The sequence below is a fragment of the Proteiniclasticum sp. C24MP genome (assembly GCF_043951855.1).
In the GTDB taxonomy this organism is placed as follows: Bacteria; Bacillota; Clostridia; order Clostridiales; family Clostridiaceae; genus Proteiniclasticum.
Window position 1 is genome coordinate 1 of sequence record NZ_JBINJW010000003.1, and the last position, 57,671, is coordinate 57,671.

A 57,671-nucleotide genomic window follows, 5' to 3' on the forward strand; every position below is an offset into this window, starting at 1 on the left:
TTTGTGTGAAGGAGTGTAGATCCGGGTTTGACAATCTCTGTTTTATCCTTTAGAATAGAATATGTGCTTAAGAAAGAAATCTTAAGAAACGGATAACGCGGGGTGGAGCAGTTGGCAGCTCGTCGGGCTCATAACCCGAAGGTCGTAGGTTCAAGTCCTACCCCCGCTACCATTTAAAAAAGATCCATGAAACAGGAAACTGTTTCATGGATCTTTTTCCATTTCAGCCAGTCCTGTCACTGAAAACACTTTATCCTGTTTCAGCAAAAGAAATCGGTTACGCTCATACAGCCCAATATAATCCGCTTATGACAAGGCGTTACGGAAGGTTCTCCATTTAACACGGATATAACATGCAGACAATCTCAGCGAAACATTCAGTGTCTATAATTCAATTTGTAGGGCACAGAGGTGTCTGAAAAATAGGACATAATTTAGGAGGATATTAAATGCGTAAGAAAATATTAGGTCTGGTATCATCAGTGGCGGTGGTCGCTATGCTCGCAGCATGCGGGACTACACCAGCAGAGGAAACACCATCAGATAATGGAGGGGAGACACCATCAGAAGCACCTGCAGAAGAGCTTGAGGGATCCGTCATCGTAGATGGCTCAGGAACAGTTTACCCGCTGATGGCGCACATTGCAGAGAACTACATGAGCAATAAAGAGTCTGGCGTAAGCGTACAGGTAGGAAGAGCGGGATCCAGTGCCGGTCTTAAGAAGTTCATTGCTGGTGAGCTGGACTTTGCAGATGCATCAAGAAAGATCAAGGACACAGAAGTGGAAGAACTGGAAGCGGCTGGAAAAGTCATGGGAGAGAATATCATGGAAATCGAGCTTGCCTATGATGGTCTTACCATGGTCATCAACAAGGAAAACACATGGGCAACGGAAATGACACAGGAAGAAATTGTAGATATGTATCTTTCAGGAAAACTTAAAGCCGATGATAAAGTGCTCTGGTCTGATATTCGTCCAGAATGGCCAAGCGAAGAAATCAAGTTCTTTGGGCCAAATGAGAACCATGGAACCTATGAGTTCTTCTATGAAGTGATTCTTGACGAGCAGGATCTGGTATCCACAGTGAATCTGCAGCAGGAATATTCCACTCTTGTGGATCTGGTTTCTAAAGATGTGAACGCCATCGCGTTCTTCGGATATGGATACTACGCATCCAACACGGATAAACTCACTGCTGTTAAAGTGGACTTCGGAAACGGTGGAGTTGAACCAACACTGGAAACCATCGGATCTGATCTGGATTATGCAGGATTTACAAGACTTGTATACACTTATCTTGATCTTGACAAAGCGAAGGATTCCCCACAGATTCTGGATTATGCGAAGTTCGTTGTTTCAGAAGAAGGGGCTCAGAAGCTGGCTGGTGAAAACGGATTTGCGCCTCTTCCAGCAGAAAAGCATGCTGAATACATGAGCATTCTGGAAGGACTTAAGTAAATATCTGCCAGAATCATTATAAACAGTAAAGATGAGAGAGGATTCTCTCATCTTATGCTTGCGTATGGAGAAATCATAAAAGGAGATATCTATGGAAAATCAGACTAAAATAAGAGAGATGATTCAGAAAAGAGTAAAAGAAAAGAAACGGATCATGGACAAGATCGTCCCTTTATTTCTGCTGCTCATGGCTCTTATTTCCGTATTTACAACATTCGGAATCATTCTGACACTGATTACCGATGCGTTCCGGTTCTTTGCAGAAGTTCCGCTATCTGAGGTGCTGAGTACGGATCTAGCGCCCCTGAACAAGAATCCGAGATTCGGGTTCATTCCTCTTTTCATCGGTACCATCACAACTTCACTGATCGCCATGCTGGTGGCGGTCCCGGTGGGACTTGCAGCGGCGATCTATCTCAGTCAGTTTGCCTCGCAAAGAGTACGTAGACTGGTGAAACCGATGCTGGAGGTTTTAGCGGGTATCCCGACAATCGTGTATGGTTTTTTTGCCTACTCTTTTGTAACACCCCTGCTGATGAATCTGATACCGAGTCTGGAATCTAAAAATGCGCTGAGCCCGGGCCTTGTCATGGGAATCATGATCATTCCTATGGTAGCCTCACTGTCTGAAGATGCCATGAACTCCGTGCCTGAAATCATGAAGGAAGGCGCTTTCGGATTAGGATCGACAAAGCTTGAAGTTGCAGTCAAGGTGGTCATTCCAGCAGCCATTTCGGGGATACTGGCTTCCATCGTGCTTGGAATTTCAAGAGCCATAGGAGAGACCATGATTGTGACCATAGCAAGCGGAAGCTCCAAGGCGTTTACGCTTGACATTACACAGTCCATGCAGACCATGACAGGGTACATTGTTGAGTTCACCAGTGGAGATGCAGCCAGTGGGACCACTGGTTATTACAGTCTATATGCTGTAGGACTGCTGCTGTTCCTCTTCACCATGGTCATGAATCAGCTGGCACATTATATATCCAGAAAATACAGGGAGGCATACTGATGGAAGAAAAAGAAGTGAAGACAAGAAAAGAAAATCAGGTGTCTTTGCCTTTGAAGAAATCATTCAAAGCAGACAGCAGGCAGATTGAGAGAAGAGTGAAACTCAGCGGATTTCTGAAGAATATTTTTGCAGTATCCATAGCGATGACGCTTATGGTGCTGGTCTTCCTGCTGGTAGATATCGTGAGGGACAGTATAGGATGGCTGGACTGGGATTTTCTCACTGGAAATCTCTCCATTTTTCCTGAAAAAGCAGGAATCTTCGGCGCCGTCATGGGCACAGTGTATATGATGCTCATTGTCATACCTGTCACGTTCATCCTCGGTGTCTCCACTGCCATCTATCTGGAAGAATATGCGAAACCAGGAAGACTCAAAGATTTCATCAATATCAACCTCAGTAACCTGGCCAGTGTACCTTCCGTGATCTTCGGACTGCTAGGTCTGGCAGTTTTTTCCAGACTCATGGGTCTGGGGGGAAGCATTCTTGCAGGAGGGCTTACAATGTCCCTTCTGGTTCTGCCTATTGTGGTCGTTGCTGCCCAGGAAGCGCTAAAAGCCGTTCCAGGTTTTTTAAGGGAAGCATCCTACGGACTGGGGGCGGACAGATGGACCACAGTCAGCAGGGTTGTCCTTCCGGTGGCTCTGCCAGGAATGCTGACAGGTTTCATACTGGGTGTTTCCAGAGCCATAGGAGAAACAGCACCTCTTGTTGTTCTTGGTATTCCGACACTGATCATGAAAATTCCGCAAAGCATCATGGATGACTTCACCACAATGCCGATCCAGATCTATTACTGGACTCTGGACACAGTGCTTACACCGGAATATGCGAATCTGGCAGCTGCAACCATTGTCGTGCTGCTGGTGGTGTTGTTCCTGATGAATTCCATCGCGATTTTCATAAGAAATAAATTCGAAAAGAAATTTTAACGAGAGGAGCATACTATGACTACTACAGAAAACAAGGAAGCCGTATTTCAGGTCAGAGATCTGGATCTCTGGTATGGAGACAATCAGGCTTTGAAGAAAATCAATTTTGATATATACAAGAATGAAGTTACAGCCATCATCGGACCGTCCGGATGTGGAAAATCCACCTTCATAAAAACGCTCAACAGAATGGTGGAGAACATTCCCATTGTAAGAACGGAAGGAAAGATTCTCTATCATGGAAATGACATCTTTTCAAGCAATCTTCGCGTGGAAGAGTTAAGGACCCAAGTGGGTATGGTTTTCCAGAAGCCGAACCCATTTCCTAAATCCATACTGGAAAATGTTCTTTATGCCCCTAAGATACACGGATTGAAAGACAAGAATCTGCTCATGGAGATAGCAGAGACAAGTCTTAAGAGTGCAGCCTTATGGGACGAAGTGAAGGACAGGTTAAATGACAATGCCTATGGGCTTTCAGGAGGGCAGCAGCAGCGTCTCTGCATAGCAAGAGCTCTAGCTGTGCAGCCGGACGTGATCCTTATGGACGAACCGACATCCGCATTGGACCCCATCGCCACGGCGAAGATCGAGGAGCTGATGGAGAGCCTGAAAAATGAGTACACCATTGCCATCGTAACGCACTCCATGCAGCAGGCGGCAAGAATCTCTGACAGAACCGCATTTTTTCTCATGGGAGAAATGATCGAATACAGTGATACAAAAAATCTGTTTACAAACCCGAGAGATAAGCGTACGGAAGACTATATAACCGGAAGATTCGGCTAAAGGAGAATGGAAAATGACGTTAAACAGTATTGAAACAACCATAAGTCACATGAACAATAATCTTTTGAGAATGGGCTTTCTTGTGGAAACACAGATCAAAAGATCCATCAGAGCACTGGTGGAAAAGGACATCAAACTGGCAGAACTGGTTATCAAGGAAGACATACAGATCAACAATCTCATGAGGGATATTGAAGACGAGGCAATCAGGCTTATTGCCACACAAGGACCGGTAGCATCAGATCTGAGGAATATCTTCACCATCATCAAAATCGTCACTGACCTTGAACGGATGGGCGATCATGCCAAGGATATAGCGAACATCACGAAAATCAGAAGAGAGACAGATACGGATCTGATCAATGAGGAACTCATAAAAATTTCGGACCTCGTCATGGAATTCATCGGAAAGTCACTGGACAGCTTCGTGGCGAAGGACAAGGACAGTGCACTAGAACTGACAAAACTGGATGATGAAATCGATCAGCTTACCTACGATGCTGAACAGAAAATGTTTGAAAAAGCAAACAACAATCCGGAGCTTCTGAAGCTTGCTGGCGATCTGCAGTTTGTGCTGAAATATCTTGAAAGAAATGGAGATCATGCGACCAATATCTGCGAATGGACGATCTATATCGTGACAGGACAATTCAAAGAACTGAATTAAAGCTTAAATACACAAATTAAGATTGAAGTCACCGCTTCTGAAGTCTATAATCTAGGTATCTGAACGAAAGATGCTACGGAGGTAGAGAAATGGAAAGATATATTTGTGTCATTTGCGGTTATATTTATGATCCTGAACTTGGAGACCCTGATAGTGGGGTGCAACCCGGAACAGCTTTCAAAGATCTTCCTGAGGGGTGGCTGTGTCCACTGTGTGGAGCATATACGGACGAATTTGTTGTAGCAGAATAAGAAAGCAGACCCGTTGCCTGAGTAAGGCAGCGGGTCTCTTTTCTGTGAACAATAATTCGCTGAGAACAACTTGTTAATTTTTTATTAAAATTGTGGGTTTTCGATAAAAAAGTTACTTTTCTTCTGATGAATTCAGGGATAATGAATCTGGTATGTAACACATATACAAGAATCAGGAAGAAGGGATAGTTCGGTGAAAAGCAAATGGTTTAGAATTGTGCTCCTTTTCATTGTGATTGCTGCAGCAGGAAGTGTGATCATCTACAGCACTTTATCAGGTAATCTGGAGAAACTAAGAAAAGAACCGATACGAACGGTGAAGCTGGCTGAAATCAGTGATGGCAGTTATGTGGGAGAATACAGTGTTTTTCCTGTACATGTCAAAGTCGATGTGAAGGTGGTAGACCATGAAATCAGAGAAATAGACATTCTGGAACATGATCATGGTAAGGGTTGGGATGCGGAAGCGATAACAGACACCATCATAAGTCAGCAGTCCATAGAGGTTGATGCTATTTCGGGAGCAACCTACAGCAGCCTGGTGATTATAAAAGCTGTTGAAGATGCCCTGGTGAATTAAACAGGAAGAGGTGAAAAAATGAAAACAGCCATCATCATTCATTCATTGACCGGGAACACTTTATCCGTAGGCAGCGGTATAAAAAGCGAATTGCTGAAAAAAGGAATGGAAGCAGAGCTTGTAAAGATTGAGCCTATTGGAGGAGAAGATAAAAACGAAAGCGACCCGAAGAAAATAAGATTTCAGGAGTACGCAAGGATAGATGAATATGATTACGTGATTCTAGGATGCCCTGTGAGAGGATTCTCCATGAGTCCGGTACTGAAAGCATATCTCACAAATGCAGGAGATATGAAGAAAACCAGGGTGTTTGTTTTTGTGACACACTTCTTTCCATTTTCTTTTATGGGGGGCAGGAGTGCCATCCGCCAGCTGAAAAATGAAGTCGAGAGAAAAGGTGGTGCTGTGATGGATTCAGCCATCATTGACTGGAAAAATCCATCACGGGATAGACAGATTGATAGGCTGCTGGAGAAGTGGAGTAAAGTAATAAGATAAGAAAAGATATCCATACGGCTTGATGCTGTATGGATATCTTTTAATCGTGAATAAAGTCGAACTGCATCACGCTCGTACTTTGAATCGCGTTTAGCGTATTATCCAGAGATTCTCTGATGCGGTCTTCCTCGGCACTGAATCGGGCAGCGGTTATAGAATGGTCTTTGCCGATGGGCAGGATCTCATAAGTGTAACAATCACCGCTTTCTGTGCGGTTGATCCAGGTAGGTATGAACTGAGCTGTCCTGATTCGGATACGATTATCGCTTCCTCTCTTCAGGATCACTCTCGATATGACGCCATCTTCCGTACCAGTCATATTAAGGATTTCATTTCTCTGATTGGACAGAAAATTTCCCATGGAATAGATCACAAGGCCTTCATGGTCATCACTGCTGGAGATGAGAAATTCCATTTCCTGAATCATATGAGGGTGGGAGCCGAGTATCAGGCCGACCCCCTCATCAATGAGCATCTGAGCGAGCTCTTTCTGATAGGTGTTGGCTTTTTTCTCGTATTCGATACCCCAATGAAGAGAGAGTATGATGAATTCAGCACCTTCCTCTTTCATCGCATCGATCTCCGGCTTCAGTGTATTGAATGCATGGACAGCGCTGGTAAGATCCATATAGTTGACATGTTTTTCCATGCCATTGGAACGGATGTTGTTGATCACCACGGAATCCCCGTAAACATAGGCTGTGCTGAAGGCGGCGAATCCGATTTTCATACCCTTGATGGTTTTCAGTAGATACTTTCTGGCATCGGGATCCTTCTGTGTTCCGAAATACTGAAGATTTCTTTCTTCCAGCTCTTCTATGGTACTTAGAATACCACTCATTCCTGTGTCCATGGAATGATTATTGGCTGTACCGATAAGGTCGAATCCAGCATATCGCAAAGCATCGAGCAGCGAATCTGGTGAATTGAAGCGAGGATAGGTTGAAATAGCTTTTTCCTCGTTGATTGTTGTTTCTAGATTTGCGATGGACAGGTCATCAGAAGCGAAGATCTCCTTCACCTGTTCAAAATTGTCTCTGAACTCGTAAACGTCGGGACCTATTTTCTGTGACAGCCATTGCGATTCATGCACCATAATATCTCCGACAGCACTTATGCTGACTTCACCTTCTTCTACAGCATAGGGATTCACTGTCTCTAATGAAGTGACCACAGGTTCAGATACATCCCTTGGCACTGGCTCCGGAAGTGCTTCTGCAGGTGGCTTACTCATACATCCGCTGAGCAGGAGTGGAATGAGTATTGCATAGGGTTTGAAATTCATCATTCAGCTAATTTCCTTATTCGTTATTTTTCATAAAAATATCATTTCTACAGTTTATTATAGTAGATTTTCGAGGAATAGAGAACAAAAATCATCATGATGAGGAGCTGCTGACAGAAACGCTTCGTTCACCAGAAGTTCTGATTCGAGTTTGCCATAAAGACTTCAATAATTATTGTAGTTCAAAAGGATAATAAGATATAATAAAAAGATATGGGCTGTATTTGAAACGAGCTGGAAGAGATTATCAGGAGGTTCTGATGAAATAGCAGCGTGAGGAGATTGCAATGAATGTGAAACAGGCTTCAAATGAGGAGAGATTCCTTACTATCATCGATTCATGGAAAGTGCTTAGTGAGGCCAATGACCTTGAAATGGTCTATCAGATGCTGACAGATAAGGTGCGGGAAGTATCTGGAGCGAAATTTGCATGTCTGAATCTGCGCAATGCGCATGATGAGGGATTTACATCAGTGGCATTTTCGGGTGATGGGAATGATGTCGTCTATGCAGAAAAGCTGCTGTCAGAAAAACTGAGAAATCGAAACTGGGAAGAAGACCAGATCAGAGAGGAACTGATTTCTGAACACTGGATCACCACTTTCGAGGATCTATCTGCCTTTGCACATCATAAGTTTGACCCAGCCTTACTTGGCGAGATAAGCCAGACGCTGAAAACGGGTGAAGTCGTCATTGGCAAAATCCGTAGTAATGACCGTTACCTGGGCGATTTCACCCTGATCATGGAAGACGGCGAACCTTTTGAAGCATATGATGTCTCCGTGTTTTTTCTTGCCCAGACTGCTCTGATCATTGATAAAGCCCGAGGTTTGAATGAACTGAAAGAAAGCAGGCAGAAGCTGGAGTTTGCTGTCGACTCTTCTGGAACAGCGGTTTTTGAGTGGAATCTCGAGAGCGATGAAATCCATTTTTCCACAAAATGGGCGGATATGATCGGATACGATCTTCATGATCTCGAGAGCGACCATGAAGAATGGAAAAAACTGTGGCATCCAGAAGAAGTCCTTCATAACAGCAAAATAATCTCTGAGTATCTGGAGGGAAGGACAGATAAATTTGAACTGACGCATCGGTTGCTCCATAGAGAAGGCAGATGGATCTGGGTGCTGTCTAGAGGAGTCTCACTGAAGAATTCAGAAGGGAAGCCTTATCTTTTTGTCGGATTTCATATAGATATAACAAAATCGCAGGAAGAGAGAATCAGAAATCTGGCAGAACAGGAGAAGTTTGCGAGCATCATAGAAGCGACTCGAGCAGGTACCTGGGAGTGGGATGTGGAAAAAGACCAAATCAGGTACAATGAACGGTGGGCTGAGATGACCGGGCACAGCCTGGAAGAACTGATGCCGATTACCCATGAAACCTGGAAAAATCTGGTTCATCCGGAGGATCTGGAGAAGTCAGACAAGGAGATCAAGTCATTGTTCTATAAGGAGAAAGAATACTATTCTCTGGAATGTAGAATGAAACATAAATCGGGACATTGGATCTGGGTTCTCGACAAAGGAAAGGTTGTATCATGGTCTGAGGACGGTAGACCGCTTTTGATGTTCGGTACACACATTGACATTACGGAAAGCAAGCAGCTCGAACTGGAAGTCAAAAAGAGTGAGGATGACTATCGCTTCCTGGTGGACAGCAGCTACGATGTTATTTATCGTCTGCATCTGGACGGTACCTTCTCTTTCTTGTCGAAAGCATGGGAGACGCAGCTGGGTTACACAGTGGAGGAAACTCTGGGCAAACCTCTGAAACCGTATGTGCATCCTGAGGATCTTCTGCGCGTCTATGATTTTTTCGCAAAGGTCAACGAGTCCGGTGAGAAAATGGAGACACGGGACTACCGTCTGCTCCATAAAAACGGAACCTATCACTGGTTCATGACCACTGCAGTGGCAATCAGGGACAACAGTAATGAAATCATCGGGTTCACTGGTACCGCAAAGGACATCACAGACGTGAAAGAAGCCGGCCTTGCGCTGCTCAAACAGAAAGACGAGCTGGAGAGTTTTTTCACAGTAAATATGGATTTCTTCTGCATTGCCGATGCCAAGGGGAACTTCAGGAAACTGAACAATGCGTGGGAGAGGAATTTCCAATATGATTTAGCGGGACTCATCGGTAAGAATGCTCTGGAATTTGTACATGCTGATGATGTTCTACGGGTCAAGGAAGCGATCCGCAGTCTGAATGAGATTCAGAAAGAAGTGAGTTTTCTTGCAAGGCTCAAGAAATGGGATGGTGAATACAGGATTCTGGAATGGAAGGCTCATATCAGCGACAATCTCATTTATGCGGCGGCAAGAGACGTCACGGACAACAAAGCACTGGAAGACAAACTGCATGTCGAAAAAGAGTTATTCAGAACAACGCTGCTTTCAGTAGAAGATGGCGTCATCGCTACAGATAACTTAGGCAGAGTCACCATCATGAATCAGGCGGCACAGACTATGACGGGGTGGCAGATGGAAGAAGTGACGGGGAAGCCGATAGAAGAGATTTTCAAGGTTTATCAGGAAAACAGCAGTACTCTGGTTTATACCAGAATTCCCGAAATCATTCGCAAAGGGAAAGGAACCGGTTTTTCTGAAATGCTTCTGATTTCCAAAGAGGGTAAAGAGATACCCATCGAAAACAGTGCTTCTCCCATCAAAGACCATGGGGGAAAGACCACTGGAATCGTCATTGTATTCAGAGACATCACAGAGAAGAAAGAGAGGCAGAATCAGATTGAATTTCTGAGTTTTCATGACCAGCTCACAGGACTCTATAACAGAAGGTATATAGAAGAAGCAGTCAGACGACTGGAAAAAGCTGGAAATCTTCCCTTCAGTATTATCGTTATGGACATCAATGGACTGAAACTGGCTAATGATGCATTTGGTCATGATCTGGGAGATCTGCTTCTCAAAAAAGCATCCAGGATCATGAAAAACTCCATCAGACAGAATGATCTTCTGGCAAGGGTAGGTGGAGATGAATTTGTTCTGCTTCTTCCTAAAACAGATGCGTTTGAAGCAGACAGCATCAAACGCAGAATACAGCAGGGAGCCAGCAGCGCTTCAGTAGGCCCCATCGGAATATCCATCGCAGCAGGTGCTGCAACAAAAACCTTTGTGAGTCAGAATATTTCAGAGGTTCAGAAGGTAGCGGACAACAATATGTATCGGGATAAACTTGTCAATGGCAGAATGATGAAGAATAGAACCATCAAGACTATCATTGAACGGATCACCCGGAAATTTCCGGGTGAGAAGCAGCATCTTTCAGGCGTTGCAGAGTACTGTGCGGAAATCGGAAAAGCAATGGGACTTGGGGAACATGAGATTGAACGACTGAGACTGGCAGGCAGTCTTCATGACCTCGGGAAAATATCCGTGCCCAAAGAGATCCTTTTGAAACCGGACAAGCTTACTTTTGACGAGTATGAAGTTATTAAAAAGCATGCTGAAACCAGCTATCAGATTCTCAAATCCGTTGAAGAGTATGTGAACATAGCAGAAGAGGTTCTCTATCATCATGAAAGAATAGACGGGAAAGGGTATCCTGAAGGTCTGAAAGGAAATGAAATACCGCTTCATTCGAGAATCATTACGGTAGCAGATGCTTATGAGGCAATGACCAGTGAAAGACCTTATCATAAAATCAGAACAAAAGAAGAAGCGATAAAGGAACTGAGAAGATGCGGTGGCTCACAATTCGATTCTGAAATCGTGAAGATCTTCATAGAAAAGGTGCTTTGAATCAGAATGCGCGGATCAGAGAAAGCAGCTTCGGAAAAAGAAAGGTTTTGTTTGACACTAGTAGATACTTAGGGTAATATGATTAGATGTAAAGAAATGCAAACGTGAAAAAGTAGAGGTGAAGCAAATGGCAAAACCAATAGTAGCAATAGTTGGAAGACCTAATGTGGGAAAGTCAACTTTGTTTAATAAACTGGCAGGTCACAGAATTGCCATAGTTGATGATACACCCGGTGTAACAAGAGATCGAATCTATGCAGATGCCGACTGGCTGCAATACGAGTTTAAATTGATTGATACAGGTGGTATAGAACCAAAATCAGATGACATAATTCTGGCACAGATGAAAAGACAGGCGCAGATTGCAATTGATACTGCTGATGTGATCATATTCCTGGTGGATGGAAAGCAGGGACTGACAGATTCAGACAGTGAAGTTGCGACAATGCTGAGAGTCAGCAATAAGCCCATTGTTCTTGCAGTGAATAAAGTGGATAATATGAAGGATGAGGCCAATGCCTATGAATTCTATAATCTGGGCATCGGCGATCCCATCGCCATATCTTCCGGACAGGGGTTGGGACTCGGAGATCTTCTGGATGAAGTGGTGAAACACTTCAAGGATTATGAGACAGAGGAAGATGACGAGTACATCAGGGTTGCCTTTGTAGGCAGACCGAATGTGGGTAAATCTTCTCTGATCAATAAACTCTTAGGGGAAGAGAGATCCATCGTTACAGATATCGCTGGCACCACAAGAGATGCCATAGACAGTGTTCTCGAAACAGAGGAAGGCAAGTTCATACTTGTGGATACAGCCGGGCTGAGACGTAAGTCAAAGGTCAAGGAGGAAATCGAAAGATATTCCGTGGTCCGAACCCTTGCTGCCATCGAAAGATCCGATGTGGTCGTCCTGATGGTGGATGCACAGGAAGGTATTGCTGACCAGGATGAAAAAATCATCGGGTATGCACATGATATGCGAAAAGCCATCATGGTCATCGTGAACAAATGGGATCTGATCGAAAAAGACGACAAGACAATGAACAAATATCTTGATGAGCTGAAGCTGAGTCTGAAGTTCATGCAGTATGCACCATATCTCTTCATATCAGCTCTTACCGGTCAAAGAACACACAAGGTATTAAGCATGATCAGAGGATGCTATGATAACTACAACAAGAAGATCGGAACAGGCGTCCTTAATGATGTGATCGGAAAAGCATTACTTCAGAAAGAACCTCCAATGATCGGAACGAAAAGACTGAAGGTGTATTATGGTACACAGACAGGCGTGAAGCCTCCGACTTTCGTCTTTTTCATCAATGACACCACAGCGATGCACTTCTCCTATTCGAGATATATCGAGAATCAGTTGAGAGATGCATTTGATTTCACAGGTACAGGTATAAAAATCGAGTATCGTGAAAGAAAGAAAGACTGATGAAATCAGAATGAAAAAACCTCCAAAGTCAGGGGATACCTGATTTTGGAGGTTTTTACTTGATGGAGTTTATATCTGCACATGATAGGAATATGATCTGTAAAATGACAATTATATGGAAATCTGGATGTAACGGATTATTAACGAAGTTGTGTTTTATTTGATACTTGTGATAATTGCGTGAATTGTATAATAAATATATAAAGTACGATGCCTATTTTGAAGACAAGGAGGGAAAAGTAATGAAAAGCGCCTTGAAAAAAGTAGCAGTCTTACTTGTTGTTTTCGTTTTTTCCTCATTATCCGGTGTGTCCATGTTCAATAAGTCAGGTAGGGATATAAATAATAATAGTTATATAGAAGTGTTCGCAGAAGATGATATCAGAGTAACAACGGCAGATCTGAATCTCAGAAGCGGACCTGGAACACAATACAGTGTAATCGCCGTGATGCCCAAAGGAACAAGAGTTACCGTTCTAAGTGTATCAGGAAGCTGGGCCAAAGTAATATATGGAAGCAAAGAAGGATATGCACATACCGCATATATGACACAGGTCACCACACAAACGATGGTGACGACAGCAAATCTTAATATGCGTACGGGACCTTCCACCAGCTACAGCATCATCAGAGTGATTCCAAACGGTGTAGAAGTAAGGGTGATCAGCACAAGCAATGGATGGGCAAGAGTCATTTATGGCGGCAGTGAAGGATATGCATCCCTAAGCTATCTGAAAACGCTATCCACGCTGCCTTCTACGGGAGAAACCGTCATGGTGACCACTGCGAATCTCAATATGAGAACGGGGCCTTCCATCAGTTACAGCATCATCCGAGTGATTCCGATGGGAGCAGAGGTGAAGGTGCTCAGCACAAGCAGCGGATGGGCAAGAGTCGTCTACGGCGGTAGTGAAGGATACGCATCCTTAAGTTATCTCAAACTGAAAGATACGCTTCCATCCACAGGAGAAACCATCATGGTGACCACCGCCTATCTTAATATGAGAACGGGGCCTTCCACCAGTTACAGCATCATCCGAGTCATTCCGATGGGCGCAGAAGTGAAGGTGCTCAGCACAAGCGCAGGATGGGCAAGAGTCGTCTATGGCGGCAGTGAAGGGTATGCTTCTTTAAGCTATCTCAGACTGGTTACCGAATCCACAGATGTGCGAGTCACCACGGAGGAGCTGAACCTGAGAAGCGGACCTGGTGTAACCTACAGCATCATCGCAGTGATGCCGGCAGGAGCTGAAGTCATAGTACTCAGTGTTTCTGGTGACTGGGCTAGGGTAAATTACCAAGGTAAAATCGGGTATGCTCATACAGGATATCTGGTGAAAGAAGCTGCTGTGGCATCCTCTACAGTCATTACAAGAGGACTGGTTAGTGCATCAGCCAAGCAGATCGCACTGACATTTGACGCAGGATGGGAATTTGCAACAACAATTCCGCTGCTCAACATGCTGGACCAGCAGGGCGTAAAAGCAACGTTTTTCCTGAGAGCATTATGGGTAAGCGATCATCCTGAACTGGCGAAAGAGATCCTGAAGAGAGGACACAGCATTCAGAATCATTCCTTAACACATCCTCACATGAATGAAATGACGGAAGCGGAAATCAGAAAAGAGTTTACGGATTCCACGGCCATATTCAGAAACGTGCTGGGAATCACGCCAACACTGTTCAGACCGCCTTTTGGTGAATATAACAGCACTGTGCTGAAGGTTGCAGGAGAGCAAGGATATAAATACACGGTCATGTGGTCTATTGATACCGTAGACTGGGCGACGACCCATAACGATGTCACCGTTGATGCAGATTACATCATAGACAGAGTGCTTAGCAAGGTTACAGACAAGGATATTGTGCTGATGCACATCGCTTATATGAAGACTGTCGAGGCACTGCCTGAAATGATCCAGACGCTGAAAGACAGAGGCTATACGTTTAAGACAGTCCCTCAGATGGTACCTTAGTTTGGAAAGTATGCTAAAAACACAGAAAATCCCGAAGAAGTTCGGGATTTTCTTATTTGACATTATGGTAGAATGACAGTAAGAGAAAGACAACACGGATGGTACACCTTACAGGGATATTTCTCCAGTCCATACAAAACTTCTCTCTTTAAGCACATATAAGGAAAGCACCGGGATATGGAATCACTCCTTGTCTCAGTGCTTTTCTTTCTTATGTTCTGACGCTCAACTGGTTACTCGGAGATTATGTTCGTACTTGTCTCTCAGTCTTGTCAGAAGACTGTACATGGGATTATATAAAAAGAGTACGATCACAAAATTAGATGCTCCATGAATCAGGTCGAATGGGATTCCCCGAGTCCAGTAGACGATTCCGTAGGGTATGCCATAGAAAAATGATTCAATCACAGCAAAAAACAGTCCGAAGCCCAGGCCGAAGATCATTCCAAGAACAGCATAAGGCCACTCGGAATGGGTGCCTTTCTGAAGGAGCACTGCGAGAAAACTCAGCAGAGGCCAGATCAGATAGTAGGCAAGAAGCCAGGTCTGAACACCGTAGAAGAAGATTTCCGTAGTTGAAAATATCAGTGCCACGATGAAGGTTTTCCTGAATCCGAAAACAGAAGCGTAGACCATAAATAGCAGTGTGACGATTTCAACATTGGGGATGAATACCAGCGCCATTTTACCTGCTGTTAATGTGGCACTGAGAAGCGGGATGAGAACAATGTCCCATACGGTGAAATTAGAATCCCGTAACTTCAAATGTGTATTCATCCTTATCGTTTACTGGTATTTCCTTGATGCCGACCATGGCATCTTCCCCATTGATCTTTATGCTGAAAAATTCTTTGCTTATATCAGCGTTATAGCCTTTCAGTCCCATTAACATTGGACCGTATTGAGTTTCTTCTGTTACGAGCTGAAGCTCATCGCTGTGTTCGTTCAGAAGACCTTCAAGATAGAGTTCGTCAGATCTGAAAGTTTCTCTGTAGTCGATACTTTCACTTTCCACAATGATATTGATTGTAACTTCCTTTGATCCTTCTTCACCTTTGGGTGTCATCAGTCGGTAGATTCCAAATCCACCTGCAGCCAGAAGCAGCACCACCAGGACAGCAGTAATTTTTTTGTTCATTTTTCCTCCTTGTTGTACAATTTGTACAGATGATTATTTAAGAACCAATCAAAGATTATAAACGAAGAGAAAAGGTGTACAAGGGGAAAGTAAAAGCACCCATTTCTGGGTGCTGCAATAGACTATAGAAGAAAATCTTCAAATCCATTTTGACACCTCATGACCCGTGAGGAGATTCTCAAAATCATATAGGCAGGTCTTCCGGCTTGACTATGTAAAAGAGTTTTCCTTCCCAGAAAATGATTCCAGTGGATATTCTAACTCTTAAGAGTCTTACGGCGGCGGGACCGCACAGGCTTTTACCTGTTTCCCTCTTCGTGCCAAGATGCTGTCTTGGCAACCTATATTATTCAATCTCTTAAATTGTGTTCTTATGACTTTATTATAGCAGATAAATTCTGGTAGTCCATAGTGTAAACGTATAGATTTTTGCGATGGTGCGGTAATTATTTGTCCTTGTCCGATTATGTGAAGAATGTAGGAGGCATAGGGTACTTGTGGTATACTAAATTCTGTTAAAATGAAATGAGAACTGAAGACAGGAAAATGGAAACAGGGTGAGTGAAATGTCGATGAAAGAACATGAAGATTATTATATGGAAATCCAGCGACTGAAAGAAACAAAAGAATACATACGCAGCATCATATCCTTAGTGGTGGAGAAAAGACTGAAATACAGGAAGGATATGCGTGAGGCCTTTTCAGAACTGGATGATATGGATAACAGTCTCAGTTATGCGAGTATTCTGCTTAACACGAAGCTTCTGGACAGTCTGGAACAGAACTTCGGTATGCTGAAAAAATCGGAAGATCATCCTTATTTCGCCCGTATGGACATCAGGCAGTCCGACAAGGACAGAGATGAAAAGATCTACATCGGTAAAATCTCCCTTTTTGACGAATCCATGGATACCCCACTGGTTGTCGACTGGAGAGCCCCTATAGCAAGTGTGTATTATGACGGAAGGCTAGGGAAAGCACGCTATAAATCCTATGGTCAGGAGTATGAGATAGACCTTTACAGAAAGAGACAGTTCACCATTGAACAAGGAGAACTGAAACATTTCGTGGATGTGGATATTTCCATGTCGGATACTTTTCTGCAGGCGACGCTTGAAAATCATGCAAGTGACAAGCTGAAGGATATCGTGTCAACCATACAGTCCGAGCAGAATGACATCATAAGAGCAGATATACACAAACCGCTGATTGTTCAGGGCGTTGCCGGAAGCGGCAAGACCACCATAGCGCTACATCGGATTGCCTATCTCATCTACACCTATTCTGAATCCTTCAAACCAGAGGATTTCATCATCATTGCACCGAACAATCTTTTTCTGGACTATATCTCAAGTGTACTGCCTGAACTTGGTGCGGAAGATGTGAGGCAGACTACTTTTACTGATTTCATGCTGGATGTCATCGGTGAAAAATACCCATTGTCCGATCAGAATGGTAAACTTAGACTTCTCATAGAAAAAGGAAATCTGGGTAATTATGATGAGGAACTCACGATCAGAGCATCTGCCTTTAAAAACAGCATGCAGATGAAGTCCATTCTGGAAGACTATGTCAACGGGATTGAAGAACACTTTATTCCGCCTGATGATTTTGAAGTGAACGAAGAAGTGATCTTCACGAAAGAATACCTGCATGATATGTTCAAAAACAGTTACGCTTATCTCCCTTTCTATAGAAGAGTCGAGCAGCTAAGCAGTTATCTGGATCGTTATGTGAAAGAAGCGGTAGATGAGATGATTGCAAAAGCAGAGCGCATCTATGACCGTAGATTGGATCGGATCAGAAAATCCGGTATGGATCAGGAGAGCATGAAGAAAAAACTGAAAAATGCGATTGCAGATAGAGATGAAAAGATCAGGATGCTCCATAAAAGCAGAAAAAAATCCGTAAAGGACTATATCAGACGGATTGACAGGCAGGACGCTCTGTTCTTCTACAACAGGCTCATGGCAGATGAATCTGTATTAGAGAAATACACAGATGATAATGAGGTCGTAAGATTCATCGTAGAAGATCGGATCAGCAGAATCGCTGAAAAAGAACTGGAACTGGAAGATCTGGCACCTGTTGCTTACCTTCACAATAAACTGTATGGTATCAGTAAATCTGCAAGAGTGAAGTATGCAGTCATCGATGAGGCACAGGATTTCAGCGATTTTCAGTTTTTCGTGTTAAGAGAAATTCTCAATACCGACAGGTTTACGATTCTTGGGGATCTTTCTCAAGGGATCCATATGTATCGTGCGATCAAAGACTGGTCCTATCTTCAGCAATCGGTTTTCAAAGAAGAAGTGAACTACCTCACTCTTCTTCAGAGCTATCGTACAACCATAGAAATCATGAACGCTGCAAACGGGGTGCTCAAGAAAGCTCCGATCAAAGACCTGGCCCTGGCGAACCCTGTGGTTCGTCATGGCAAGAAACCGGAGGTCATCATGCACAGTGATGCGACAAACCTTGTGGAAGGGATTCTTGCCACTGTTGATACATGGCTTCAGGAGGAATTTACCACAATAGCCGTCATAACAAAATCAGGTGAAGATGCCAAAGCGATTCATAGCGCGCTTATGGAGCATGACAGATATGCCATAGGACTCATTGAAGAAAAAGCGGCTCACTTTGAAGAGAGAATTGTAGTGCTGCCCGCACATCTTGCAAAGGGACTGGAATTTGATGCAGTCATCACAGCAAATCTGAATGATTCCTTCGAGCGAAGCGCATTGGATGGGAAGCTTCTTTATGTGGCAATGACGAGAGCAATGCACAGATTGTCCGTGCAGTTCATTTCCGGGAACAACTGCTATTTTTCAGAGTAAGAATACGAAGAAATGCAATATAATAAGGTGTCAGATTAAACGTTAATCTGGCACCTTTTCATTTTATGATAATCAGTCAATATTAATTTCGGTAACAGTAGTCAGAGGGACTTCGATAAAACCCAGGGACTCGTATAATCTGACTGCACTGCTGTTTTCGACAGTAACGTAGAGATACAAGGAGTGGTAGCCCATCTTATAGAGCTCATAGGCTGATTTGGAGATTAAAAGCGTAGCATACCCAAGGCGCTGATCCGTTTTCCTTGTGAATGTATAGGTGATGGTTGGTTCACCTCGATAGAGGCAGACAAGCACACCTGCTCTTACAACATCTTCTTCCATGAGAAGAAAAGAGGCTTCCTCCATGAGAGGACCATAAGAACCTTTATAAACACGTTTCAGTTCGTCGAGTGTCTGCTCCAGATCTTCCCCTTCGTAATCGATGGTATCCCGATAGGCATCAAGCACGGCTTCCGCCATGGCGTAAAGATGTTTTTTCTGGGCTGGGACAAAGGTCATCGGAAACTCTCTGTTTTCATCACCTAACCTGAGACTCATACGGATTCTCTTTGGCATTACGTACACCCCCTACGAATATTCTACTACATTTTGAATCGGATTGCGTTGTATTGTCAAAATATTTCAGCTAAACTTTAAGGTAAGAAATGAAAGGAGCACTATTATAGATGAAAATTCTTCACGTAGCGGATCTACACATAGGAAGGTACTTTAACGGCATGTCTCTTCTGGAGGAGCAGAAGAAAATGCTGAAAGAGATTATTGAAGTCATCAGACAGGAAGAGCCGGATGTGGTTGTCATAGCCGGCGATATTTATGATAGATCGATCCCAAGAGAAGATGCGGTGAAAGTAAATGATTGGTTTCTCACTGAACTTGTAAGACTTGGGAAGAGAAATATTCTGATTACCGGAAATCATGACTCTCATGAACGGGTAGGGTTTTTAAGTTCTCTTCTGGAAGACAAAGGGCTCACCGTGGAAAATAATGTGAGAAGGCCACTAAGATGCATCACCCTGAAAGATGCGTTCGGACCAGTGGAATTCTATCTTTTTCCATATCGGGATACAGCAAACCTGAAAACCATCTATGAGCTGGAAAGCTTCAGAGATGATACTTTGGTTTATGAACGGATCTTCAAGGAGAGCATTAAGAAGAATCAGAACCGGAAAGTGCTTGTCTACCATGGGTTTGTGGCAGGATCAGGCAGGGAAGAAGTGACGGAGAGTGAATCGGAGAGAATCATATCTGTAGGCGGACATGATTTCATCAGGACAACGGTCTTTGAACCGTTCCATTATGTCGCATTAGGGCACCTTCACAAGCCCCAATGGGTCGTGGAAGGCAAGATAAGGTATGCAGGGTCACCTATGAAATACTCCTTTTCCGAAGAAAATCATAAGAAAAGCATCACGGTCATCGAACTGGATGAAAAAGGGAACGTGACGCTCAAAGAGGTGCCGCTGAAACCGGTCAAGGATGTGGTGACCATCGAAGGAACCTTCAATGAAATCATGAACATGGATTATGAAGGGAATAATGAAGATTATATCAGGGTGATTCTGAAGGATAAAGAGGAGATTCTGGAACCGATGATGCGGCTTCGCACAAAATTTCCGAACATTCTGGAGCTCCAGAGAGAACGGGACCAGAAAGAAATCCTGAACGAATATGCGGACTACAGCATCATACAGAAGAAAGACATGACAAAGCTTTTCAGGGATTTCTACAAACTGAAAAACGACAGAGAAATCGAAGAGACGAATCTTGATATCATCAGAGAACTGGTGGAAGAAGTGGAAGGGGGAAGTGTGCTATGAAACCACTGGATTTAACCATGAAGTCCTTTCTGGGATTCAAGGAGAGTACAGCTGTGGACTTCAGACCCTTATATGAGGATAAGATCTTTCTGGTGACAGGCCCCACTGGGGCGGGTAAAACATCCATCTTCGATGCGATCTGCTACGCGCTCTACGGGGAGGGAAGCGGTTCCACCAGAACCAAAGCGAAATGCTTCAGAAGCCAGCTGGCTGATGACAAAGAGGATATGGAAGTCTCTCTTTCCTTTGAAGTCAAAGGAGAGCTGTATCATGTCAGACGTGTTGAAACGCCGAAGGGGGTCAATAAAGCCTACTTCTACAGAGAAAGCGATCCGGAGAAGATGCTGGTGAAAATAAAAGAAGTCAACCAGGAAATCGAAGGGATCATCGGTCTGAACCTGGACCAGTTCAAGAAAATCGTCATGATACCACAGGGAGAGTTCCGAGAATTTCTCACTGCCGGAACAAAGGATAAATCGGAAATTCTGAAAAAACTGTTTTCAACGGAGCAGTATGAAAGACTTCAGTGGCGGATCAAGGAGAAATTTGATGACACCAGATCCATCGACAAGACTCTTGTTCTGAAGTTCAATGAAATACTCAAAGAAGCAGGTATGGAAGGTCAGGACATCGAAATGGGACCGGATGCTCTTCTTGAAAGTCTTCAGGCAGCAGAAGAAGAGACGGAGAATCTGGAGAAGGAAATTGAGGTTCTCGAAAAGAAAGGCAAAGAGATTGAAAAAGAGATAGCCGACTCTGAAAAAAATAATAGTGAGTTAGCCGTTTTCCAGAAAGCTTCTGACGAATACGACAGATACAGAGGCCTGAAAAGAGTTTATGAAGAGAAAGACAAGGAGCTGAAGCTTCTGAGAAAAATATCAGCCATAACGCATACGGAAAAGCAGCTGGCGGATAAGGAGAAGGATATCAGAAAGCTTCAGTCAGATCTGAAAGTTCTGGAAGAGGACAGGAAAAAGGTCATCGGCTATATGGACCGTTGCAGAAAGTCGCTCCACGATGCCACGGAAGAAGCCAAGGAACTGGACGAGAAGAAAACAGAGAAAAACAGACTGCAGAATCTGCTTGTCAGATCAAAAAGGCTGGGGGAAGCTCATGCAACCCTGAATGAGCTGAGATTGAAAGGACAGGAGATTGAGAAGAAGTTAAGCCATCTCAGAAAGAAGGAGACAGAGCTCAAAGGGTATATGGAAGAGGAGCATGATGCATCCGGAGAACTTCAGGAAGCGAAAGTGAAGCAGATGGAGCTGAAACTGAAGCTTCAGGAATCGAATTCAAGACTGAAGACACTTGTGACTTTATTCAACAAAGCGCAGAAAAGAGATGAAATAGAATCCAATATCAGGCTTTTCAGGAAAGAAGAAGAGAACATCGCGAGAAACATTGAAGTGGCTACAAATGCCTATGAGCACGAGCTTGCAAAGAGAAATGAGAATTATGCCCATATTCTTCGCTCTCAGCTTCATGACAATGAACCCTGTCCGGTATGCGGTTCTTATGAACACCCTTCTGCGACAAAAGAGGCAAGGAGTTTTGATGAGGAGCTCATCAGCACGCTGGAAGAAAAGAAGAAGTTGCTCGAAAAATCATTACAGGAGAAAAAATCGGATATTCGTAACGGAATCCGTCATTATGAGGATCTTGCTGAGGAAATCATAGTGCTAGGAGACGAAAGCGAAATCAGCATCTTCAAAGTGGATGATCTGAGAATTGTCGGAGGGGATGAGAAGGAAAAGTACAGAAGGCTGGAAAACAAGCTCGCTGAAAACATGACCATCGTCAACAAGTACACAACAAAGCTCGATGGAATACAGGTTCGTTCGGAGCTCTGCAGAAAAGAACTGGCAGTCATGGATGATCTCATGAAAGTCTATGATGAGAACAACGCGAGACTGCATGATCTTCAAGGGGAAATCAGGTCTCTCATGACGGATGGTGTGCCTAAGGAATCTCTGGGTCTCATACATCAGATCAAAGAAATCGACAGGATCATTGAAGAAATCAGCAAACGCCTGGATGAGGCGAAAAAGAATTTCGAGGAATGTCAGAATCAGGATCAGAATCTCAGGGGACAGGAAAGTGCATTGAATCAGACGCTGATTTCCTCTCTGGAGGCTGCGAAATCCTTAAAGGATCAGTTTTTCACAAGTCTTCTGGAAGCGGATGTGACTAGAGATGCCTATGAGATGAACAAACATAAAGTGCCGGATACGGATTCCATTGAAGAGGAAATCACTACGTTCTTTAAAGGATACAACGCAGTGAAAGGGGTATACGAGAGTCTCCGTGAACATGGCGAATCGCTGCGTTTCAAGGAAGTGGACCCCTTGAAGAGCAGGCTTGATGAATCCATGAAGGAACTGAAGGAGAAAAATCAGCAGTATAAGGAAAAAGAGATTCTGGTTTATAACCTGAAGCGTTCTCATGTAAGGCTCGGCGAAATCCATGAAAGCTATCTTCTGAATCAGAAGAATCTCACAGTTCTTCAGGACCTGTATGATACTGCGAATTTAGGCATGGGGTTTGAAACTTTTGTTCAATCCTACTACTTCGAAGGGATTCTTCTAAGAGCGAATGAAAGACTGAGAAAAATGTCTGAAGGACGCTATAAGCTCAAGAGAAGAAATGAAACAGAGAACAGGAGAGAGAAAATCGGGCTTGGCCTGGATGTGTTTGATGAGTATACTGGTAGAGAAAGGGATGTGCAGTCCTTGTCTGGCGGAGAGAGCTTCAAAGCATCACTTTCGTTAGCTCTGGGTCTGTCAGATTTCATAGAGAGTCATAAGGGCAGTGTGAATCTGGAAACCATATTCATCGATGAAGGGTTTGGCTCATTGGACCAGGACTCCCTGGACAATGCGCTTGAAAGTCTCATGGAGCTGAATGTGTCTGGCCGAATCGTGGGAATCATTTCCCATGTGACAGAGCTGAAGGATCGTATACCAGGGAAAATAGAAGTGAAGTCCATTCCTGGAAAGGGAAGCACCATAAAAGTGAACGGAGGAATATAATGCAGATTGTTTGTTACCGAAAATGCGGGACCTGTGTCAAAGCGAAGAAATTTCTCATGGCGCATAATCTGGAGTTCGACTATAGAGAAATTACGGAAGAGCAGCTGAGTTATGAGGAACTGAAAGAAATTCATGAAAAGAGCGGTCTGCCGATCAAAAGACTGCTCAATACCAGCGGGACTGTCTACAGAGATCTTGAGATGAAGGAAAAAGTGAAAAGTTATTCTGATGATGAGATTCTCAGACTTCTTTCTCAACATCCGATGCTGGTGAAGAGACCCGTCCTTTTGAAGGATGACCTTGTTCTGATCGGGTTCAGGGAAGATGAGTGGAATCAGCTGATTTAGTCAAAGGGTATTATGAAAATAGGTAGGGGGAACAAAATGCCGAAAAACAGGAAAGAGAAAAATGCGCTTTATTGGAAGATTGGAGTAGTTTCTATCGTTTTATCGATCATATTTTTTGTGATTGCTGCTCTGCTGCCTTAACTCTCTTTGAAATGTCACTATAAGCGCTGCTGGATTAGCGGACCGGAGAAACTTGATATTCTCCGATCCGCTTTTTAAACGGATATGTGGATTCATATCAGTGCAAGGTGTATTATAATAATATAAATATAAGTACATACATGTATTTCAAGTAAGGAGGCCTCTATTGTGTTTTATGTGATATTCGGTGGAATCATGCTGATTCTGGGACTCCTTGTCCATAAGGCGAAGCTGCATTTCCTCATTTCGGGCTATAACACCTATTCCAGGGAGAAACAGGAGAACGTGGATGTGGAGTCCACAGCGAAACTGATCGGTTACTATGGATATGCAAATGCTGCCGTTTTCTTTGCTGCAGGGGGGCTGGGCTACTTCGATGTGAAGGTTGGTCTGATTCCACCCATCGTCTTCATGATGATCTCCACGATGATTCTACTCTGGAAAATACAGAAATATGATCGCAACGTATTTGATGAGGATGGGCAGATGAAAAAGAGCAGTAAAGTACAGCTTTTTCTGGTACTACTCATATTAGGTGGCACATTCCTGTTCGTCGGGTACATGATGTTCGCATCTTCAAGAGACACCAGTGTTCTCATGGATGAACAGGGGATTGAAATTGAAGGGATGTATGGAGACGCCTATGAATGGGCTTCCATGGAAGGGCTTGCCTTGCTTTCGGAGCTTCCGGATATCAGGATGAGAACCAATGGGTCAGCCATCGGTTCGAAGCTGAGAGGGCATTTCAGAATGGAGGAGTACGGGTCGGTGAAGCTGTTCATGGATGCATCGGTATCTCCATTCATCTATTTTGAAGTGGAGGGGAAACCGGTGATCTTCAATCTTGGAGATGAGGAGAAGACAGAAGAGTTTTTTCAAAAGATGAATGAAATGATGCCATAGAAATGTTTTAACTGTAGTAGAGAGGGGGAATGGAAATGACAGATATGAAAATGATGGAGCAATTATCCAATGCGTTCGGTCCGGGAGGATTCGAAGAAGATGTGGTAAGGGTTGTCAAGGAGTATGCAGATGACTTTAAGGTGACCATGGATGCTATGAACAATGTCTATATCAGCCTTAAAGGGAATACGGGAGATCGGCCTGTGATCATGCTGGATGCACACCTGGATGAGGTGGGCTTCATGGTGCAGACCATAGATGCCAAAGGCCTTCTTAGCATCGTTCCTCTGGGAGGATGGATCACCACAAATATTCCTGCCCATAGCATGATCATCAAGAACAGAAAGGGTGAATATGTGAAAGGCATAGTAGTCTCAAAACCGCCGCATTTCATGACAGCGGAGGAGAAGGAAAGCGGTAAAATTCATATGGAAAATCTTCGCATTGATGTGGGGTGCACCAGCAGAGAAGAAGTGGTGGAGCTTTTCGGCATTCAGACCGGCGATCCTGTGGTACCCGATGTATCCTTCCATCATAATGGCAGGAACGGTGTGATGTCCGGGAAGGCCTTTGACAACAGAATCGGATGTCTTGCCGTAATCGAGACCATGAAGAAACTGGATGGACAGAACCTGCCCTTTGATGTCATCGGCGCATTGGCAGCCCAGGAAGAGGTGGGAACAAGAGGAGCGCAGGTTACAACAGAGGTGGTGAAACCTGATTTTGCCATTGTTTTTGAAGGGTCTCCGGCGGATGATATGTATTATGATGAATACAGTGCGCAAGGAGTGCTCAAGAAAGGTGTACAGATCAGACATATGGACCAGAGTTATGTGAGTCATGCGGGATTTATCCATCTGGCGCAGAAAATCGGCGAGGAGAAGAAGATCAGATACCAGAGTGCCGTAAGAAGAGGTGGAGGAACCAACGCAGGAAAGATTCATCTAGGGCATAAAGCGATACCGGTTCTGGTTTTAGGCATTCCTTCCAGATATGTTCATACCCACTATTCCTACGCAGCGCTGGAGGATGTGGAGTCAGCTGTTTCCTTAGCATTTGAAACGCTCCTGGCCATGAACCAGGAGACGATGGATACGCTTCTCAAGAAGAACTTCCTGTAAGGAGGAATTTTGCATGGTTGTTTTTTCTCTGTTCATGACACTGCTGCTCACTTCCACGATGATGATCTTCGGAACTGTTTTTCTGAAGAAACCGCCAAAGGAAATCAATGCGCTTTTCGGATATAGAACAAGAATGTCAAGCGTCAATGCGGAAACCTGGTATTTTGCACACCGGTATGCGGGAGAGGTATGGGTCAGAACAGGAATCACAGTTACAGCAGCTTCTATGCTTCTGATATTGCTTCTTAAAAATTCCGAGAATTTTGAATCATACATGCTGATTCTTTTCTATCTTCAGATGGCATCCATGCTGATGGTGATTCCGCTTACGGAAAAAGCCCTGAGAAAAAGATTTGATAAAGAAGGAAACAGACTTCAGCAGACAAGTCGAAGGTGACAACGAAGGAAGACGGGGACGGCTGAAGCGAAAAAGGACTGAAAAACTTCATTAGAAGTTCTTCAGTCCTTTTTGGCTTTAGAGTTTCATGTCACCGAACTTGATATGGCCTTTCTTTCTCATGATTTCAGAAATGATGAGGGTAAGAATTGCGGGCAGGATGACATGCATGAGGATAATGAGTAAAATTGTTTCAGTTGAAGATCCCATGACACTGACAGCATCGAATTGACCTACCAGTCCAGATGTCCCCATTCCGGCGCCGAGTTTTGAGCCTTCCATTTTGAATACGGCACTTGCTATAGGGCCAAGGATGGCAGAAGCCATAGTTGGTGGGATCCATATTTTCGGATTCTTGATGATATTCGAAATCTGGAGCATGGATGTTCCGATTCCCTGAGAAACAAGTCCTCCGAATCCGTTTTCCCGGAAGGAAGCCACTGCGAAACCGACCATCTGTGTGGCGCAGCCTACTGTAGAAGCACCTGCAGCGATTCCTGAAAGTCCCAGAGATACAGATAGTGCAGCCGAACTGATGGGTAGTGTCAGCACCATCCCCATGGATGTGGAGACGATGATCCCCATGGGAATCGGCTGAAGCTCAGTTGCCCGATTGATCAGGCTGCCTAGGAATGTCATAAAGGCTGCAATAAACGGGGAAATGTAGTATCCTACGAGACCACCTGCTACAATCGCGGCAAGGGGAAGAAGAACAATTTCGATTTTGGTCTTCCCGCTGAGAAATTTTGTCAGTTCAGCGGAAACAAGGGATGCAATGAGTGCACCTACAGGCTCGCCGATTCGTGCAACCATGGCTCCATCTACGGAGGTGAATGTACCTGCACCGATGGCACCTACTATTACAGATGCGAATATGCCCAGTGGAGGTGCACCGACACTGTAGGCTACAGCGGCTCCTATGGCAGGGCCCATGAGGGACTGCGCCATACTGCCGAAGAGAATCAGCACTTCAATATTGAGCAGCGTGCCGAGCTGCTTTATGATGAGCCCGATGAGCAGAGATGCAAAGAGTCCCTGAGCCATTCCATTAAGCACTCTCACAGCGTAATTCGTGATTTTTTTTCGTTCAGAGTCCGTTCTGTCCTTTTTATTAACCTTAGTCATGTCTTTACTCCTCATAACCTATTCTTGTCTAGGGATTCTAGGAGCCTCCGGATCCACATATAAGGTCTTGTTTGTGGAATAGATCACCATACCAGGCTTTGCGCCGTTTGGCTTTTTAACATGCTTCACCAGGGTATAGTCAACAGGAACCTTGGTGGATTTAGAGGCTTTGCTGAAATAAGCAGCAAGATTTGCCGCCTCCAATAATGTTTCGTCATTAAAATGATCACTTCTGATTATGACATGGGAACCTGGAATATCTTTGGTATGGAGCCATGTATCGTGTCTATTAGCGAATTTTGTGGTGAGGTAATCATTCTGGGTATTGTTTTTCCCCACATAAATATCGATTCCCTCAGTGGATCTGAAGTGCAAGGGCTTTGATGCCTTGTCCTTCTTATTGCCTGATTTTCTGAATCTGAGGTATCCTGCCACCATGAGCTCTTTTCGTATTTCCTGGATTTCGTTTTCGTTCTCCAGATTTTCCAGAGAGAGCAGAATGGAGGTAAGATAATCCTCCTCTTCCAGGGCTAGTATTTTCTGCCCTTTGGCCATGACCTCTGCACGTTTTTTCTTGTTGTACTTGTTGTAATACATCTCAATATTCTGGCTTATGGTCTTAGAAGGGTTGAGTCTGATTTCGATATCTTCGTTTGTGTAGTAGTTCAGTAGTGTCGCTTTCTCCATACCATCTTTCAAAGCGTACACATTTGCCGAGAGGATCTCACCTCTCAATTTGAACTTCTCCTTGTCCATAGAGTCTTCTATGGATTTGTCCAGTACCTCAATCTTCTTTCTTACTCTCTGCAGATTATTGTTCAGTATCTTCTGTAAGTCAGAGGTTTTTGATTTGATTCTATCTTTCGCATCTTTTTCATGAACAAAAGTTTCCAGAGCCAGGGATGGAGAATCGAATTCCAGATACGTTTCCTTAAAGGGGTAGCTGGTCACGTCTTCAAAACCTTTTTCATTTGTAAGAATATAGAACTTTTCGCTTTCTGCGAGTTTCTTCAGAATTTCTCTTGAGAAAACCAGCGGATCTTCATTCTGATAGATGCTGTGGATAAAATGGGAAGTCCGTCTGGACACCCCTGCAAATACGCTGCTGAAGAAGTCTTCGTTGAAATCCTTAGTCGCTGAAACCTGATGAAATTCCCCATCGGAAAAGTGAAGCGGATCAAGCTTATTGCTTTTAGGTGGAGCGACGTACGATTTTCCCGGAAGCAGGGAACGATAAGAGTTTTTCAATGAGGAGACATGCTTGATGCAGTCCACTATGGTTCCTTCCTGATCCCTGACGAGGATGATATTCGAATGTTTTCCCATCATTTCGATGGAAAGGGTAAATGCCTGGTCGTAACCGAACTCGTCATAGCCTACAAAATGAAGGTTGATGAGTCTGTCACCATCTACCTGGTTGATCTCGATTAATTTTGATCCTACGAGATGTTTCCTTAGTACCATGAGAAACAAAGGCGCTTGCATGGGGTTCTCTTTTGGAAGATCTGTAAAATGTATTCTGGCGTAGGAGCTGTTTGATGTAAGCAGCAGTTTCCTGTTCCCGCTTACACCTCTCATACTTAAAATGATTGTATCACTCTCAGGCTGAGAGATCTTGTTTACTTTGGCTCCTGTGAGATCTTCTTTGAGTTCATTGGTGATGTTTGTAAAAAATAAACCATCTAATGCCATCTTCTTTTCTCACGGATTACATCCGTGTTTCCTCCTTGTTGTCCTTCCTTGCATAATTGATTTGCAATCAATACTAATTATAACTTATTTTCAGTGTTCTCACCAAATAATGTATAAGCAAATTCTGAAAGAGCATAATACTGGTATGAAAAGGGGTTATGAAGATGAATATGGAAGAGATTATAGCCGATGGAATGGAAACTGATGCGTCTGATATCCATTTCATTCCTGACGAAAGAAATGTAAGAATTCTCATGAGAAAGAGAGGAGAACTGGAATTTTACAGTGATCTGGATAGCCATAATTATCAGATTCTGCTGCAGAAAGCAAAAGCCATGGCTCAGATGAACATATCTGAGAAAAGAATGCCCCAGGATGGGGTGCTGAGAACAGGTGGACTCAACATAAGAGTAAGTACGCTTCGTTCACTGCAGGGTGAATCCATGGTGCTGAGACTCTTTCCAAGAGAGCTGATTCCTCTGGAAGAACTGGGACTGAATCATGAAACAGCCCATGCGCTGATTGGTCATGTCAGAAACAGCACAGGGATTCATATCATATCTGGAGAGACAGGCATGGGCAAAAGCACGACAATGTATGCACTTATGATGGCACTGAGAGATCTGAATCAGAAAATCATCTCCATTGAAGATCCGGTGGAAAGAGAAGTGGAAGGAATCATTCAGAGCCAGATCAATGAGATTTCAGGATTCGGATACGAGAAAGCCATATTCGCAGCACTGAGGCAGGATCCGGATTATATCTGCATCGGAGAAATCCGGAATAAAGAGACTGCCAGTGCGCTCATCAAAGCAGCGCTCACAGGACACAAAGTCCTAACCACCATTCATGCTCAGAAATACAAAAGTGTCCTGCAGAGAATGACGGATTTCGGAATCAGACAAGAATATCTTGATATGACAATATCTCTTGTCATGAATCAGAAACTGCGTAAAAGTGAAGGGGGAAGAAAACTGTATGCGACATTGGATTTTGCGGAAGATTTCAGAACTGATTCAGTACGTATCAGGGAGAAGAAGCAGGTTTAACAGTGAGATGTTTTTCCGGGAAAAAGGGAGTTATCTATTGAATGGGATTGGCCTGACAGAAGTGCTGCTGATCTCAGATGAGGACAGCGACAGAAGACTGAGAGAATGTATTCTGGCGGGCATGCAGCTGTCCGAAGCGATGGAAGAAGTGGATCTGTTCAGCAGTCGTGAAATCAGTCTGATCAGGCTTGCAGAGGAAACAGGGAATCTGGCAGGGGCATTTCAGTCTATTCACACTTCCCTGAAAGACCAGAGAGAGCTGAACAGCAAAATCAGGACCCTTCTGATCTATCCGCTGATGCTTCTTGTGACAGCGTATGTGTTTCTTGTTTGTGCGGTTTATTTCATCGTGCCACCGCTGTATGAAATGCTCCAGGAGCTTGGCGCGGAAAACAGTTTTTTAGGATTCATATACTCCATTTCGCGAGAAATTCCGGTTTATGTTGTTATTGCCCTTACAGCAGTCCTGATCTGCCATCTGGTGAAAATGGTGAAAGAAAAAGAGCTGATATTCAGGCTGGTGTTAGGATCTCAGTCTTCCCGTTACGAAGAGATGATTTTCATTGAAGAGCTGTCACTACTGTCAGAGGGCGGGCTGGATCTTATGGAGAGTTTTCGCATTCTGAGAGAGGAAGGGTATCCCTGTGATGACCTTCTAACCAGGATTCAGAATGGTGCAGGTCTGAAAGAAGCGTTTCAGTATGGAGATTTTTCTCCAGGCCTTCTCAGTTATCTCACCATGGCCGAAGAAACAGGCAATTATTCCGAAGCATTTGCATCTTTTGTGAATCTCAGAAAGCTCTATTTCAAGGATTATCTCAAGAGAAAGACGGCACTTATTGAACCGGCTGCCATCGTGATCATGGGATTGCTCGTGTTTTCGGTCGCCTATATGATCATGATACCGATGCTTGGTGCCTATGAGAGTCTGTAGGGGGAATCTTCTGTTCGAAGGAATGGTCGCCATATTTCTCGCAGGTGTCTTACTCTTGATGACGGCAACTCAGACGCCGCTGAAATATAAGAGCAGTGCCGAAGAGTCTCCGGTAATTCTATTAGGTCTTCTGAATGAGGAAATGAGAGGAGCGGCAGAGAAGATGAGCTTCAATCAGATAAAAGTCAATGAGCAGACTCTGGTGCATTCCAATCATAGACTGACTGTGACAAAAAGAAGCAGAATAGATGAGAATGTAAGGGTATTGTATGATTCAGTATACAATCCCAGATTCAAAACAGGTACGAGCTTTAAGTACGAGATCAATGGGAAAGCTCCTAGAGGAAGCATCTATTTCTACAGGGAGGGTGAACTGGAATCTTTCATTACAATTCAGGTAGGAACTCTGACTATGGATATCCGGAAACCGAAGAACTGATAAAGTGGGAGTGCGTTATGTTGAATGATAAGACCATGAGAAGAAAGGGGTTTATGAATATTTTTTTTGGAGGGGCTGTGATGATGGTCCTGTTCTGTTTTCTTGTCCTGACGAAGGAAGCTTCAGATATGAGATTCAGGAGGCAAGAACTGGAGCAGATGCTTCAGTTTGATTACACCGTTGAAGCATACTATCTGCTTCTTGACACAGGGGGGCTGTCACTGGATCAGGACAGGGGGTACGGAAGCTTCAATGAGTATATCATCAGAGAATCACACGATGAGGACAGGTATATTGAGATTACGGACAGGGAAGACCATATTCAGCTAACAGGCTACTATTCAGGAAAGAAGAGAGTGCAGTATGAAATATGGAAGTAGGAGGGGTAGGTTCATGGTGGAGATGATGATGTATATAGTCCTTTCTGTTTTTCTCATGAGCGTATTTACGAGGCTCTACAGCAGGATCATCATCGATTACAAAGAGAACATTACGTTTCTCAAGCATACGGATTACGCCTATCGGGCTTTTGAAGTGCTGAAAGCCGACTTCTACACGCATACGGAATCATTCGCTTTGAACGGAAATGAGCTTAAGATCCGAAAAAGTGATTATATAGCGGGAAACGAAATCATACTGAGGCAAAGGGATCAGCGTCTCGTATATCAGTTTGGCAGCACAATTCAGGTGCTCTGTCATGATGTCATGGATGTGCAGATGAATGTCATGGGGGAAGTGCTGATCATTAAGCTGATTTTCTCCGACGTTACCTATGAGAGGAGTTTTAAGGTTGGGAAGTAGAAGAGGGGGTATGCTATACGCTATGATGGTCCTTGTTCTGTGCAGTACGATTCTTGTCAGGAACTACAGACTGTTCAGGAGTCACATATATATTGAGGATGGGATTTATTCCATGGATGTCAGGGTGAATGATTTCCTGATGGAACTTGAAGGTATGGAATCCTATCTGAATTCAATCTATGAATCCCCCGATCTTCTGATGGAGTTTCTCAAGACAGGAAGAAAGATCGTATATAAAGACTTCACTCTTTCCTATGATTCCAGTTATAATAGAGTGGACGTGCATATGATTTCCGTTCTGGACCGAAGAATAAACTATTACAGGTCGGTTCTTGTGACGGAAGATGCAGATCAGATCGTATTAGTCAATAAAGGAGTATAGAGTTGAAGAACATCTTTTTGGTAGGTATGCCTGGAAGCGGGAAAAGCACCCTTGGCAAAAGGTTGGCTGAAATGCTTCATCGAGAGCATTTCGACACGGATGAGGAAATCACAGATAATGAAGGAATGACTCCGGAGGAAATCATTCTCGTTCATGGGGAAGAGAAACTGCGTTCACTTGAACATGAACTTCTGATGAGTCTGCTGAACAAGGAGAATCTAGTCATCTCCACCGGCGGGGGATTTCCTGTCTTCAGCAGCAATATGGTTCTCATGAATGAAAAATCCATCACTGTATATTTGAAGTATCCTCCTGAAATCCTCTGGAAACGGCTGAAAAAGGATCGTGTAAGACCACTTTCCGCAAGTCTTCCGTCTCTTTCGATCCTCCTCGAAAAAAGAGCTGAAGTATATGAAAAAGCGCAGATTGTTGTCACGGGAGAAGAAGAAATCAACGAAAATATCGCGAATGTCATAAGAGCCATAAGTGAACTGCTTCCTGATGAAAATCCTGAAAGGCTATGATGTGATGCGAATCAATATTTATTGCCAAACTCATGGCAATCTGTTAAAATATCATTGGTTAATTACGAGAAACTTTAATTTGTGACGACAGAAGGAAAACCTTTTATAAAACCCCCTGCCTTCTGTTTTAGAACCGCTGGAGTATATCCGGCGTATAATATTTATTGGGGAAATTTGGAGGTATAAAAATGATTTCAGCAAGTGATTTAAGAAAAGGAACAACATTTGAACACGAAGGCAATGTATATGTGGTACTTGACTTTCTACATGTAAAGCCTGGCAAGGGTGCAGCATTTGTAAGAACAAAGCTTAGAAATGTGATCCTGGGTGGTACAACAGAAACCACATTCAATCCTACTACCAAACTGATGGAAGCTGTCATTGAAAGAAAAGAAATGCAGTATCTGTACAATGATGGTGAGCTCTACTACTTCATGGATCAGGAGACCTTCGAGCAGATTCCACTGAATTACGAAAAAGTGGAAGAGGCAATCAAGTTCCTGAAGGAAAACAACTTTGCAGTGATTAAGTTCTACAAAGGGGAGGCGTTCTCCGTGGAAGCACCAAACTTCGTAGAGCTTCAGGTCACTGAGACAGAGCCTGGAGTCAAAGGAAATACTGCAACAAATGCACTGAAGCCTGCCACTGTTGAAACAGGTGCGGTGGTTATGGTTCCTTTCTTCATCAATGAAGGAGACTCCATAAGAGTGGATACGCGTACCGGCGACTACATGGAAAGAGTATAATTTTTCAGCTGAAGGGAATCTGGGCCAACCGGGTTCCCTTTTTCGTATCTTGTGCGTAATATTAACAAAGTCATAAATGCTTGTGCTTGAATTGATTGCGAAAATCATCTGATTTTAGACAGAAAACAATTTCATTTAAACCTTTACAAGAAAATAACATTGTGTTAACATAAATTAGCTAGAAAAAATACAGAGATTATGTTAATGAGCGCTGTGCGTGTAATTCTCTACGATATCGAAGCAGCTTCTCATTAGATACGTCTCTGCATTTTTGTTTGCGAAAAATTATTAATATATTTTGAAGGGGGACACTTCATGAAAAAAATAGCAATGCTGCTAGCAACTGTTTTAATGGCGACTTCCATCGTAGCATGTGGAAGCAAGGCCCCAGCTGAAACACCAGGAGCAGAAACTCCAGCAGCAGAAACCAAGGAAATCACAATCAGCACAAAGTTCGTAGATGACGAACAGACAGCAATCTCACTTAAAAAAGTTGTCGAGGCTGTAAACGAGAGAAGCAACGGTTCACTGGAACTGAAACTTTTCACAGGCGGAACTCTTCCGATCGGTAAAGATGGTATGGAGCAGATCGTCAAAGGATCCGACTGGATTCTGGTTGACGGTGTAAACTTCCTGGGAGACTATGTACCAGACTACAACGCCGTTACAGGACCATTCCTGTATACTACTTTTGATGAATATCTTGCTATGACCAAGACTCCTCTGGTAGAAGAACTGAATGCCAAGATTGAAGCAGATCATGGTGTAAAAGTGCTTTCACTGGACTGGGTATTCGGATTCAGAAGCATGATGACAAAGCAGCCCATCAAGACACCTGATGACATGAATGGACTGAACATACGCGTTCCTACGAGTCAGCTGTATACATACACCATCGAAGCCATGGGCGGAAACCCTGTATCCATGCCTTATCCTGATACCTACGCTGCAATCCAGCAGGGTGTTATCGACGGTGTTGAAGGTTCCATCATGACCTACTACGGAACACAGCAGTATGAGAACGTCAAGGAATATTCCTTAACAAACCATCTTCTTGGTGTATCAGCAGTAGTCATCTCCGATGATCTATGGGCTGAACTTACAGAAGAGCAGCAGACAATCATCTCCGAAGAATTTGAAAAGGGCATGCAGGACAATCTGGATGAAACCATCAAGGCGGAAGAAGAGTTTGCGGATCTTTTAAAGGCAGAAGGCGTAAACTTCCACGAAGTGGATGCAGAAGCGTTCCTGAAGGCTGCAGAGCCTGTATATACCAAGTTCCCACAGTGGACACCTGGAATCTACGAAAGAATTCTTGAAGAACTTGAGAAGATCAAGGCTGCACAGTAATATTTTAATCTGATTGACAATAGCATTCCACTTCTATTGAAGGGGAATGCTATTGAAAATTACACTGACTTTTATGTGAAAAATCTGAACAAAAGAAATTTTGTTTTCAAGAAAAGAGGAGGACGAGATGAAAGATAAATGGAAAAAGTTTTTTGTGAACTTTGAACTATATATCGGTGCAGCATTTCTTGCCGTCACGACAGTGCTGGTTATTGTAAATGTGTTCACCAGATATTTCCTGAGCTTTACTTACAACTGGTCTGAAGAAATAGCCGTAGGTGCCTTCGTCTGGGTTATTTTTCTGGGCTTTGCCAATGCATACAAGACAAAAGGTCTCATCGGAGTAGAGGTGCTAACCAACCTGGTGCCAGATAAGCATCAGCCTCTGGTACTTATGCTGACTTCCGGTGTTGTTACAGTCCTTTCAGGAGGAATGCTTTATTTAAGCTATCTTTATTTTAGAAATTCCACTAAGATCACCGCCGCACTGGAGGTTTCTTATAAATATATTTATATCGCAATTGTCATTTCATTTGCACTGATTACCATCTATTCTGTTTACTTCTTCATACAGAGCATCAGAAAGGTGTTTCTGAAGAAGGATGTAAGCCTTGAAATCGGTAATCCGGAAGACCAGGGGGTGGATGATTAATGGAATCTTTATTGCCGGTACTGGTCCTCTTTATACTGTTCTTCATGAACATTCCTGTAGCCTTTGCGCTGATGGGATCATCACTGTTTTACTTTATTTTCCTGAACAATTCCATGCCTATGGAAATGGTCATACAGCAGTTTGTCACTTCTGTTGAATCCTTCCCATATCTGGCGGTGCCATTCTTCATCATGGTGGGGTCCGTCATGAATCACTCCGGTATTTCTGGAGCGCTCATGGACTTTGCAGATGTACTGGTAGGTCATACCAAGGGTGGACTTGCACAGGTTAACGTACTGCTCAGTGCGCTCATGGGTGGTATTTCAGGTTCCGCCAATGCGGATGCAGCCATGCAGTCCAAGATTCTGGTGCCTGAAATGGTTAAGAAAGGTTTCTCCAAGCCATTTTCAGCAGCGATCACTGCTGCTTCCTCAGCCATCAGCCCAGTCATACCACCAGGAACCAATCTGATCCTGTATGCACTGATTGCCAATGTAGCCGTAGGGGACATGTTCCTGGCAGCCTATATGCCTGGTATACTCATGGCCATCATGCTTATGATTACGGTGCACATCATATCACTGAAAAGAAACTACACACCTTCCAGAGACCGGATCGCCAATGTGGGAGAAATCTTCAGACAGTTCATCAAGTCCATCTGGGCACTGTTTATCCCATTCGGTATCATCATGGGTATGCGTTTCGGTTTATTCACACCTACTGAGGCAGGAGCGATAGCCGTTCTATTCTCAGTTGTCATCGGATTCTTTGTATACAAGGAGCTGAAACCGAAGCATATTCCAATGATCTTCATGGATACGGTGAAGGGTACTGGAGCCGTCATGTCCATCATCGCAAGTGCAAAGGTGTTCGGGTACTACCTGACACTGGAACAGATTCCGCAGATCATCACGGAGTTCCTCATGAACATGACAGACAGTCCGATTGTGCTGCTTCTGGTCATCAATGCACTGCTCCTCTTCATCGGAATGTTCCTTGAAGGTGGCGCTGCGCTGGTTATTCTTGCACCACTGCTTGTACCAGCAGTTGTTTCATTTGGCATCGATCCGCTCCATTTCGGTATGATCTTCATCGTGAATATCATGATCGGAGGTCTGACGCCACCGTTCGGATCCATGATGTTTACGGTCTGCTCCATTGTAAATGTCAAGCTGGAAGATTTCATCAAGGAAGTATGGCCGTTTATTGTGGCTCTGATGGTCGTACTACTGCTTGTCACTTACTCTGAAGGAATTGCGCTGTTTACATACAATATCTTCAGTTGACCATAAAGGAGTATTGTTTTGAGTATTTTAAATGAAAAAGATACGTTCTTGCTGGATATGGATGGAACCATATTCCTTGGCAATGAACTGATCGATGGAGCACTGGATTTTCTTGATACATTGAAGAAGAAGGGCAAGAGATATATTTTTCTTACCAACAATTCTTCCAAGAACAAACTCATCTATGTGGAGAAGCTGAGGAAGCTGGGCATTGATGCCGCTGCTGAAGAGATCTTCACATCAGGAGAAGCGACCACCAGATATCTGAAGCGTGACCATGAAGGAGCTCGGATCTATCTGCTGGGTACACCTGCTCTTGAGGAGGAGTTTGAAAGAGAGGGATTTCAGCTGGTGAAAGAACGTGGAAGAGAAGTTGATTTTGTGGTTCTGGGATTTGACACAACGCTCACCTATGAAAAAATCTGGGGAGCCTGCGAGTATATCGCCGCAGGTGTCGAATACATCGCCACACATCCAGACTTCAATTGTCCATTGCCTAACGAGGCATTCATGCCTGATGCAGGAGCAATGGCTGCCATGATTGAAGCTTCCACAGGTAGAAAGCCGAAAGTCATTGGAAAACCCAATAAGGAAGTTGTAGATAGCATCGCCTACAAGTATGGCCTGGACAAAAAGGGAATGGCCATGGTTGGAGATCGTCTTTATACCGACATTCAGACAGGGATCAATGCAGGAATCACTTCTGTGCTTGTCTTCTCAGGTGAGACGAAAGAAAAGGACTATGAAGCAAGTTCCATAAATGCTGACTTCGCATTCTCATCTGTAAAGCAGATGATTGAAGAAGTCTAAAGATCACTAAAAAGTCTCCTTCTTTTGCAAGGAGACTTTTTCATTGAAAAAGATTTCTGACCCAGGAGCTGCTGCATGAATCATCCCTTAAGAAAAAGTTGTTATTTAGGTATTCAATTGCTTATAAAAGGCCAATTTGGTATAATTATTCCAAATAGACCTACAGTATCGAGGAGGATAAACAATGAGTGAAAATACGAATAAAACCCAGGGTCACGGTGTGGTTAAGATATCAGAAGATGTAGTTGGTGTAATAGCAGGAATCGCTGCCAGTGAAATTCAAGGTATTCAAGGTCTACATCCTACACTGACGGGAGGCATTACTCAGGTGGTCACTGGGAAGAGGAATGTGACTAAAGGAGTAAAGGTGACTGTGGGAGAACGCGATGCCATTATAGATATGGTGGTAAGCATTGAATACGGCTATAAGATCCCAGAGGTTGTGCAGAAGGCACAGGTCAACGTAAAGGAGACTGTCGAGACCATCACAGGACTGAAGGTCTCTGCTGTGAATGTCTATGTGAACAACATCTATGTGAAGGACAAGGAGACAAAGGAAAAGTAAAACCTAACCCTCTGATACAGAGGGTTTTTTATAGTGGTTTTCTGCAAATCTAGAATACAAGGAGGGGGCAAGAACGCCCTTAAGAATTATGAGAAAAAGAACAAGAGAAATAGCAATGGAACTTTTATATCAGAGCACGATGAATCAGAAAACTCCAGAAGAACTGATGGACGACTATTTTGAGGACAATCAGGATGATCTTCGCGAAGATACGGATATGGAGTATCTGGAGGATGTCCTCACCGGCGTGGAATCTCACAAGGAACAGATTGACAGAATCATCGAGAAGTATCTTGTCAAATGGAAACTTCCAAGAATTTCTAAAATCAATCTGAGTATTCTGCGACTTGCGACCTATGAAATTTTATTCATCGAAAACATTCCAAACAACGTTTCCATCTTCGAAGCAGTGGATATGACAAAGAAATATTCAGACGATATATCAGGTTCATTTGTGAACGGTGTACTGGATAAGATTGCACACATGGAGACCAGAACCTCCATGGATACAGCAGTTGAAACCGAGAGCGTCAGTGGTCCGGCAACGGAAACCGAACTGGAATCGGGAGCTGAGTCGGAAGAGGAGTAAACGCAGGGCAATTTAAAGGAATAGCAAATGATTCAATAAATATAAACAATCATGGAAAAAAGCTGAAACGCGAATAAAGAAGGCTTTCGAGAAAATACGAAAGCCTGAAAGTCAGAAATAAAGAAACGAAAGGAGATGCTACCAGACAGTATATCCATAAGCAGATCATAAAGGTACAGAAACTTCATCAGAGACTTTCCAGCATAAGGGGAAATCACGTCAATCAGGTGATCAGTCAGGTGATAAATCAAAAACCAGGGTTTATCATGATGGAAACCTGAACGTGAAGGGCATGATGAAGTACAGGCATTTAGCGAAGGCTGTGAAAGGCCAGAACTTCTATTCCTTCAGGGTGAAACTTGCTGACAAGTGCAAGAAGAACGGAATAGAATCAAGAATTGCTGACAGGTGGTATCCTTCAAGCAGGCAGTGCTCGGAATGTGGTTCTATCAGAAAAGATCTGAAGTTATCTGATAGAACATACAGATGCGATGAGTGGGGCTTCGTCATAGACAGGGACAGGAACGCCAGCATAAATCTTCTGAATGCGAAAGACTACACGGTAGCACTGTAACGCTATTGTAGATGTGTACCGATGGCTGGTCGGGAATTTACGACTGTGGACTGTACAGGAACTTGTGCGTAGCAGCACAGGGGACTGAGGCGAAAGCATACAGGAAGAAGCAGTAAAAGTCTCGACATGGATAGTTGTCCATATTTTGAGTAGCAGGAGAAACATGTCAGAAATCATCAATGTATCAGCCATCGCGAAAGTAGAAAAGGATAAGATCAGAAAACGCATAGAAGACTTCAGGAGTCAGGGGAAAGCGACGCCGACACTGGCCACGGTTCTTGTGGGTGAAGATCCAGGCTCCGTGTATTATATGGATATGCAGAAAAAGGTCCTGGAATCCTTAGGAGGAACCATGCTGAAGATAACCTTGACAGAAGATGTGAGTGAAGAAGAGCTTATTTCCACCATCGGGGATCTGAATAATGATGACAAGGTCCATGGCATCATGGTGCTGTTTCCCCTGCCTAAGCATATGGACGAGCATAAAGTTGCCATGAAGATCAGCCCTTACAAGGATATCGATGGGGTCAATCCCATGAATATCGGCCTTCTGGCGTCCACATCAGGTGGAATCGCTCCCTGCACACCATCCAGTGTCGTAGAGATTCTGAAGGATACCCTGGGAGAGCTGAAAGGAAAGCATGCGGTCATCATCGGCAGAAGCAACATCGTGGGCAAACCCCTGATTCAGCTTCTGTTAAGAGAACATATGACCGTAACGGTCTGTCACTCCAGAACAAGAGACCTGAAAGCGACGGCCCGGACCGGAGAAGTCCTGATTACAGCCATGGGAAGACCGAAAATGATAACAGAGGAATACGTTGGAGAGGGTGCTGTGGTCATTGATGTGGGAACATCCGAGCTGGACGGGAAAATCACTGGAGACTGCGATCTGGAAAGCGTCATGAAGAAGGCTTCTCTGGTGACGAAAGTACCAGGAGGCGTAGGTACCCTGACAACAACGATTCTGATGAGGACATTAGTTGACCTCTACGAGAAAAGCGAATCATAATATCAAACGGAGGTCAGAGATGAAACTTAAAACCATGAGTGTTACAGACCTCAATGTCTATATTAAGAGAAATTTCGATCACGACTTTATTCTGAACAATCTCACCGTGATGGGGGAGATTTCAAACTTCAAAGCGCATTCTTCGGGGCATCTGTACTTTTCACTCAAGGACGAAAGCGCAAAAGTGAATTGCGTGATGTTTCGAAGTGATGCATCTGGTTTAAAGATCAGACCCAAAGACGGGATGAAAGTTCTTGTGAAAGGCAGAGTCAGTGTCTATACGAAAGAAGGCAGTTATCAGCTCTATGCTACTATGATGGAAGAAGTGGGTCTTGGTGAAATCTATCAGGAATTTGAGAGAAACAAGGAAAAGCTCCAGAAAGAGGGGCTTTTTCGTGATGATATAAAAAGGGAACTTCCCGAATATCCGGAAAAAGTAGCGGTTATCACCTCTTCAACGGGGGCGGCCATACAGGATATCATCAATGTGAGCAGAAGAAGAAACAAGGGAGTATCACTCATTGTATATACTACCCTCGTGCAGGGAGAAGAGGCGCGAAGCTCTCTGACGGATGCCGTAAAGAAAGTGAATCAGAGAAAAGATATTGATGTGATCATACTTTCAAGAGGGGGAGGCTCCTACGAGGATCTTTCCTGCTTCAATGACCTGGATCTTGCTTACGCCATAAGAAAGTCGAAGATTCCTGTAGTTACAGGAATCGGACATGAAGTGGATTTCACCATTGCCGATTTTGTTGCGGATCTGAGATGTGCAACCCCTTCTCAGGCGGCAGAAGTTGTGATTCCGTCCATGGAAGAAATGACAAGGGCAGTGAAAGAGAACGCACAAAGACTTGAAAGCGGATATGAGATGAAAATCAGGCTGGAGAAATTGCGTCTGAAGAATCATTTCCAGTCCTTGTCCAGGAACAATCCCAAGGTCATGATTGCCAACGGATATCTGGAGATCGACAAAAAAAGAAATCAATTAAATGGTATAATTATACAGAAGCTATCCAGAGAGAAGGAAAGACTTGCATCCAGATATAGTCTGATCAAAGCACACAATCCTCTGAATATCTTAGAGAAGGGCTATGCGCTGATCTATGATGAGGAAAATCATCTGGTGAAGGAAGTAGATGCCTTGGACCATTTGAGTAAAGTGAAAATCAGGCTGAAAGACGGAGAAAGGATATTGGAGGTAAAGAAGAATGGTGAAGAAAAAGCTGACTTATAAGGAACTCACGGAAAAACTCGAGGATATCATTGAAAACCTGGAGACCGGAGAACTGTCAGTGGAAGAATCCATGGAAAAGTATGAGGAAGGCGTGAAAATCACGAAAGAGCTTCTTGGTATTCTCAGCAAAGCTGAAGAAAAAGTGAAAATCATGCGGGACCAGGATGAAATGGAGTTTTAAATGTTAAGTAAATATAAAGTGATAATTGATGAAATCATACTGAATTATTTCAGAAGTCTACCGGAAAACACTTTGAGTGAATCCATGGCGTACAGCATGAATCTCGGAGGGAAGAGACTGAGGCCTTCACTTGTGCTTCTTTCCAGCAGAATCTTCGGTGGAGAGGAAAAAGAGGTGTATCACATGGCTCTGGCCATGGAGATGATTCATACCTATTCTCTGATTCACGACGATCTTCCTTCCATGGATGATGATGATCTGAGGAGAGGAAAGCCTACGAATCATAAGGTGTTCGGAGAAGCCAATGCCATACTGGCAGGAGATGCACTTCTTAATGAAGCCTTTACGGTTCTTCTTGCAAATTATGCGGTGAAAAGCAGAGAAGGTGCTGAAGCAGCCCTTTTCATTTCACGTGCAGCGGGAAGAGAGGGCATGATAGTAGGTCAGGTATACGATCTGGAAAACGAAAAAAAGAAGGCTACTCTTCAGGAACTCGTGGAGTGCCACAACCGGAAGACAGGTGAACTTATTGCGGCATCTCTGACGGCACCAGCGATTTTATTGGGAGCTGAGAAGGATGAAGTGGAAAAGATGTATGCCTTTGGGATTCAGTTAGGACTCGCATTTCAGATCCAGGACGATATTCTGGACAGAACATCCACAAAAGAAGTGCTTGGAAAGAGTATAGGCAAGGATGGAGAGTCAGGAAAGAGCACCTATGTGGAGCTGTTTGGCATCGAAAGAAGCAGGGAAATGGCGAAAGAGGCAACGGATTCCTGTCTGGAGATCTTATCCAGCATAAACAGGGATACAAGAGAGCTGGCTGAATTGACAGCCATGCTTCTCAATCGAACCTATTAGGAGGGAAGAAAATGGGTATACTTAATGACGGCTATAGGAAGCCTGAAGATATCAAGAAATTTACCCTGGAAGAACTATATCAGCTTTCTGATGAAATTCGAAGCTTCCTCGTGGAGTCCGTTTCCAAAACAGGCGGTCATCTGGCACCAAACCTTGGTGTGGTTGAACTGACTGTAAGTCTGTTCAATGTTTTCGATGTCGAGAAAGATAAGATCATATATGATGTAGGGCATCAGAGCTATGTCCACAAAATACTGACGGGACGTAAAGATGAATTCAGTACGCTGAGACAGTATAAGGGGCTCAGCGGATTTCCGAAGAGAGATGAAAGCAGGTACGACGTTTTCGATACAGGGCATTCCTCTACATCCATAAGTGCCGCACTGGGAATTGCCAGAGCGAGAGACCTGAAGGGTGAAGATTTCGATGTGGTGGCTGTCATAGGTGATGGAGCACTCACAGGAGGAATGGCTCTGGAAGCCATGAATGATGTGGGGGACAAGAAAACGGATCTCATCATTGTTCTCAACGACAATCAGATGAGCATTTCGCGCAATGTGGGAGGAATCAGCACTTATCTCAGTCAGTTGAGGGGAGACCCCACCTATGAGAAAGCGAAAAAGGAAGTGCAGGACCTTTTCGGAAGAATGCCGCTGGGTAAAAGCATCAATAAATCGGTGGATCGCGTAAAGGAAGGCATAAAATCCATGGTGCTTCCGGATATGCTGTTTGAAAATATGGGGCTTACCTATTTAGGACCTGTAGATGGACATAATATCAAGGAGGTTTCCAAAATCCTGAAGATCGCGAAGGAGATGAAGGGACCGAAAGTGGTCCATGTGATCACAAAGAAGGGAAAAGGATATAAGAACAGTGAGCAGAGACCGGACAAGTTTCATGGAACGCCACCCTTCAACAAATCTGACGGCATGCCGAAGAAAACAGGCACACTCACCTACTCCAGAGTCTTCGGAAACACGTTGACAGAGATGGCGAAAAACAATAAGGATATCGTGGCTGTTGTAGCTGCGATGCCAGATGGTACGGGGCTGACGAGTTTCAAGGAGATCTACGGAAAAAGGCTTTTTGATGTGGGAATCGCGGAGCAGCATGCCATGACTCTGGCAGCTGGGCTTGCGGTAGGCGGATTGAAACCCTACATCGCACTATACTCCACATTCCTTCAAAGAGCCTATGATCAGCTGATTCACGATGTGTGCATCCAGGAGCTGGACGTGACGGTCTGCATTGACCGTGCAGGGGTTGTGGGAGATGACGGGGAAACCCATCAGGGACTTTTCGATCTGTCTTTCCTTACACCTGTGCCGAACCTGACCATCATGGCTCCGAAATCTCTGGAAGAATTAAGATATATGTTATATTATTCCGAGAATTTCAAAGGACCTCTGGCTATCCGTTATCCCAGAGGGACGGATGAAAACGACTATGAACCGGAGCCTCTGAGGGAGTTTACGCCTGGCAGGTTCGAAGTGATGATGGAAGGCGGAGACGGATATCTCTATGCCACCGGGAAGATGGTTGCAAGAGCAGTGAAACTGTCTCATCTTCTGAAGGAAAAAGGATACAGTTTCGGTGTGGTGAACGGCTGCTTCATAAAACCCGTAGACCACGATCTCATTAAGAACCATCTGGACAAAGGCCTCAAAATAATCACTTTGGAAGACAATATGCTTCATGGCGGATTCGGAAGCATGATCCTTGAAAGTGCCATGGGCCATTTCATGGCGGGCAACATCATGAGATTCGGTTTCGAAGACAGATTTGTAGAACAGGGTGCGCCAGAGCTCCTTTATGAAGCTTACGGATTAGGCTACGCTGAAATCACTGAAAAAATCATCAGGTTTACAGGAGAAAAGCTATGAGCGATAAAGAAAGACTGGATGTTCTGCTGGTGGAACTGGGATTCTTTGAGACCCGGGAGAAAGCCAGAGCGCAGATCATGGCCGGAAAAATCTATGTGGATGATCAGAAATCGGATAAACCCGGAACGAAGATCTCAAAAAATGCCGTCATTGAAGACCGTGGGGAGAAGATGCCATTTGTGTCCAGGGGCGGTTATAAACTGGACAAGGCGATCAGAAACTTTCAGATTGACCTGCGAGGAAAGACATGTCTTGACATCGGTGCCTCCACAGGTGGCTTCACGGATGTGATGCTTCAGAACGGTGCCGAAAAGGTATATGCTGTGGATGTGGGCTATGGACAGTTTGCCTGGAAGCTGCGGACGGATCCAAGGGTGGTATGTATGGAGAGAATGAACTTCCGCTATGCCACAAGAGAAGATATTCAGGACCCCATCGACTTTTCCGCTACGGATGTATCTTTCATCTCCATCATGAAGATCATTCCTCCGGCACTGGAACTCATGAAAGAAGACGGAGAAATGGTTGCACTGATCAAACCTCAGTTTGAGGCAGGACGTGATAAGGTGGAGAAAAAAGGTGTCGTGAGAAAGAAATCCACCCATAAGGAAGTACTGAACATGATAACTGATTTTGTCACGGAGAAAGGGCTTTACATCTACGGACTTGACTATTCGCCCATAAGGGGACCCGAAGGTAATATCGAGTTTCTGATCTACTTCGGCAAAAAGGACAAGGGAATCTTGTTTGATAAGGAAATAGTTCTTGATAAGCTGATTGAGGAAGCCCATGGCATCTGATAATGATAGGGGGAGACTGAGTGAAGAAAATCGGAATCTTAAGCAACCAGGACAAAGACGTGGAAGGAATCTATCTGACCCAAACACTGGAATCACTGAAGAATACCCTTCCTGAAGCAAAAGTGACCATGATCGAGAATCATAAGATGGTGGAAGGGCTGGAACTGCTCATAGTGCTCGGTGGTGATGGGACACTTCTATCCGCCGCAAGACTGGCTTACGGATATGATGTGCCCATTCACGGAGTGAACATCGGGAATCTGGGGTTCATGACCGCTACAGACATTCATGGTCTGGAAGAGAGTCTTCTGAAGATCGAAGAAGGCAGATACTCCATAGAGGACCGGATGATGCTGGAGACAACTCTTGACTGCGCGGAAGGAAAAAGGACTTATCATGCGCTCAATGATGTGGTGGTTCATAAAGGAGCGCTGGGGAACATCATCAATTTTGAGCTTTATGTGGACCAGGATTTCGCCAACAGTTATCGCGGAGATGGAATCATCATCACTACACCCACAGGTTCCACAGCATACAACCTTTCCGCAGGGGGGTCCATCATGTATCCGACGGTGGAAGCCATAGGTGTGACATCCATCTGTCCTCACACCTTCGGTATCAGAAATCTGATTCTAAGCAGCGGTCAGAAAATCATGATCAAAGTAGGGAAAAGCAACGAAGAGTACTTTCTTTCCATGGATGGGCAGATCAATCTGAGACTGACGGATGATGCCATCATCACGACAAAGAAAGCGGAGCATTCCTGCAAAATCCTGAGACTGGATGATTATGATTACTTCAATGTGTTAAGACAAAAGCTAATATATAAGGCAATGAATATTCAAAGGGGTGAATGATTATGAAAATTGACAGACGCAGCAAGATGCTGGAAATTATCTCGAAAAAGGAAATTGAAACACAGGAAGAACTGGCACAGGAATTAAGAAAAGAAGGATTCAATGTGACCCAGGCGACAGTGTCCAGAGACATCAAGAATCTGCAGCTGATTAAAGTGCTCAGTTCAACGGGGAGATACAAGTACGTGGCGAACAAGGAAGACACAAAGGATGCCATCGGAAAACTTGTGACGCTTCTCTCCCATACGATTCTATCGGTGGAAAACATCGACAAGATGGTTGTGGTAAGAACAATTACAGCGGCAGCATCCACAGCGGCTGAAGCCATAGATCAGCTGGACCTGGCTGAAATCGCAGGAACCATAGCGGGAGATAATACGATTTTCATGATGGTTCGTTCAGACGAAATGGCAGTAGAAATTGTAAAGAAGATCTCTGAACTTGTAGGTAAGTAAGATGCTCATACAACTTAATGTTAAAAACTTTGCGCTGATCGATCAATTAGAACTCAGTTTCCGAAACGGATTCACCATACTAACCGGTGAAACCGGCGCAGGAAAATCCATTCTCATAGATTCCATCAATTTTGTGCTTGGTGAAAAATTCAATAAGGAATTCATACGGACTGGTGCAGACTCTACTTTCGTGGAAGCTATTTTCACGCTGGAAGAGGGAACAGAAGAGATTCTTGAATCCCTCGGGATTCCTTATGAAGATACCGTCATTTTATCCAGAGAGAGTTTCGCAAACGGCAGAAACAGTGCCCGAATCAATGGGAAAAGTGTCCTGGTGGGGGTTCTCAAGGAGATCGGAAAAGAACTGCTGGATATCCATGGACAGCACAACAATCAGAATCTGCTGGATAACACAAGGCATATGGACTATCTGGACAGCTTCATTGATTTGTATGAAACGGAAGCATTCAGAACCTACAGCAGTGAATTCGAAAACCTTTCGGAACTGAAGAGCAAGCTGCAGAAACTCCTGGGAAGCAGAGATCGTGAGAAGCTTATTGACTATCTGAAGTTTCAGATAGAAGATATCGAAAAAGCGAAGCTTACACTGGATGAAGAACAGCAGCTTACAGAGAAATTTTCCATGATCAGTCATGCGGAAAAGATCTCCACCGGGCTTGTACAGACCCATGAACTCATGGGAAGTGAAGAGGGAATCCTGACCAATCTCTCCTCCTCGCTTCATTTACTGAAGTCCATAGAAAAATACTTCGAAAAGCTGAAAGGGCCCATAGAGAATCTGGAAAGTGCATATTACACGCTGCAGGAAACCTTCAGAGAAATCACTGACTACAAGGACTCCGTCTATTATGACCAGGATGAGCTCAATGAAATCAATGAAAGGCTCTATACCTACAGCAATTACAAGAAGAAGTACGGGGAAGAAGTTGCGGATATTCTGGCTTATTATGAAAAAATCAGAAAAGAATATGAAGACCTTGTCAACGCAGAGGAATTCATTGTCAAGGTCAGAAAGGAAATCGAAGACTCAAAGAAAGCACTCCATCGCATTGGAGCGGAGCTGCATCAGAAGAGACTGAAAGGTGGCAGAAAACTCAGCGACAAGATCAATACAGAGCTGAAGTTTGTCGGGCTTGAAAAAGCGGAATTTCAGGTTCAAGTGGTGAAGACGGAAACCATTCACGGGCTGGGTACGGATGAAGTGCATTTTCTCATTTCAACCAACACCGGCGAACCTATGAAGCCGCTGGAGAAAATCGTTTCCGGTGGAGAACTCTCCAGAATCATGCTTTCCATGAAGGTTGCCTTTATTGATAAGGACAGAACACCTTCGGTGATATTTGATGAGATCGACACGGGAATCAGTGGGCGCATCGCTGAAGCCGTCGGTGAAAAAATGTATTCTCTGTCTCATTCCTTCCAGGTGTTTTGTGTGACGCATCTGCCTCAGATTGCAGCGTTTTCAGACCAGCATTTTGTCGTGTCCAAACATGAAGATCGTAAGAGGACGTTCACGCAGGTTCAATCTGCCGATTTAAGTGCGAAAACGGAAGAACTAGCCAAGATGATCGGAGGAAGCGCCATCTCAGACCCGCAGGTGAGAAGTGCAGAAGACATCATTTCAAAAACGGAAGACATCAAAAGGAAATATGCACTTAAAAAATAGTACTCTTTGACGTATAATAGATTTATAGGTCAAGCATCGGAGTGAGACAAAAGTAATATAAAGAGGTGAAGTATGAACAAAAAAATAAAAGTTGTCATAGCAGATGACAATGCGGATATCAGCAATCTTTTAAGAGAATATCTGGGCAGCGACGTTGACCTGGACATCGTCGGAGTGACCAAAAACGGCCTGGAGACACTAAGCATGGTGAAAAGCGAAAAACCGGATGTTCTGCTGCTGGATATCATTATGCCTGAACTGGATGGGCTCGGTGTTCTGGAAGCATTGAAAACCATACCGGAGAAACCGGTCATCATCGTGTACTCAGCGATTTCCCACGACAAGGTGACAAACACAGCGATAACCCTTGGTGCGGACTACTATATGGTAAAGGGAATCGATCTGAAGCATCTGAAAAAGAGAATCAAGAGCTATTTCATGGAATCCAGTGATGTTCCAGAGCATTCGGAAGTCTCAGGCATTACCGGTTCTTCCCAGAATGGGGAGATCAAAGCGGACCTGGCCACAGAACTTTCAGGAATACTTCAGGAAGCTGGAATTCTGCCTCACATCAAAGGTTACAGCTATTTAAGAGAAGCCATCACTGAAGTCATTGATAATGTGGATCTTCTTTCTGCTGTGACCAAGGAGCTGTATCCGAATATCGCCAACAAGTTCAATACAACCTCATCCAGAGTGGAAAGAGCCATAAGACATTCCATAGAAGTATCATGGAACAGGGGACATCTGGACAATCTGAACAACATCAGCGGATACAACGTGAATTTCGAAAAAGGAAAACCCACCAATTCAGAGTTCATCGCACTGATCAGTGATAAATTCAGACTTCGCAAGAGTCATGAGGACTAATACCTTAATTTCTGAATTCCGGATGGTTTGTGAACAAAATTATAACTTTACATAATATTTCTTCTATTCAGGGTTTCCCTACTTATCATGAACAGGAATTTATAGTAAAATTGAATAGAGAAATGAATAAATGACTACCGTTTAGAGACCCCGGATAACTCCCAGGGTCTTTTTCTATCATTCCAAAGAAGGAGACAGCATATGAGATTCATTGAAGACACCCTGTCAAAGAGAGATCTTTATGACGGGAAAATCATAAAACTGGAAACCCATGATGTTCAGCTGGCGGATGGGAATACGGCCTTCCGTGAAATAGTGAGACATCCTGGAGGAGTCTGCATTCTGGCAAAAGACGAGAATGAGAAAATCCTTCTGGTGAAGCAGTTCAGAAAACCCATGGAAGAAGCGTATCTTGAACTGCCTGCCGGAAAGCTGGAAAAGAATTTAACTCCTGAACAGAACGCAGTGAAGGAGTTGGAGGAGGAAACCGGTTATAAATGCGAGCATCTGAGATTTCTTGGAGCCTTTGCTTCATCACCAGGATACAGCGATGAGATGATTCATCTCTTTGTCGCGGAAGGATTATATGAAGGAAAGAAGGGTGGAGATGATGACGAGTTCATTGATATCCATCGAGTCACGGAGGATGAATTCATGGAAGGCATCCGAAACGGGACCATCAAGGATCTGAAATCCATTGCCGCCTATACACTGGCGAAACTGCTGTAATGGATATCTATTTAGAGGATTATCTTGAAGAACTGAAAAGACTTGAGAAATCACCCAACACCATTGATGCCTATAGAAGAGATCTCATTCACCTGCTTTCTTTTCTGAAGGAGGAAGGACTGGAATATGAGGATTTCAATGAAATCGAAGTATCGAATTTCATCGGATATCTGCTGGATTTCAATATGTCCAGAGCGACCATATCAAGGCATCTTGTTTCCATCCGAAATTTCTACAAGTATCTGAGAAAGAAGAATAAGGTCAGAGAGGCGCCCATTCTTTATTTTGAGCTTCCGGAGATCAAAAGAAACCTTCCGGAACCTCTTTCCATCGAGGAGGTGGAAATGCTCATCGATGCACCGGATACGGAAAAGGCCAAAGGGAAAAGAGACAGAGCCATACTGGAGCTTCTCTATGCCACGGGGCTGAAGGCCACGGAGCTTCTAGATCTGACGCTTCGTGATGTGGATCTTTCCAGAGGGTATATCTCCGTAAAAGGAAAAAAGAACAAGGAGAGACTGATTCCCATGGGAAGCTTCGCCGTGACAAGTCTCAGAGAATACCTCTCATCCAGAAAGGAGCCGGTGATAGGTTCATCGGTCCTCTTTCCCTCTCAGCGAGGGGAGAAGATGACCAGACAGGGACTCTGGAAGATTCTCAAGGAATACGCCAGGGAGTGCGGGATGGACAGCAGCATCAACATCAACACCCTGAGACATTCCTATGCCGTGCACATGCTCTCAGGAGGTGCGGATCTTACCACATTGTCACTGCTGCTGGGTCATAATGACATCAAGGCTACAGCGGTCTATCTTAAACTGGTGAAGAACAAGAAATTCAAAGAAGTATATGAAGATGCCCATCCGAGGGCATAATAAACAGGAGGAAAAACAGATGAAAAGAGCTATTTTAATTGTACTGGATTCAGTTGGAATTGGAGAAATGCCGGATGCGCACCTTTATGGAGACGTAGGTTCCCATACACTGGGGAACATCGCAAAAGCGGTGAAAGGAATGGATATTCCGAACCTTGAAGCCATGGGGCTTGCCAATATCGAACCACTGGAAGGGGTGAAGCCTCAGGAAACTCCTCTGGGTGCCTATGGCAAATCAGCAGAGCTTTCCGTCGGAAAAGATACGGTGACAGGCCACTGGGAAATGGCAGGCGTAATACTTGAAAAGCCTCTGAACACCTATCCTGAAGGCTTCTCGAAAGAGATCATGGATGCTTTTGAAGCGAAGATCGGAAGAAAGACCATCGGGAATGAAGTGGCTTCCGGTACGGAAATCATCGAAAGATTAGGGGATGAACACGTGAAGACGGGATATCCCATCGTGTACACCTCAGCGGATTCCGTATTCCAGATCGCCGCGCACGAGGGAGTGATTCCGCTGGAGGAGCTGTACCGCTACTGCGAAATCGCCAGAGAAATGCTTGTGGGAGACTGGCAGGTAGGACGTGTCATCGCAAGACCTTTTACTGGAGAATCAGGAAATTACACAAGAACATCCAACAGAAAGGACTATTCTCTGGATCCTTTCAACAAGACCATTCTGGAATATGTCAAGGAAGAAGGACAGAATGTCATGTGTGTAGGCAAGATCGAAGATGTCTTCAATAAGATCGGTGTGACGCATGCGGTTCACACAAAGAACAATGTGGAAGGCGTAGTGGAAACCCTCAACTACATGAATCAGGACCTGCCTGGGCTCATCTGGTCGAATCTGGTGGATTTCGACATGAAGTTCGGACATCGCAACGATTACAACGGGTACTACAATGCGATCCGGGAGTTCGATGAGAAACTGCCTGAGATCATGAAGAGCCTGAAAGAGGACGATATCCTGATCATCACTGCAGACCATGGATGTGATCCTACGACAGAGTCAACAGACCACTCCAGGGAATATATTCCCATACTGGTTTATGGCAAGAACATCAAGCCAGGTTCAACCCTTGGTGTAAGAAAGACCTTTTCGGATATCGGAAAGACAGTGCTTGATTATCTGGAAATCGAGAATGATTTATACGGAGAAAGTTTTCTTAAGGAAATTCAAAAATAAAGACAGAAGTAAGGAGAATAGACACAGATGGATATGAGTAGAATAGATAGAATATGCGAGTCAATCAGAAAGAGGGTACCTTTTGTACCGGAAGTACTGGTGATTCTGGGATCGGGATTAGGCTCCATGGCGGAACAGGTGGAAGATCAGATCGTCATAAAGTATGAAGAGATTGATGATTTCCTTGTTTCCACAGTGGAAGGCCATGCAGGTCAGTTTGTATTTGGTACATACAAGGGAAAGAAAGTCGCCATGATGCAGGGAAGATTCCATTATTATGAAGGATATTCCATGAAGGAAGTGACCCTTCCGGTATATGTCATGAGAAGACTGGGGGTCATGAATCTGATCGTGACCAACTCCTGCGGAGGAGTCAATACAGAGCTTCAGCCTGGAGATCTCATGCTCATCGAGGATCATCTGAACTTCACAGGGAACAACCCGCTCATGGGCAGAAACTTTGATGAATTCGGACCAAGGTTTCCGGATATGTCCAAGGTCTATGACCGAGCGCTGATGTCCCTTGCGGATCGTATAGCAGAGGAAGAGAGCATCACACTGAAGAAAGGGGTCTATGCGATCTATACAGGTCCAAGTTATGAGACCCCTGCAGAAATCAGAGCCTATAGAACCCTAGGAGCGGATGCCATTGGAATGTCCACGGTTCCGGAAGCCATCGTTGCGAATCATGGAGGAATGCGTGTTCTGGGCGTAAGCTGCATCACAAATATGGCTGCAGGTATACTAGACCAGCCTCTGAATCATGAGGAAGTCATCGAAGTGTCCGCAAGAGTCAGAGACAGTTTCACCACACTTATTTCAAGAGTCATAGAGGAGATGTAAGAGAACAATGCATATACTGGATATCATCAGCAAAAAGAAACAGGGTAGGAAACTCACATCAGAAGAGATCTATTATGTGGTGAACGGATATACGGATGGGACCATTCCGGACTATCAGATTTCTGCACTGCTCATGGCCATCTACTTCAAGGGAATGGATGAAGAAGAAACCAGAACCCTGACCATGGCCATGGTGGGATCAGGCGATCAGATCGATCTGTCCTCCATCGAAGGCATCAAAGTGGATAAACATTCCACTGGCGGAGTCGGAGACAAGGTGAGCCTCATCGTCATTCCCCTGGTGGCTTCTCTTGGCATTCCTGTGGCAAAACTCAGCGGAAGAGGATTGGGACATACAGGAGGAACCATTGACAAGCTGGAAAGCATAGAAGGGTTCAACATCGGATTGTCCATGGAGAAGTTCATTGATAACGTCAACCGATATAAAATGGCCATTGTAGGACAGACAGGGGATCTGACCCCTGCTGATAAGAAGCTCTATGCCCTGAGAGATGTTACGGCTACAGTGGATTCAGTTCCGCTTATAGCAAGCTCCATCATGAGCAAGAAAATCGCATCCGGCTCCGATGCCATCGTACTGGATGTGAAGGTCGGAAACGGGGCGTTCATGAAAACGCTGGCGGAGGCCAGGGTGCTGGCGGAAGCCATGGTGTCCATCGGAAAGGGTCTTGGCAGGAATACAGTGGCTGTTCTCACCAACATGAATGAACCCCTGGGCAGAGAAGTGGGTAATGCCAATGAAGTGCGCGAAGCCATCGCTGCATTGAAAGGGGAAGCCGGACAGGATCTTGTGAATGTCAGCGTCACCATCGCTTCCTACATGGCAGTGCTGGGCAAGGCTTTTGAGGACCTTGAAAGTGCGGAGAAAGCGATACTTGAAAACATCAGAAACGGGAAGGCGCTTAAGCAGTTTGAACTTCTTGTGGAAATACAGGGAGGCAATGTGGAGCAGATCAGACATCCTGAAACCTTACCGACTGCCCAGATTGAAGTGCCGGTCATCGCGAAGGAAGAAGGATATGTTCACGAGATCAAAGCCCAGGAGATCGGGACTGCAGCGATGCTGCTTGGTGCAGGCAGGGAAACCAAGGAAGACATCATCGATTATGCTTCAGGAATCCATCTGGAGAAGAAGGTGGGAGACCGCATCGAAAAGGGAGATGTGCTCTGCGTCCTTCTCACCAACAGAGAGGACTACCAGGATGCCTACGATAAGGCTCTGGAAGCATATGAAATCAACAAGGAGCAGCCTGAAAACATTCCATTCATACTGGATGTCATCAGCTGAAACGAATAGAACAGGATTTACAATACAGGACATCTCAATTATCTGAGGTGTTCTGTTTTACTTGGCATGGAATTTCTGTATAATAGATAAAGAGTGAAATTAGTTCTTGGGAGGATGTCATGGAAAGTCTGAATATCAGCATAACCAACTTTGAAGGTCCATTTGATCTCCTTCTACATCTTTTGAAGGTGAATAAGATGCAGATTCAGGAAATCAGAATTTCTGAGATCACAAATCAGTATCTCAATTATCTCCACGGAATGCAGGAGCTTGACCTTGAAATCGCATCGGAATTTCTTCTTATGGCATCCACACTTCTGGAAATCAAATCAAGGGAAATGCTGCCGAAACACGAAGAGGAAGTGGATGAGGAGGAACTGAAGGAAAAACTTGTTCTGCGCATTGAAGAATACGAAGCCTTCAAGAAGATTGCGGAGAATCTGGGGGAGCTCTTCAACAAAGATCTCTTCATATTCACCAAGAGGGCTGAGACCATCAAGCAGGATGAGGTTCCTCTGGAAGACCTTCTGAGTGGTGTGACCATGGACAGTCTGTATATAACCTACAAGAGTCTGATGAGCAGGCAGAAAGAAAAGGTCAACAGAAGTTTCATCAGAACGAAAACCGTAGAAAGAGAAGAATACAAGATTGAAGATAAAATGGAAGAACTTGAGAGAATTCTTCTTGGAAATCAGCGGGTGAACTTTTCGAATCTGCTCCTTAAGATGAAATCGAAAGCGGAGTGCATTGTTTTCTTTCTGGCCATCCTTGAGCTGTCAAGGAATCATCGCATAAAAGTTTCCCAGAATACTGTATTTTCGGAAATAATCATTGAAAAAGGGGAATAAAATGGAAGATAATTTATTTACGATTTCTGGAGTGGACGATCCGTTTGATACGGAAAAATATATCAGTGCACTGGAAAGCATTCTATTTGCCGCAGGAGATGCGGTGAAGAAGAAAGATCTTATGAGAATCATGGATGTGACTGCCAGTGATCTGGAAGACATTATCGGATCCTATGAGGAAGAGCTGAAAAACAGGAACAGGGGAATAAGACTACTTTTGCTTGAAAACAGGATTCAGCTGGGCACCAAGGAAAGCAATACACCTTACCTGAAAGAGCTGCTCGGTGTCAACGAAAGGCAGAGCCTTTCCAAGGGTGCACTGGAATGCTTATCCATAGTGGCGTTTAAGCAGCCTGTAACGCGTGTAGAGGTAGATGAGATAAGAGGGGTAAACAGTGACTACGTCATCCAGAAACTTCAGGAGAAGGGTCTTATCAAGGTCATAGGAAGAAAAGAAGCACCTGGAAGACCGAAGCTCTATGGTACAACAGATGAATTTCTCATTCAGTTCGGATTCAGCTCCTTGAATGAAATGAAAGAGGAGAACCCGATTCCGGAACGAATCATTGAGAAAGACGAGAAGAAGAAAGCGATGGAAATCGAAGACATCGAACTGTTTGAAGAAGAATAGAAAGAAAGCAGGAAAGCTCCATGAACGGGTATGTATTCATGGAGCTTTCCTGCGCAGATATATCGGAGCTATTCGACTGAATCTGCAGTCGGAGTGAAAAGAGAAGACCAGTCTGAAAATTTTTCGTGATATTCCTTGAAGAAACTGAGTCTGACTTTGGAATAGCTTTCCAGAGATTTATAAAGCTTCTCTGAAACCAGATGCGGATTCTGACCTACAACATCCATAATCATCAGTCGGGTGCATTCTCTGATGATTCTTTTGAGCATTTCTTCATCAGGGGAATACAGTCTGTACTTGCAGAGGACTTTATCAATATAACACAGTAATTTGACGATTTCCTTGTCGTAGATCTCTTCCTGATGTTTTATGCTGAATAAGGTCCAATGGTTGTCTTTCCGGTCGCATTCAATGTCCTGCAGATCATCCAGAAGCTGCAGGAATGCTCCGTAACCGAAAGAGAAGTTCATTTCTATTTCAGTGAGTTCTCCTTTACAGAGAAATCCGTCTGCCAGAACCGATGCGCCACCTTTGTAGAAACTGATGGGAAGAAGGACATTAGGCGACAGCTTTTTGGGATTGTTCTGAGATAAACTGTGAACCTGTGCATCCTGAATCATAAGCAGGCTCTTATAGACCCTGGGATAATCCTTCCTCTGATACTGCAGTTCAATGTTATGAATCATCTGGAAAATCTTTGCTTCCTCAGGAGATGCATCGGAAGGTCCATTTCCTTCCAGAACCTTCTGCAGCCTCTCATTGAAGGCTTTCTTACGCGACAGACTGATCTCCGGATCATCCAGAAAATTATCTGTATAAGGATAGAGCATGCTGTAGGAGAAGACAGAAGGGGTCATTCTGATCTTCTCTGCAAACATCAGCTGAAGCGAGTTCATGATCCAGACATTTCTGACAGCCTGAAAAAGGTCGGTGAATTCAAGTGTGGAGTCGTGTCTTTCGGCTTCGCTGAAGAAGGATTCAGTGGACTCCAGATAGCCCATTTCAATGAATGAGCCCAGAAACGGTTCGTCAAAGAAGATTTTCCTGCTGTCCATTTCTTCTGCAAGGTCCAGAAACAAGACTCTGATCCCATCCTTTTCCTGCGGAGTGAGCGATCGATTCTTGAGGTTTCTGAAAGGTTCAATTTTCTTCATGAATCGTTCTATGATTTTTTTCGCATCTTTTTCATGCAGAAGCTTTTCAAAAAGGGATACTTTTTCCAGGTCCTTAAATGGATTTCCAGAAGACTCTGCGAAGTCTTCCAGAGATGTTTCTATGAGCACTCGATGGTCCAGTTCTTCATTCCATACATCCATCTGATGTATCCCTCCTTTAAATCCAGTTCTAGTGGAAAGTATTGGCTGCATTTTATGTTCTTTATAAATTTATAGCAGATAAATGTGAAAATTATATTAAAATCCCTGATGAATTTACTTAAGTTCAGAAACGTTCCCGATGGTGCTTAACTTTCATG

At 44.1% G+C, this 57,671-nt stretch carries 56 protein-coding genes, 1 tRNA gene, 1 pseudogene and 1 riboswitch; of the genes and pseudogenes, 51 read left to right on the forward strand and 7 right to left on the reverse strand.

Going from position 1 to position 57,671, the window contains the following annotated elements; genetic code table 11:
- Positions 1-96: 96 nt before the first annotated feature.
- The 9 genes from ACHAL6_RS04150 to ACHAL6_RS04190 all read left to right on the forward strand — a co-directional run bounded on the left by ACHAL6_RS04150 (position 97) and on the right by ACHAL6_RS04190 (position 6,192).
- A tRNA-Met gene (locus tag ACHAL6_RS04150) sits at positions 97-172 on the forward strand.
- Between the two features lie 277 nt (positions 173-449).
- Positions 450-1,460, forward strand: a complete 1,011-nt coding sequence (locus ACHAL6_RS04155; RefSeq protein WP_395268981.1) for a PstS family phosphate ABC transporter substrate-binding protein — start codon at positions 450-452, stop codon at positions 1,458-1,460.
- A gap of 91 nt (positions 1,461-1,551) precedes the next feature.
- Positions 1,552-2,475 carry a phosphate ABC transporter permease subunit PstC gene (pstC, locus tag ACHAL6_RS04160; RefSeq protein WP_395268982.1) on the forward strand — a complete coding sequence of 308 codons (924 nt, stop codon included), beginning with the start codon at positions 1,552-1,554 and terminating at the stop codon, positions 2,473-2,475.
- Positions 2,475-3,407: a phosphate ABC transporter permease PstA gene (gene pstA / locus ACHAL6_RS04165; protein ID WP_395268983.1), complete on the forward strand. Its 933-nt coding sequence runs from the start codon at positions 2,475-2,477 to the stop codon at positions 3,405-3,407. The genes pstC and pstA overlap by 1 nt, the downstream gene beginning before the upstream one ends.
- Before the next feature lie 15 nt (positions 3,408-3,422).
- A complete protein-coding gene (gene pstB / locus ACHAL6_RS04170; protein WP_395268984.1) occupies positions 3,423-4,196 on the forward strand; it encodes a phosphate ABC transporter ATP-binding protein PstB in 774 nt (257 codons plus the stop codon).
- Positions 4,197-4,209: 13 nt separating this feature from the next.
- Entirely contained in the window at positions 4,210-4,863 is a 654-nt protein-coding gene (phoU, locus tag ACHAL6_RS04175) for a phosphate signaling complex protein PhoU (protein ID WP_395268985.1), read from the forward strand.
- An 89-nt stretch (positions 4,864-4,952) separates the two neighbouring features.
- Positions 4,953-5,114 carry a rubredoxin gene (gene rd / locus ACHAL6_RS04180; protein WP_395268986.1) on the forward strand — a complete coding sequence of 54 codons (162 nt, stop codon included), beginning with the start codon at positions 4,953-4,955 and terminating at the stop codon, positions 5,112-5,114.
- A 193-nt stretch (positions 5,115-5,307) separates the two neighbouring features.
- Positions 5,308-5,694, forward strand: a complete 387-nt coding sequence (locus ACHAL6_RS04185; RefSeq protein ID WP_395268987.1) for an FMN-binding protein — start codon at positions 5,308-5,310, stop codon at positions 5,692-5,694.
- An 18-nt stretch (positions 5,695-5,712) separates the two neighbouring features.
- Positions 5,713-6,192, forward strand: a complete 480-nt coding sequence (locus tag ACHAL6_RS04190; protein ID WP_395268988.1) for a flavodoxin family protein — start codon at positions 5,713-5,715, stop codon at positions 6,190-6,192.
- Positions 6,193-6,232: 40 nt separating this feature from the next.
- Here ACHAL6_RS04190 and ACHAL6_RS04195 read toward each other — a convergent pair whose 3' ends face one another.
- Complete coding sequence (locus tag ACHAL6_RS04195) at positions 6,233-7,480, reverse strand: CapA family protein (RefSeq protein ID WP_395268989.1); 1,248 nt, start codon at positions 7,478-7,480, stop codon at positions 6,233-6,235.
- A gap of 284 nt (positions 7,481-7,764) precedes the next feature.
- Between ACHAL6_RS04195 and ACHAL6_RS04200 the strand changes: the two genes are divergently transcribed.
- From ACHAL6_RS04200 to ACHAL6_RS04210, 3 genes are all read left to right on the forward strand, one after another.
- A complete protein-coding gene (locus ACHAL6_RS04200) occupies positions 7,765-11,241 on the forward strand; it encodes a PAS domain S-box protein (protein ID WP_395268990.1) in 3,477 nt (1,158 codons plus the stop codon).
- 127 nt (positions 11,242-11,368) lie between these two features.
- On the forward strand, positions 11,369-12,685 hold the full coding sequence (gene der, locus ACHAL6_RS04205) for a ribosome biogenesis GTPase Der (protein WP_395268991.1): 1,317 nt from the start codon (positions 11,369-11,371) through the stop codon (positions 12,683-12,685).
- A gap of 242 nt (positions 12,686-12,927) precedes the next feature.
- On the forward strand, positions 12,928-14,661 hold the full coding sequence (locus ACHAL6_RS04210) for an SH3 domain-containing protein (RefSeq protein ID WP_395268992.1): 1,734 nt from the start codon (positions 12,928-12,930) through the stop codon (positions 14,659-14,661).
- Positions 14,662-14,886: 225 nt separating this feature from the next.
- Here the strand turns inward: ACHAL6_RS04210 and ACHAL6_RS04215 are convergent, their stop codons facing one another.
- The gene (locus ACHAL6_RS04215) at positions 14,887-15,426 is read right to left on the reverse strand and encodes a hypothetical protein (RefSeq protein ID WP_395268993.1); all 540 of its coding nucleotides are present in this window, start codon (positions 15,424-15,426) and stop codon (positions 14,887-14,889) included.
- Complete coding sequence (locus tag ACHAL6_RS04220) at positions 15,407-15,799, reverse strand: hypothetical protein (protein WP_395268994.1); 393 nt, start codon at positions 15,797-15,799, stop codon at positions 15,407-15,409. The genes ACHAL6_RS04215 and ACHAL6_RS04220 overlap by 20 nt, the downstream gene beginning before the upstream one ends.
- 173 nt (positions 15,800-15,972) lie before the next feature.
- Positions 15,973-16,159: riboswitch (cobalamin riboswitch) on the reverse strand.
- A gap of 206 nt (positions 16,160-16,365) precedes the next feature.
- On the opposite strand from ACHAL6_RS04220, the gene helD reads away from it, so the two are divergent.
- Complete coding sequence (gene helD, locus ACHAL6_RS04225; RefSeq protein ID WP_395268995.1) at positions 16,366-18,636, forward strand: RNA polymerase recycling motor HelD; 2,271 nt, start codon at positions 16,366-16,368, stop codon at positions 18,634-18,636.
- Between the two features lie 72 nt (positions 18,637-18,708).
- Here helD and ACHAL6_RS04230 read toward each other — a convergent pair whose 3' ends face one another.
- Positions 18,709-19,212: a GNAT family N-acetyltransferase gene (locus ACHAL6_RS04230; protein WP_395268996.1), complete on the reverse strand. Its 504-nt coding sequence runs from the start codon at positions 19,210-19,212 to the stop codon at positions 18,709-18,711.
- A 110-nt stretch (positions 19,213-19,322) separates the two neighbouring features.
- Between ACHAL6_RS04230 and ACHAL6_RS04235 the strand changes: the two genes are divergently transcribed.
- The 6 genes from ACHAL6_RS04235 (at position 19,323) to ACHAL6_RS04260 (ending at position 26,412) form a co-directional block, all read left to right on the forward strand.
- Positions 19,323-20,474, forward strand: a complete 1,152-nt coding sequence (locus ACHAL6_RS04235) for an exonuclease SbcCD subunit D (RefSeq protein ID WP_395268997.1) — start codon at positions 19,323-19,325, stop codon at positions 20,472-20,474.
- Positions 20,471-23,503: an AAA family ATPase gene (locus ACHAL6_RS04240; RefSeq protein ID WP_395268998.1), complete on the forward strand. Its 3,033-nt coding sequence runs from the start codon at positions 20,471-20,473 to the stop codon at positions 23,501-23,503. Before ACHAL6_RS04235 ends, ACHAL6_RS04240 begins: the two co-directional genes overlap by 4 nt.
- Positions 23,503-23,850, forward strand: coding sequence for a Spx/MgsR family RNA polymerase-binding regulatory protein (locus ACHAL6_RS04245; protein ID WP_395268999.1), 348 nt, complete (start codon positions 23,503-23,505; stop codon positions 23,848-23,850). The genes ACHAL6_RS04240 and ACHAL6_RS04245 overlap by 1 nt, the downstream gene beginning before the upstream one ends.
- A 309-nt stretch (positions 23,851-24,159) precedes the next feature.
- Entirely contained in the window at positions 24,160-24,894 is a 735-nt protein-coding gene (locus tag ACHAL6_RS04250; protein ID WP_395269000.1) for a DUF3784 domain-containing protein, read from the forward strand.
- Positions 24,895-24,929: 35 nt separating this feature from the next.
- Positions 24,930-26,015, forward strand: coding sequence for a M42 family metallopeptidase (locus ACHAL6_RS04255; RefSeq protein WP_395269001.1), 1,086 nt, complete (start codon positions 24,930-24,932; stop codon positions 26,013-26,015).
- A gap of 13 nt (positions 26,016-26,028) precedes the next feature.
- Positions 26,029-26,412, forward strand: coding sequence for an SdpI family protein (locus ACHAL6_RS04260; protein ID WP_395269002.1), 384 nt, complete (start codon positions 26,029-26,031; stop codon positions 26,410-26,412).
- 78 nt (positions 26,413-26,490) lie between these two features.
- On the opposite strand, the gene ACHAL6_RS04265 is transcribed toward ACHAL6_RS04260, so the two are convergent.
- A complete protein-coding gene (locus ACHAL6_RS04265; protein WP_395269003.1) occupies positions 26,491-27,537 on the reverse strand; it encodes a PTS transporter subunit IIC in 1,047 nt (348 codons plus the stop codon).
- A gap of 18 nt (positions 27,538-27,555) precedes the next feature.
- The gene (locus tag ACHAL6_RS04270) at positions 27,556-29,229 is read right to left on the reverse strand and encodes an NFACT family protein (RefSeq protein WP_395269004.1); all 1,674 of its coding nucleotides are present in this window, start codon (positions 29,227-29,229) and stop codon (positions 27,556-27,558) included.
- Between the two features lie 164 nt (positions 29,230-29,393).
- On the opposite strand from ACHAL6_RS04270, the gene ACHAL6_RS04275 reads away from it, so the two are divergent.
- From ACHAL6_RS04275 to scpB, 32 genes and pseudogenes are all read left to right on the forward strand, one after another.
- Positions 29,394-30,278, forward strand: coding sequence for an ATPase, T2SS/T4P/T4SS family (locus tag ACHAL6_RS04275; RefSeq protein ID WP_395269005.1), 885 nt, complete (start codon positions 29,394-29,396; stop codon positions 30,276-30,278).
- A gap of 37 nt (positions 30,279-30,315) precedes the next feature.
- Positions 30,316-31,212 carry a type II secretion system F family protein gene (locus tag ACHAL6_RS04280; protein ID WP_395269006.1) on the forward strand — a complete coding sequence of 299 codons (897 nt, stop codon included), beginning with the start codon at positions 30,316-30,318 and terminating at the stop codon, positions 31,210-31,212.
- Positions 31,213-31,267: 55 nt separating this feature from the next.
- On the forward strand, positions 31,268-31,651 hold the full coding sequence (locus ACHAL6_RS04285; RefSeq protein ID WP_395269007.1) for a hypothetical protein: 384 nt from the start codon (positions 31,268-31,270) through the stop codon (positions 31,649-31,651).
- Between the two features lie 53 nt (positions 31,652-31,704).
- Positions 31,705-32,031, forward strand: coding sequence for a hypothetical protein (locus tag ACHAL6_RS04290; protein ID WP_395269008.1), 327 nt, complete (start codon positions 31,705-31,707; stop codon positions 32,029-32,031).
- Positions 32,032-32,044: 13 nt separating this feature from the next.
- Positions 32,045-32,452 (forward strand): hypothetical protein, encoded by a 408-nt coding sequence (locus ACHAL6_RS04295; RefSeq protein WP_395269009.1) that lies wholly within the window; start codon positions 32,045-32,047, stop codon positions 32,450-32,452.
- On the forward strand, positions 32,442-32,834 hold the full coding sequence (locus tag ACHAL6_RS04300; RefSeq protein ID WP_395269010.1) for a hypothetical protein: 393 nt from the start codon (positions 32,442-32,444) through the stop codon (positions 32,832-32,834). Before ACHAL6_RS04295 ends, ACHAL6_RS04300 begins: the two co-directional genes overlap by 11 nt.
- Before the next feature lie 2 nt (positions 32,835-32,836).
- Positions 32,837-33,358 (forward strand): shikimate kinase, encoded by a 522-nt coding sequence (locus tag ACHAL6_RS04305; protein ID WP_395269011.1) that lies wholly within the window; start codon positions 32,837-32,839, stop codon positions 33,356-33,358.
- 188 nt (positions 33,359-33,546) lie between these two features.
- Positions 33,547-34,104, forward strand: coding sequence for an elongation factor P (efp, locus tag ACHAL6_RS04310; protein WP_395269012.1), 558 nt, complete (start codon positions 33,547-33,549; stop codon positions 34,102-34,104).
- A 315-nt stretch (positions 34,105-34,419) separates the two neighbouring features.
- On the forward strand, positions 34,420-35,454 hold the full coding sequence (locus ACHAL6_RS04315; RefSeq protein ID WP_395269013.1) for a C4-dicarboxylate TRAP transporter substrate-binding protein: 1,035 nt from the start codon (positions 34,420-34,422) through the stop codon (positions 35,452-35,454).
- A 127-nt stretch (positions 35,455-35,581) separates the two neighbouring features.
- Positions 35,582-36,106, forward strand: a complete 525-nt coding sequence (locus ACHAL6_RS04320; protein WP_395269014.1) for a TRAP transporter small permease — start codon at positions 35,582-35,584, stop codon at positions 36,104-36,106.
- Positions 36,106-37,392 (forward strand): TRAP transporter large permease, encoded by a 1,287-nt coding sequence (locus ACHAL6_RS04325; protein WP_395269015.1) that lies wholly within the window; start codon positions 36,106-36,108, stop codon positions 37,390-37,392. Before ACHAL6_RS04320 ends, ACHAL6_RS04325 begins: the two co-directional genes overlap by 1 nt.
- A gap of 18 nt (positions 37,393-37,410) precedes the next feature.
- Positions 37,411-38,202 carry an HAD-IIA family hydrolase gene (locus ACHAL6_RS04330; protein WP_395269016.1) on the forward strand — a complete coding sequence of 264 codons (792 nt, stop codon included), beginning with the start codon at positions 37,411-37,413 and terminating at the stop codon, positions 38,200-38,202.
- 184 nt (positions 38,203-38,386) lie between these two features.
- Positions 38,387-38,767, forward strand: a complete 381-nt coding sequence (locus tag ACHAL6_RS04335; protein ID WP_395269017.1) for an Asp23/Gls24 family envelope stress response protein — start codon at positions 38,387-38,389, stop codon at positions 38,765-38,767.
- Positions 38,768-38,855: 88 nt separating this feature from the next.
- Positions 38,856-39,245: pseudogene (gene nusB, locus ACHAL6_RS04340) on the forward strand (transcription antitermination factor NusB); the annotation flags it as partial.
- Between the two features lie 403 nt (positions 39,246-39,648).
- Positions 39,649-39,930 (forward strand): zinc ribbon domain-containing protein, encoded by a 282-nt coding sequence (locus ACHAL6_RS04345; protein ID WP_395269018.1) that lies wholly within the window; start codon positions 39,649-39,651, stop codon positions 39,928-39,930.
- A 163-nt stretch (positions 39,931-40,093) separates the two neighbouring features.
- Complete coding sequence (locus ACHAL6_RS04350; protein ID WP_395269019.1) at positions 40,094-40,942, forward strand: bifunctional 5,10-methylenetetrahydrofolate dehydrogenase/5,10-methenyltetrahydrofolate cyclohydrolase; 849 nt, start codon at positions 40,094-40,096, stop codon at positions 40,940-40,942.
- Positions 40,943-40,961: 19 nt separating this feature from the next.
- Entirely contained in the window at positions 40,962-42,179 is a 1,218-nt protein-coding gene (xseA, locus tag ACHAL6_RS04355) for an exodeoxyribonuclease VII large subunit (RefSeq protein ID WP_395269020.1), read from the forward strand.
- Complete coding sequence (gene xseB, locus ACHAL6_RS04360; RefSeq protein ID WP_395269021.1) at positions 42,154-42,360, forward strand: exodeoxyribonuclease VII small subunit; 207 nt, start codon at positions 42,154-42,156, stop codon at positions 42,358-42,360. The genes xseA and xseB overlap by 26 nt, the downstream gene beginning before the upstream one ends.
- Positions 42,361-43,221, forward strand: a complete 861-nt coding sequence (locus ACHAL6_RS04365; protein WP_395269022.1) for a polyprenyl synthetase family protein — start codon at positions 42,361-42,363, stop codon at positions 43,219-43,221.
- Positions 43,222-43,232: 11 nt separating this feature from the next.
- Positions 43,233-45,104 carry a 1-deoxy-D-xylulose-5-phosphate synthase gene (gene dxs / locus ACHAL6_RS04370; protein WP_395269023.1) on the forward strand — a complete coding sequence of 624 codons (1,872 nt, stop codon included), beginning with the start codon at positions 43,233-43,235 and terminating at the stop codon, positions 45,102-45,104.
- Positions 45,101-45,904: a TlyA family RNA methyltransferase gene (locus tag ACHAL6_RS04375; RefSeq protein ID WP_395269024.1), complete on the forward strand. Its 804-nt coding sequence runs from the start codon at positions 45,101-45,103 to the stop codon at positions 45,902-45,904. The genes dxs and ACHAL6_RS04375 overlap by 4 nt, the downstream gene beginning before the upstream one ends.
- A 20-nt stretch (positions 45,905-45,924) precedes the next feature.
- On the forward strand, positions 45,925-46,761 hold the full coding sequence (locus ACHAL6_RS04380) for an NAD(+)/NADH kinase (RefSeq protein WP_395269025.1): 837 nt from the start codon (positions 45,925-45,927) through the stop codon (positions 46,759-46,761).
- A 2-nt stretch (positions 46,762-46,763) separates the two neighbouring features.
- Positions 46,764-47,216 (forward strand): arginine repressor, encoded by a 453-nt coding sequence (locus ACHAL6_RS04385; RefSeq protein WP_395269026.1) that lies wholly within the window; start codon positions 46,764-46,766, stop codon positions 47,214-47,216.
- A 1-nt stretch (position 47,217) separates the two neighbouring features.
- On the forward strand, positions 47,218-48,903 hold the full coding sequence (recN, locus tag ACHAL6_RS04390) for a DNA repair protein RecN (protein ID WP_395269027.1): 1,686 nt from the start codon (positions 47,218-47,220) through the stop codon (positions 48,901-48,903).
- A 72-nt stretch (positions 48,904-48,975) separates the two neighbouring features.
- Positions 48,976-49,773: a sporulation transcription factor Spo0A gene (spo0A, locus tag ACHAL6_RS04395; protein ID WP_395269028.1), complete on the forward strand. Its 798-nt coding sequence runs from the start codon at positions 48,976-48,978 to the stop codon at positions 49,771-49,773.
- A 201-nt stretch (positions 49,774-49,974) separates the two neighbouring features.
- On the forward strand, positions 49,975-50,502 hold the full coding sequence (locus ACHAL6_RS04400) for an NUDIX hydrolase (protein WP_395269029.1): 528 nt from the start codon (positions 49,975-49,977) through the stop codon (positions 50,500-50,502).
- Positions 50,502-51,377 (forward strand): tyrosine-type recombinase/integrase, encoded by an 876-nt coding sequence (locus ACHAL6_RS04405; RefSeq protein WP_395269030.1) that lies wholly within the window; start codon positions 50,502-50,504, stop codon positions 51,375-51,377. The genes ACHAL6_RS04400 and ACHAL6_RS04405 overlap by 1 nt, the downstream gene beginning before the upstream one ends.
- A 19-nt stretch (positions 51,378-51,396) precedes the next feature.
- On the forward strand, positions 51,397-52,566 hold the full coding sequence (locus ACHAL6_RS04410; protein WP_395269031.1) for a phosphopentomutase: 1,170 nt from the start codon (positions 51,397-51,399) through the stop codon (positions 52,564-52,566).
- 27 nt (positions 52,567-52,593) lie between these two features.
- The gene (locus ACHAL6_RS04415) at positions 52,594-53,409 is read left to right on the forward strand and encodes a purine-nucleoside phosphorylase (protein ID WP_395269032.1); all 816 of its coding nucleotides are present in this window, start codon (positions 52,594-52,596) and stop codon (positions 53,407-53,409) included.
- Positions 53,410-53,416: 7 nt separating this feature from the next.
- Entirely contained in the window at positions 53,417-54,718 is a 1,302-nt protein-coding gene (locus ACHAL6_RS04420; protein ID WP_395269033.1) for a pyrimidine-nucleoside phosphorylase, read from the forward strand.
- A 119-nt stretch (positions 54,719-54,837) separates the two neighbouring features.
- Positions 54,838-55,566: a segregation and condensation protein A gene (locus tag ACHAL6_RS04425; RefSeq protein WP_395269034.1), complete on the forward strand. Its 729-nt coding sequence runs from the start codon at positions 54,838-54,840 to the stop codon at positions 55,564-55,566.
- Between the two features lies 1 nt (position 55,567).
- Positions 55,568-56,197: an SMC-Scp complex subunit ScpB gene (scpB, locus tag ACHAL6_RS04430; RefSeq protein ID WP_395269035.1), complete on the forward strand. Its 630-nt coding sequence runs from the start codon at positions 55,568-55,570 to the stop codon at positions 56,195-56,197.
- Positions 56,198-56,265: 68 nt separating this feature from the next.
- On the opposite strand, the gene ACHAL6_RS04435 is transcribed toward scpB, so the two are convergent.
- Complete coding sequence (locus tag ACHAL6_RS04435; protein ID WP_395269036.1) at positions 56,266-57,513, reverse strand: hypothetical protein; 1,248 nt, start codon at positions 57,511-57,513, stop codon at positions 56,266-56,268.
- Positions 57,514-57,671 lie beyond the last annotated feature (158 nt).

Coding starts and splice junctions, on each gene's coding strand:
- ACHAL6_RS04320 (WP_395269014.1), top strand. CDS start 35,582: ATGAAAGATAAATGGAAAAAGTTTTTTGTGAACTTTGAACTATATATC.
- ACHAL6_RS04265 (WP_395269003.1), bottom strand. CDS start 27,537: ATGACTAAGGTTAATAAAAAGGACAGAACGGACTCTGAACGAAAAAAA.
- helD (WP_395268995.1), top strand. CDS start 16,366: ATGTCGATGAAAGAACATGAAGATTATTATATGGAAATCCAGCGACTG.
- ACHAL6_RS04325 (WP_395269015.1), top strand. CDS start 36,106: ATGGAATCTTTATTGCCGGTACTGGTCCTCTTTATACTGTTCTTCATG.
- ACHAL6_RS04270 (WP_395269004.1), bottom strand. CDS start 29,229: ATGGCATTAGATGGTTTATTTTTTACAAACATCACCAATGAACTCAAA.
- ACHAL6_RS04315 (WP_395269013.1), top strand. CDS start 34,420: ATGAAAAAAATAGCAATGCTGCTAGCAACTGTTTTAATGGCGACTTCC.
- ACHAL6_RS04255 (WP_395269001.1), top strand. CDS start 24,930: ATGACAGATATGAAAATGATGGAGCAATTATCCAATGCGTTCGGTCCG.
- scpB (WP_395269035.1), top strand. CDS start 55,568: ATGGAAGATAATTTATTTACGATTTCTGGAGTGGACGATCCGTTTGAT.
- ACHAL6_RS04230 (WP_395268996.1), bottom strand. CDS start 19,212: ATGCCAAAGAGAATCCGTATGAGTCTCAGGTTAGGTGATGAAAACAGA.
- ACHAL6_RS04415 (WP_395269032.1), top strand. CDS start 52,594: ATGGATATGAGTAGAATAGATAGAATATGCGAGTCAATCAGAAAGAGG.
- ACHAL6_RS04245 (WP_395268999.1), top strand. CDS start 23,503: ATGCAGATTGTTTGTTACCGAAAATGCGGGACCTGTGTCAAAGCGAAG.
- ACHAL6_RS04195 (WP_395268989.1), bottom strand. CDS start 7,480: ATGATGAATTTCAAACCCTATGCAATACTCATTCCACTCCTGCTCAGC.
- ACHAL6_RS04210 (WP_395268992.1), top strand. CDS start 12,928: ATGAAAAGCGCCTTGAAAAAAGTAGCAGTCTTACTTGTTGTTTTCGTT.
- rd (WP_395268986.1), top strand. CDS start 4,953: ATGGAAAGATATATTTGTGTCATTTGCGGTTATATTTATGATCCTGAA.
- ACHAL6_RS04240 (WP_395268998.1), top strand. CDS start 20,471: ATGAAACCACTGGATTTAACCATGAAGTCCTTTCTGGGATTCAAGGAG.
- recN (WP_395269027.1), top strand. CDS start 47,218: ATGCTCATACAACTTAATGTTAAAAACTTTGCGCTGATCGATCAATTA.
- ACHAL6_RS04275 (WP_395269005.1), top strand. CDS start 29,394: ATGAATATGGAAGAGATTATAGCCGATGGAATGGAAACTGATGCGTCT.
- ACHAL6_RS04345 (WP_395269018.1), top strand. CDS start 39,649: ATGATGAAGTACAGGCATTTAGCGAAGGCTGTGAAAGGCCAGAACTTC.
- ACHAL6_RS04405 (WP_395269030.1), top strand. CDS start 50,502: ATGGATATCTATTTAGAGGATTATCTTGAAGAACTGAAAAGACTTGAG.
- ACHAL6_RS04155 (WP_395268981.1), top strand. CDS start 450: ATGCGTAAGAAAATATTAGGTCTGGTATCATCAGTGGCGGTGGTCGCT.
- ACHAL6_RS04350 (WP_395269019.1), top strand. CDS start 40,094: ATGTCAGAAATCATCAATGTATCAGCCATCGCGAAAGTAGAAAAGGAT.
- ACHAL6_RS04290 (WP_395269008.1), top strand. CDS start 31,705: ATGAATATTTTTTTTGGAGGGGCTGTGATGATGGTCCTGTTCTGTTTT.
- xseA (WP_395269020.1), top strand. CDS start 40,962: ATGAAACTTAAAACCATGAGTGTTACAGACCTCAATGTCTATATTAAG.
- ACHAL6_RS04410 (WP_395269031.1), top strand. CDS start 51,397: ATGAAAAGAGCTATTTTAATTGTACTGGATTCAGTTGGAATTGGAGAA.
- spo0A (WP_395269028.1), top strand. CDS start 48,976: ATGAACAAAAAAATAAAAGTTGTCATAGCAGATGACAATGCGGATATC.
- pstA (WP_395268983.1), top strand. CDS start 2,475: ATGGAAGAAAAAGAAGTGAAGACAAGAAAAGAAAATCAGGTGTCTTTG.
- der (WP_395268991.1), top strand. CDS start 11,369: ATGGCAAAACCAATAGTAGCAATAGTTGGAAGACCTAATGTGGGAAAG.
- efp (WP_395269012.1), top strand. CDS start 33,547: ATGATTTCAGCAAGTGATTTAAGAAAAGGAACAACATTTGAACACGAA.
- ACHAL6_RS04365 (WP_395269022.1), top strand. CDS start 42,361: ATGTTAAGTAAATATAAAGTGATAATTGATGAAATCATACTGAATTAT.
- dxs (WP_395269023.1), top strand. CDS start 43,233: ATGGGTATACTTAATGACGGCTATAGGAAGCCTGAAGATATCAAGAAA.
- ACHAL6_RS04260 (WP_395269002.1), top strand. CDS start 26,029: ATGGTTGTTTTTTCTCTGTTCATGACACTGCTGCTCACTTCCACGATG.
- ACHAL6_RS04385 (WP_395269026.1), top strand. CDS start 46,764: ATGAAAATTGACAGACGCAGCAAGATGCTGGAAATTATCTCGAAAAAG.
- ACHAL6_RS04420 (WP_395269033.1), top strand. CDS start 53,417: ATGCATATACTGGATATCATCAGCAAAAAGAAACAGGGTAGGAAACTC.
- ACHAL6_RS04235 (WP_395268997.1), top strand. CDS start 19,323: ATGAAAATTCTTCACGTAGCGGATCTACACATAGGAAGGTACTTTAAC.
- ACHAL6_RS04200 (WP_395268990.1), top strand. CDS start 7,765: ATGAATGTGAAACAGGCTTCAAATGAGGAGAGATTCCTTACTATCATC.
- ACHAL6_RS04425 (WP_395269034.1), top strand. CDS start 54,838: ATGGAAAGTCTGAATATCAGCATAACCAACTTTGAAGGTCCATTTGAT.
- ACHAL6_RS04435 (WP_395269036.1), bottom strand. CDS start 57,513: ATGGATGTATGGAATGAAGAACTGGACCATCGAGTGCTCATAGAAACA.
- ACHAL6_RS04375 (WP_395269024.1), top strand. CDS start 45,101: ATGAGCGATAAAGAAAGACTGGATGTTCTGCTGGTGGAACTGGGATTC.
- ACHAL6_RS04400 (WP_395269029.1), top strand. CDS start 49,975: ATGAGATTCATTGAAGACACCCTGTCAAAGAGAGATCTTTATGACGGG.
- ACHAL6_RS04295 (WP_395269009.1), top strand. CDS start 32,045: ATGGTGGAGATGATGATGTATATAGTCCTTTCTGTTTTTCTCATGAGC.
- ACHAL6_RS04220 (WP_395268994.1), bottom strand. CDS start 15,799: ATGAACAAAAAAATTACTGCTGTCCTGGTGGTGCTGCTTCTGGCTGCA.
- ACHAL6_RS04190 (WP_395268988.1), top strand. CDS start 5,713: ATGAAAACAGCCATCATCATTCATTCATTGACCGGGAACACTTTATCC.
- ACHAL6_RS04335 (WP_395269017.1), top strand. CDS start 38,387: ATGAGTGAAAATACGAATAAAACCCAGGGTCACGGTGTGGTTAAGATA.
- phoU (WP_395268985.1), top strand. CDS start 4,210: ATGACGTTAAACAGTATTGAAACAACCATAAGTCACATGAACAATAAT.
- xseB (WP_395269021.1), top strand. CDS start 42,154: ATGGTGAAGAAAAAGCTGACTTATAAGGAACTCACGGAAAAACTCGAG.
- pstB (WP_395268984.1), top strand. CDS start 3,423: ATGACTACTACAGAAAACAAGGAAGCCGTATTTCAGGTCAGAGATCTG.
- pstC (WP_395268982.1), top strand. CDS start 1,552: ATGGAAAATCAGACTAAAATAAGAGAGATGATTCAGAAAAGAGTAAAA.